The organism is Jannaschia donghaensis (assembly GCF_001403795.1).
Lineage (GTDB): Bacteria > Pseudomonadota > Alphaproteobacteria > Rhodobacterales > Rhodobacteraceae > Jannaschia > Jannaschia donghaensis.
Genome location: NZ_CXSU01000012.1, coordinates 1,118,471 through 1,173,143 on the forward strand (window position 1 = coordinate 1,118,471; position 54,673 = coordinate 1,173,143).

Below are 54,673 nucleotides of genomic sequence, written 5' to 3' on the forward strand. Positions count from 1 at the left end.
GTCGATCAGCGTCGTATCGGTTTCATGGCCCACGGCGGAGATCAGGGGAATTTCGCTGTCGGCGGCGGCCCGTACGACGATTTCTTCGTTGAAGCCCCACAGATCCTCGATCGACCCGCCACCGCGCGCGACGATCAGAAGATCGGGGCGGGGTATGGCCCCGCCGACATCCAGTGCGTTGAAGCCGCGGATCGCATTGGCCACCTCGGGCGCGCAGGCCTTGCCCTGCACCGCGACGGGCCAGATCAGGACCTTGCTGGGGAACCGGTCGCGCAAGCGGTGCAGGATGTCGCGGATCACCGCGCCCTGCGGCGACGTGATCACGCCGATCACCTGCGGCAGGAACGGCAGGGGCTTCTTGCGACCCGGCTCGAACAGGCCCTCGGCCGCCAGGGCTGTGCGGCGCTTTTCCAGCATCGCCATCAGCGCGCCCGCCCCCGCAACCTCCATCGCATCGACGTTCAGGTTGTATTTCGACTGCGCCCCGAAACCGGACAGTTTGCCGGTGACGATGACCTCCATCCCCTCCTCGGGCGCGACGGAAAGCTGCGCGATCTGACCCTTCCAGGTGGTGCAGGCCAGAACGTTCCGGTCGTCCTTGATATCATAGTAGAGATGCCCGGACCGCGCGCGGAAGATGCGCCCGATCTCTCCCTTCACGCGAATTCGCCCGAAACTGTCTTCCAGCGTGCGTTTCACCGCGCCCGAAATCTCGGACACGGTGTATTCCGCCTCGTTGCGGCGGGGGGCGGCGGGTTCGTCGATCAGGTCATCCATGCGCCCGGTCTAGCGCGGGCGCGATGGTGCCGCCAGTCAGTTGCCGCTGCAGTCCGAACAACAGGTGCCGCAGCCGTCGACGTTCGAGTATTCGTCGCGCGCGCGGTCCAGCGCGGTCTCGCATTTGGCGGCGTCGCCCAATGCCTTGCGCTTGTCCTCGCCCGGCAGGAACTGACAGGATTCGGCGTGGACGACATGCGTCCCGCTCTCTTTGGCTTCGGTATTCACGTAGTATTTCATCACGTCCTCGTCTGCAGGTGATGCGGACAAACGGGGTGGCGGCCGTGGCGGTTCCGTCAGTCGCCGCCACCAGCGTCGCAGTCGAAGGAGCCGCCCTGATATCCGCTCTCCCCCATCCCACCGTGACCGCCGCCGTAGAGGCGGCTCGGCGGGCGGTAGCCCCGATGCTGGGTCCGGCTGTCTTCGGGGGCGACAAGGGACGGACGTCGAAACCGGCGACACAAGGTCAGGACTCATTTCAGAAGCAACACCGATCCAAGCCCTGCCATGACAAGCGGTTCGATCGAAATACCAGCCGCCAGAAACCACGCGCCCGCCAATCCGAAACCCGCCACGCCAAGGATCAGAGGCAGTACCCCAAGGCCAGTCTCCGGCCAGAGCCGATGCGGCGGCGCAAATCCGAATTCCGCGCGGTACAGCATCTTCGTCTCATCGAAGGCCGTCCGATCCCGGCGGCGTCCGGCGTCCTGCGCCGTGGAAGGTCGGGGCAGCAATGACAGCAGATCGGCATGATCCCGAGGGCCTTCCTCGGCATGGATGCGTTGAACGGCCCGAACACTGCGTGGTGCAACCACGCCAATGTCCGCCACCTGCCCGAGATAGAGAAAGCGACGATATTCGACGATCGCATCTTCCGCCGTTCGCGCGCGCACGTCAAAGGCCCGGCACAGCGCCTGTCCAAGCGTTCGGTCGCGCGTGACCGGCTGATGCGCCTGAATGGCAGCCCATAATCCGGGATTGGAGAGTGGCATCGGTGCGTCCCGCTTGTCCTTGTATCGCTCCGACCCTAAACCGCCCCTGCGGCAGAAATGGGGACGCGATATGAACATCCTGATCCTGGGCGGCGGCGGACGGGAACATGCGCTGGCCTGGGCCGTGTTGCAGAACCCCAAATGCGACCGCCTGATCGTGGCACCGGGCAACGCAGGCATCGCCGATATCGCGGAATGTGCGGACCTCGACATCCTGGACGGGGCCGCCGTGACATCCTTCGCGGACGAGGAAAGCATCGACTTCGTCATCGTCGGGCCCGAGGCCCCGCTGGCCGCGGGCGTGTCCGACGCATTGGCCGCCGCAGGCATCGCCGTCTTCGGGCCATCGGCGCAGGCGGCGCTGCTGGAGGCATCCAAGGCATTTACCAAGGAGATCTGCGATGCCGTTGGCGCGCCGACGGCAGCCTATGGCCGGTTCGACGATCTGGACGCCGCGCGCGCCTATCTGGCCGACCGTCCCCTGCCCATCGTCATCAAGGCCGACGGTCTGGCCGCTGGAAAGGGCGTCACCGTGGCCGCCACGGTGCAGGAGGCCGAGGGCGCGCTGGCCGACATCTTCACCGGCGTCCACGGCAAGGCGGAGGTCGTCATCGAAGATTTCCTGCGCGGAGAGGAGGCGTCGTTCTTCTGTCTGGTGGACGGCGACACCGTGCTGCCCATCGGCACCGCGCAGGACCACAAACGCGTGGGCGACGGCGACACCGGCCCCAACACCGGCGGCATGGGGGCCTATTCCCCCGCCCCGGTGATGACGGCGGCGGTGGAGGCGCGCGCGCTGGACGAAATCGTCCGCCCGACCATGGCCGAAATGACCCGGCGCGGCACGCCGATGCGCGGCGTTCTGTTCGTCGGGCTGATGATCGACGACGGCGCGCCGTCGCTGGTGGAATACAACGTCCGCTTCGGCGATCCAGAATGCCAGTGCCTGATGATGCGGCTGGGCGGTCAGATCCTGGATCTGATGCTGGCTTGTGCGCAAGGACGGCTGGCGAACGCCAAGGTGCACTGGGCCGACGATCACGCGCTGTGCGTCGTGATGGCCGCACAGGGCTATCCCGGGGCCTATGCCAAAGGCACGGCGATCACCGGTCTGGACGCCCTGCCCCGCGACAGTCGCAACATGGTGTTTCACGCGGGGACCGCCGTGCGGGATGGCAAAACCGTCGCCAGCGGCGGGCGCGTTCTGGGCGTCACGACGCGGGGCGAAGGGTTGGGCGAAGCGCGCGACCGGGCCTATGCGATGGTCGATGCGGTCGGCTGGGACGACGGCTTTTGTCGTCGCGACATCGGATGGCGCGCCCTGCCGTGACCTGGGACCGAGCGGCCCTGATCGCGGCGCGCGTCCTGATCGGGATGTTGTTCCTGAGCGGTGCGATACAGAAGACCGTAGACCCTGAACCGGCAGTCGACCTGCTGCGCGGGGTCGGTTTGCCCGGCGCATTGGTCTGGCCAGCATTGCTCTATGACGCCGCCGCGGCGCTGGCCTTGTTCGCGGGGTGGCGGGTGACGCCGGTCGCGCTCAGCCTTGCGGCCTATTGTGCGGCCACGTCGGTCTTCCACCTGATCCCCGACGACCCGTGGCAAATGACGATCTTCGTCAAGAACTGGGCGATTGCCGGCGGATGCTTGGCCCTCGCCGTTGCCGCCAAGCGATCCTAACCCGCGATCCGGCCAAGGATGCGCGCCCAGGACCGCACGCCTTTGTGGAAGCTTTCCACGTCGTATTTCTCATTCGGGGAATGGATGGCGTCGTCATCCTTGGCGAAGCCGGTCAAAAGTGCCTCCATACCCAGGATGGTCTGAAAGTATCCGGCGATCGGGATCGACCCGCCCGCCCCGACATAGGCCGCCTCGGCCCCCCATTCTTCGGTCAGGGCCAGCTGGGTGGCCGCGAAGATCGGGCTGTCCGTCGCCATTGCCGACGCCGGTGCCGCGCCATGTTCGCGGAACGACACATGGCAGTCGGGCGGCAACTGCGCGATGACCCAGTCGCGAAACGCTTCGCGCAGGCGGTCGGGGTCTTGCCCGCCGACCAGACGGAAACTGATCTTGGCCGATGCTTCGGACGGCAGGACGGTCTTGAACCCGTCGCCGGTGTAGCCCGACGTGATGCCGTTGATTTCGGCAGTGGGGCGCGACCACAGCATCTCCAGCCCCGTGCGTCCCGTTTCGCCGGCGGGATGGGACAGACCCACTTCGCCCAGAAACGCCTCGGTCGAAAAATCCAGGTTCTTCCAACTGGCCTTCACTTGGCTCGGCGGCTCCCCGACGCCGTGATAGAACCCGGGGATCGTGATCCGGCCCTGATCGTTGTGCATATTACCCAGGATGCGCGTCAGCACGCGCGCCGGGTTGATCGCGGGTCCGCCATAGATGCCCGAATGCAGGTCGCGGTCGGGGCCCTTGATCGTAAGCTCCTCCCCCAACAGACCGCGCAGGGTGGTGATGATGGCCGGAACCCGGTCGTCGAACAGCCCGGAATCGCAGATCAACGCAATTTCCGCCGTCAATTCCTCCCGGTTGGCCGTAAGGAACGGGACGAGCGACGGCGAGCCCGATTCTTCCTCTCCTTCGAACAGGATGGTGACGCGGCAGGGCAGATCGCCCGTTTCGTCCTTCCAGTGGCGGCAGGCCTCCAGGAAGGTCATCAGCTGCCCCTTGTCGTCGGACGCCCCGCGCCCCCGGATCACCGGCCCGCGCGGTGTCTGTTCGATTGCCGGATCGAATGGATCGCGGTTCCACAACGCGACGGGATCGACGGGCTGCACGTCGTAGTGGCCGTAGAACAGCACGTGCCGCGACCCCGTTCCGCCGTGTGCGACGACCATCGGATGGCCCGGCGTCTCGCGCTTGCTGGCGTCGAACCCCAGATGCGTCAGCTCCGCCACCAGCCAGTCGGCGGCCGTGTCGCAATCGTCGGCATGGGCCGGATCGGTCGATACCGAAGGGATGCGCAAAAGCTCCATCAGACGCTCCAGCGCGCGGGGCTGGTCGGCGTCGATACGGGTCAGGATGGCGGGAATCGGGTCGGTCATCTGGGCCTCCGGCGGTTTTGGAGCACGGTGCGCCGACCGTCCGGGGGTGTCCAGAGGCGGCCCGCCGGGCTAGACATTGCGCACCGCGACACAACTTTCGAGAGACGATATGATCCGCACCGCCCTTCTCGCCCTGACGACGCTGACCCTGCCCGCCGCCGCACAGACCGTCCCCGATCAGGACGCGGCCAAGCGCCTGCTCTTCGATACCCGTGGCGCGCAGGTCGCGGTATTGCGCCATGGCTTCATGTCCGACGCCGACGTCACCACCTTGCAGGCCCTGCCCGAAGTGGCGCAGCTCAAGTACTACGGCGCGATGGCTGCGCATCCCGACGAAGGCATTCAGGCCGAGCGGACGCGCGGGGCCTTCAACTTCCATTCCATCGACCAGGCGCGGGCCGCCGCGTTGTCTGGGTGTGGATCGGGCTGCGTCGTGATCGCCGAAATCCTGCCCCGCCGATACGAAGCCGGGCGTGCGCTGACGCTGAACCAGGACGCATCGAAGGTCGTGACGGGCCGCGATTTCACGCGTGCCGGCACCGACGCGGCCCTGGCCATCAGCCCGTCGACCGGCGGCTGGGGAATCGGCAACGGCGAACAGGCCGCGGTGGCGACCTGCGCGGCCGCGGGCGCGCGCGACTGTGCGGTCGCCGTCGGCAGGTGAGCTTTGCGACAATCTGTATTCTGGATTTATTCCAGATCGGGCACTAAGTCCTCGGCAACGCCAAGGATCCGAGCCCTTGCAAACGTCAGATGGCCCGAAGGAACAAGAGACGATGATGCAAGACGCGACCGGGCTGAACTATGACCTGAAACTGGATTCGGCACTGGCCGCGCTTCACGATGAAGGTCGTTACCGCACGTTCATCGATATCGAGCGTCGGCGCGGGCAGTTCCCCCATGCGGTCTGGACCCGCGAAGACGGGATCGAGCAGGACATCACCGTCTGGTGCGGCAACGACTATCTGGGGATGGGGCAGCATTCATCCGTCCTGACCGCGATGCACGAGGCTCTGGACGCGACCGGGGCCGGATCGGGCGGGACGCGCAACATTTCCGGCACGACGGTCTATCACAAGGCATTGGAAGCGGAGTTGGCGGATCTGCACGGCAAGCAGGCCGCGCTGGTCTTCACCTCCGCCTATATCGCCAACGACGCCACGCTGAGCACTCTGCCCAAGCTGTTTCCCGGCCTGATCATCTATTCAGACGCGCTCAACCACGCGTCCATGATCGAAGGTGTACGCCGCAACGGCGGGGCCAAACGGGTGTTTCGCCACAACGATGTAGCCCACCTGCGCGAATTGCTGGCCGCCGATGACCCCGCGACGCCCAAGCTGATCGCCTTCGAATCGATCTATTCGATGGACGGCGATTTTGGCCCCATCGCCGAAATCTGCGACCTGGCCGAAGAGTTCAACGCGCTGACCTACATCGACGAGGTTCATGCCGTCGGCATGTATGGGCCGCGCGGTGCCGGCGTGGCAGAACGCGACGGCCTGATGCACCGCATCGACATCATCAACGGGACGTTGGCCAAGGCATACGGCGTGATGGGTGGCTACATTGCTGCCTCCGCGCGGATGTGCGACGCCGTCCGGTCCTATGCGCCCGGTTTTATCTTCACGACCTCTCTGCCCCCATCGATCGCCGCCGGTGCCGCCGCATCGGTTCGGCACCTGAAAACGGATCAGGGCCTGCGCGATCTGCATCAGGAGCGTGCGGCGGTCCTGAAACTGCGCCTGCGCGGCCTGGGCTTGCCGATCATCGACCACGGCAGCCATATCGTGCCCGTTCACGTCGGCGACCCGGTAAAATGCAAGATGATTTCGGACCGGCTGCTGTCGGACCACGGCGTTTATGTGCAGCCCATCAATTTTCCAACGGTGCCGCGCGGGACCGAACGGCTGCGGTTTACGCCGTCGCCGGTTCACACACCGCCCATGATCGATGCATTGGTGCACGCGATGGACGACCTCTGGTCCCACTGTGCGCTGAATCGTGCCCAGGCGGCCGGGTGAACCTTCTCTCGCATTGTGAGCGAAATCCTGCTAGGTTATGCCAAGCAGTATGAAAGCGATGGGGAGTCGCCTTCTAAAATCATAGGCGGAAACGCGCACATTAAAGAGGCGCGTCCACAATTACGGGGCAGGCCCATCATGTTCGGCCGGAAGTCTAAATTCCTATCGAAAGTCGAGAACCCGACGCGAGGTTACGACTCCTACGAAATGCGTCTGGGCGACGAAATGCGGGGCGAACGCGCCACGCAGGGCAAATCGCTCATGGATGTGCAGCGCGAATTGCGCATCAAGGCCAGTTATATTGCAGCGATCGAAAATGCAGACCTGTCGGCATTCGATTCTCTGTCGTTCGTGGCCGGATACGTGCGCAGTTACGCCCGCTATCTCGGCATGGATCCCGAAATCGTCTTCGCTCGCTTTTGCGAAGAATCGGGCTTCGGCGGCTTTCAGGCCCTCAAGCCGATGGAATCGGAAGTGTCGCGCCGGCGGGCCATTTTCGACAAACCACTGCCCAAGGCTCGCGCCTTCGGGGCGGGTGCCAAATCCGCTCAACCGAATTTCGCCGTCGATCCGATCCTGGGTGCGGGTAATCCTTTCGCCAATAAGGCGACGCCAGTCTTCGCCGGGTTCGAGCCGGGGGCCCTGGGCTCCCTCGCCGTGCTGGCCGCGTTGATTGCAGGTCTGGGATACGGCGGTTGGACCGTCGTGCAGGAAATTCAGCGCGTGCAGGTGGCCCCGGTCGAACAGGCCCCCGAACTGGTTGCGGAGCTTGACCCGCTGGCCCCGAACGCGCCGCAGCTGTCGGCCCCGGATTCCACCGGCGTGTCTGCCCCGTCGCCTGACGCGCTGGCCCGCTTGTACCGCCCTCAGGCCCTGGACGCGCCGATCCTGACCGCGCGCGATGCACCGATTTCCACCATCACGCCCGGCCGCTTTGGCGCGCTGGCGTCGGCAGAACCGTCGGGCCTGTCCGGGCCGGACGCCAATCCCGATGCGATCAACGCTTCGGTCAACACCGCGCTGGCCGAAGCGCTGGGCGGCGACGCCCCGGCGTCCGATCCCGCCATCGCGCCGGCGACGCCCCGCGTTCTGGCCGAAGCGCCCGATGCGGTGGTTCTGGTGGCCGTACGATCCGCCTGGGTCCGCGTTCGCAGTGCCGACGGCGATACCCTGTTCGAAAAAGTGCTGGAACCGGGCGAGACTTACGAAGTGCCCGTGGCCGAAGCGCCTGCAACGCTGCGCACGGGCAATTCCGGCGCGATCTACATGTCGGTCGCCGGCCAGACCTATGGCCCCGTCGCCCCCGGCCCGCAGGTTGCGAACGCGACGATCACCGCCGCTGACGTGACTGAAAATTTCGCCGTCGCCGACCTGACCGAAGACACCGATCTGGCCCGGGTCGTGGCGGAACTGGCCGTGCCCGCCGCCGACGGTCCGCTGGACGACGCACCGGCCGAATGACGCATTCCGCAGGGTGCGCGGTTGCGCGCCCTGCCCGCCCACCTTAGCTGTAAACCATATCGGTCACCCCGAGGTTCAGGCGATGCACGACACCCTCCACTCCATCCGTCCGTGGCGTCAGATCGACCGCCGCACATCGCGTCAGATCATGGTCGGCAATGTGCCGGTGGGCGGCGACGCCCCGATCACCGTCCAGACGATGACGAATACGCTGACCACCGATGTCGCCGGCACGATCGCGCAGGTGCAGGCCGCCGCCGACGCGGGCGCGGACATCGTGCGCATATCGGTGCCCGACGAAGCCAGTTCCAAGGCGTTGAAGGACATCGTGCGCGAAAGCCCGGTGCCCATCGTCGCCGACATCCATTTCCACTACAAACGCGGGATCGAAGCGGCCGAAGCGGGGGCCGCCTGTCTGCGCATCAACCCCGGCAACATCGGGTCGGCTGACCGCGTGCGCGATGTCATTCAGGCGGCGCGCGACCATAATTGCTCCATCCGGATCGGCGTGAACGCGGGCAGCCTCGAAAAACACCTGCTCGACAAATACGGCGAACCTTGCCCCGACGCGATGATAGAAAGTGGGATGGACCACATCCGCATCCTGCAGGACAACGACTTCCACGAGTTCAAGATTTCGTGCAAGGCGTCCGACGTCTTCATGGCCGCCGCCGCCTATCAGGGGCTTGCCGAACAGACGGATGCACCAATCCATCTGGGAATCACCGAAGCCGGGGGGCTGACATCAGGCACCATCAAATCTGCCATCGGCCTTGGTAATCTGCTCTGGGCCGGTATCGGCGACACCATCCGCGTGTCGCTGTCTGCCGATCCGGTCGAAGAGGTGAAGGTCGGATACGAGATCCTTAAATCGCTGGGCCTGCGGCACCGGGGCGTCAACATCATCTCCTGCCCGTCGTGCGCGCGACAGGGGTTCGACGTGATCAAGACGGTCGAGAAGCTGGAACGCCGCCTGGAACACATCAAGACCCCGATGTCGCTGTCCATCATCGGCTGCGTCGTCAACGGACCGGGCGAGGCGTTGATGACCGACGTGGGCTTCACCGGCGGCGGCAACGGGTCGGGCATGGTCTATCTGGCCGGCAAGCAGAGCCACAAGCTGTCGAACGATCAGATGGTCGATCACATCGTCGAACAGGTCGAGGCGCGTGCCGCGGTGATCGACGCCGAAGCGGCGACCGCGGCGGAATAGCCGTCTCGACAGGCGCGGCCCCCCGCCCTATCCAGACCCATGCCCCGCGACACCGATCACCCGCCCCGATACGCCGAGTTCTTCGCCGGCGGCGGTATGGTGCGCGCCGCCCTTTCGGGACGCTGGGACTGTGCCCTGGCCAACGACATCGACCCGATGAAATGCGCCGTCTACGCCGACAATTGGGGCGACGACCACCTGATCCAGGGCGATATCGCCGATCTGGACGAGATGCGCCTGCGTCAGCCGATCGACCTCTACTGGGCGTCCTCCCCCTGTCAGGATTTCTCGCTTGCGGGGAACGGCAGCGGCCTTGGCGGTCAACGCAGTGGCGTGTTCCTGACCTGGATCGCCAAGATCCGCGCCACGCTTGCCGATGGGCACGCGCCCGCGATCATCGCGTTCGAAAACGTCATGGGGCTGGTCACGCGCAACGGAGGTCGCGATTTCGCCGCCGTCGTTACCGCGCTGTCCGATCTGGGCTACCGCGTTGGCGGGCTGGAGATCGACGCCCGCGATTTCGTGCCGCAAAGCCGCCCGCGCCTTTTTGTGATCGCGGTGCGCGCCGATCTGGACATGGCCGACCTGACCGCCGCCGGCCCCGACGGCCCGTACCACACCCGCCGCCTGACAGACTTCGTCGCCCGCGCGCCCGCGCGCATCCGCAAGACCTGGCATTGGTGGCGGCACGCCGCACCAACGAACCTTGGCCCGACGCTGGCACAGATGATCGACGCCGCGCCCGATACACCGTGGTTCGATGCGCAGACCCGGCGCAACCTGACGGCAATGATGTCGCCGCCCAGCCTGTCGCGCCTGCAAACGGCCCGGGCGGCGGGAGGCGTACAGGTCGGCACCTTGTACCGACGTGGACGGCCCGGCCCAAGCGGCGTGGTGCGCCAACGGGCGGAGGTGCGGTTCGACGGCATCGCGGGGTGCCTGCGCACGCCCGCCGGGGGGTCGTCGCGCCAGACGCTTCTGCTGATCGAAGGGGGCAAGCTGCGCGCGCGCCTTTTGTCGACGAGGGAGGCGGCGCGCCTGATGGGCCTGCCCGACAGCTACCGTATGCCGCGCAATTACAATGCCGCTTACAAGGTGGCGGGCGACGGCGTGGTGGTTCCGGTCGTGCAATACCTGGACGAGACGTTGTTCCAACCCGTCATGGCCCGCGCACAGGTCCGCGCATGAGCGGCGATCAGGCGTTTCGCAAAACCGCCGTGGCCGGGCTGACCGATGCCACGGGCGTCTATGCGCTTTGCGATCTGGACGGGCAGCCGATCTATGTCGGCCAGTCGACCGACGGCATCCGCAGCCGTGTCCGGCGCCATCTGACGTCGGCCCGGTCGGACGTGATCGCGAACCGGCAAATCGACGTCTGGGAGGTTGCTTTCGTGCGCGCGTGGAAGGTAACCGGCACGGATGCGATCACGGCGATGGAACGCCGGGTCTTTGCCCATTTCGACGCGATCCTGCCGTTGATGAATGGGGCGGGACTGTCGGATATGTTCGACCCGCCCGCCCCGCCCGACCCCGATCAGACAGTGCAGGTCATCCCCGAAGCCGAGCGTTTGCTGCGCCTTGCGCCAGACCGGCGATTGACCCGTCAGATCGCGCAATACGACCGGTTGGTGGACTATATCCTGACGGTGAAGAACGCGCCGCATCTGCGAAAATCGCTCGACGCGCATTTTTCACGGCTGGTCCGCTATCATCAGATGTTCCTAACCTGAGGCCGGGCGCAGCACCGCGACGGCAAAACGGGCATCCGCGTCCATCAAAGTCTCCGCCAGGGTCCAGCCCGATTTCAGGGCCAGGTCCGCCAAGGTATCGGCCGTGTATTTCCGACAGCTTTCGGTATGGATACTCTCGCCCTTGGCGAATGTGATCACGTGATCGCCAAGCGTCACGGTCTGGGCCTTGGACGACACGAGGTGCATTTCGATCCGGGCCGGGTCATCGTGCCATCGGACGTCGTGCCGGAAGGCGTCGACATCGAAATCTGCATGAACTTCGTTGTTCAACCGACTGAGAATATTGAGATTGAACTCCGACGTCACGCCCGCCGAATCATCGTAGGCGGCGATCAACTGCCCCACCGGCTTCACCAGATCGACGCCGAGGATGAAGCCCTCGACTCCGGGCCAGTTCCGCACACGCGACAGCAGGGCAACGGCTTCCGCCGGGTCCAGGTTGCCAATGGTGGATCCGGGGAAGAACGCGACTTTCGCAGTTGTGATCACATCTAGCGGCAAGTCCACCGGGCCGGTGAAATCTGCCACGACGGGTCGGATGGACAGCCGGGGATAGCGTAGGCACAGGTCGGCGGCGGTCGCCATCAGGAATTCTTCCGAAATGTCGATCGGCACGTAGGCCCCGAAATGCCCCCCGGCAGTCAGCAAGCGGCGTGTCTTGACGCTGGCCCCCGACCCCAGCTCGACCAGTGCGCCGCCCGGCGGCACGACGCCCGCCAGGTGATCGGCGTGATCGCGCAGGATCGCGGCTTCGGTCCGGGTGGGATAGTATTCGGGCAGGCCGGTAATCTGCTCGAACAGGTCGGATCCGCGCCGGTCGTAGAACCATTTCGGCGGCAGCGACTTTTGCGGCGCGGTCAGGCCTGCGATGGCATCGGCCAGAAGATCCGCGTTCGCGGCAAGGTCCTTCACGTTGCGTCCCGGGCCAAGCGAAGCCCCATCATTTGCCAGCGTTGATGGGGATAGAAGAAGGTCCGATAGGTGGGCCGCATCTGGTCGCGGGCGGTGGCGCAGGACCCGCCGCGCAGGACCATCTGGTTGACCATGAACTTGCCGTTGTATTCGCCCAAAGGTCCCTCGGGCGGGCGAAAGCCGGGATAGGGAACGAAGGGCGACGATGTCCATTCCCAGACATCGCCCCAGACCGCCGACCCCGGCATCGGGCGCAATTTTCCGTCGTCCAGGAAATTGCCGTCGATGGCGTGGTCGCGAAACGCGATTTCATGCTCGGCCTCGGTCGGCAGGCGCGCGCCGGCCCACCGGGCATAGGCATCGGCTTCGTAATAGCTGACGTGAACGACCGGCGCATCCAGCGCGACGGGCTGCGCCCCGCGCAGGGTGAACGTCCACCATTCGCCATCCTGCGCCCACCAGTAGAGCGGATGCTGCCACCCGTCCCGGCTGGCGACGGCATGGCCTTCCATGAACCAATGGCGGGCGCCGGTGTACCCGCCATCCTCCATGAACGCGATCCAATCGCGGTTGGTCACGGGACGGTTTGCCATTTCGAAGGGGGCGACGAAAACCTTGTGGCGCGGCTGTTCGCAATCGTAGGCGAACCCCTTCCCGTCGTGGCCGATCCGCTTCGTTCCGCCCTCGTGACGGGCAAAGCTGACCGGCACCTCGGTCGTGACCGGCAGGGGTTCGGGGTCGCGGTATGCAGGCAGAAGCGGGTTGAACGAAAGCCCATGCAACAGGTCGGTCACCAGCAGTTCCTGATGCTGCATTTCATGGTGACAGCCCAGTTCGACCAGACCGGCGATATCGTCGGCATCATCGCGGCCCGACGACAGCAGCGCATCCATCGCGTCATCCACATGGGCGCGGTAATCGGCCACTTCGGTGCAATCGGGGCGACTGACCAGGCCGCGGCGGTCGCGCGCGTGACGCGGCCCGGCCTGGGTATAGTAGCTGTTGAACAGAAACGCGAAACGGTCATCGGGGCTGACGTAGCCGGGCATCCGGGGCTTCAGGATGAACTCCTCATAGAACCAGGTCGTATGGGCAAGATGCCATTTCACCGGAGAGGCATCCTCCATCGACTGAAGCATCTGATCTTCGGGGCGCAGCGGTGCGGCCAGCGCGTCGGTCCGTGCGCGCGTGCGCGCGAAAAGACCAAGGGCGGCGTTCGGAGCAAGGGATCGTGGAACGGATCGGATCATGGGCTGGCCTTCGCGGAATCGACGTGACCCCCAGCCTAGCCGATTTTTGCCCCCCGTCCCGTCAATGATCCGTGACAGAGGGCAAAGTTCCGCTCACCGTTCTGGCAGGAGACCGCGCGGCGAGAAGCGCAGGACCAGCAGAAGGATGATCCCCATCGTCAGCAGCCGCATATGCGCCACCGAATCCAGAAGGTGCCCCTTGAGCCAACTGCCGTCCGCCATGCCGGCGGTGATGCCGTTCATCAGCAGGGCGCCCAACGGCTCCACCTGAACCCAAAGCCACCAGATCAGGAACCCGCCCAGGACGCTGCCCCAGTTGTTGCCCGACCCGCCCACGATCACCATCACCCAGATCAGGAAGGTATAGCGCAGGGGTTGATAGGTTCCGGGCGTCAGCTGCCCATCGAGCGTGGTCATCATCGCACCCGCCAGCCCCACGACCGCCGACCCCAGGACGAAGATCTGAAGGTGGCGCGCGGTGACGTCCTTGCCCATCGCCTCGGCCGCGACTTCGTTGTCGCGGATCGCGCGCATCATCCGGCCCCAGGGCGAGGCCAGCGCCGCCTGCGTCAGCCAGATCAGCAGCAGCAGAACGACGGCGAACAGACCGGCATAGGCCAGCTTGACGAAGATGGTGGAGGCGGTGACGGGATCGGCCCCGAACTCCGTCGCCAGTTCGACGAACCAGGGCGCAACCTGAAGGTCGATCTCATAGGGGACGGGGCGCGGCAGGCCGATGACGTTCTTGACGCCGCGGGCCATCCAATCTTCGTTCTTCATGACCGCGATCACGATCTCGGCAATGCCGAGCGTGGCGATGGCCAGATAGTCCGACCGCAGGCCCAAGGCCGTCTTGCCCACGATCCAGGCAACACCCGCCGCCAGCAGACCGCCGATCGGCCAGGCGACAAGAACCGGCAGGCCAAGGCCGCCAATGTTGCCCGCGCTGGCGGGGTCCACCGCCTCCACCGCTTCGACGCCGGGGTCCAGAACCGAACGGAAGACGATAAATCCGACCAGCAGGATCGCCAGCACGATCCAGCCGCCGAACCGGGGCACCCGAGTATAGGCCAGGATGGCCGCGACCACCGTCGCGGCCCCCAGCACCAGACCGATGGCGATGCGCAGGCCGCCCGCCGACGCGGCCTCGGCGTTGGGTGGCATCGACACCAGGACCGCGCCCAGGCCGCCCAAGGCGACGAACCCCATGACGCCGACGTTGAACAGACCGGCGTAGCCCCATTGCATATTCACCCCAAGCGCCATGATCGCGGAGATGAGGCCCATGTTGAAGATCGTCAGCGCCACGTTCCACGACTGGAAGAACCCGGTCCCGAGGAACAGGAGCGCGACGAGACCGAACAGCGCGATGGCGCGCGGTGTCTGGGAGGTCATACCGATTTCCCCTTGAAAAGACCCGTGGGCCGGAACAGCAGCACGATGATCAAGATTACGAAGCTGACCGCGAATTTGTAGTCGGTGGACAAAAGCTGCACCAAGCCATCGGGCTCAAGGCTTTCGGGCAGGGCATAGCCCAGCACCTTCTTGAGCGGATAGGTGATCGTCACTTCGGCAAACGCGATGACGAAGCCACCCGCGATGGCCCCCACCGGACTGCCCAGGCCGCCCACGATGGCGGCCGCGAAGATCGGCAGCAGAAGCTGGAAATAGGTGAAAGGCTTGAACGATTTGTCGAGACCGTAGAGCGTGCCGGCAATGGTCGCCAGCGCGGCCACCATCAGCCAAGTGTACATCACCACCCGTTCGGGGTTGATGCCCGACAGCAGCGCCAGATCTTCGTTGTCGGAATAGGCGCGCATCGACTTGCCCGTCCGCGTCTTGTTGAGAAACCAGAACAGGATCGCAACGACGATGATTGCCACGACGACCGTGATCGCCTGCGTCGTCTTGATCGCCAGACCTTCGTCCAGACCGCTCAACGTCTTGAAATCGCGCGCGGTGATGATGAACCGCTCTCCGTCCGAGAACAGTTGATCGTCGGGCCCGATGATGAAGCGAACCAGACCGTTCATCACGAACATCACGCCCAGCGACGCGATCACGAAGGTGACGGGCACGGCCTTTTTCGTGCGGTAGAACTTATAGACGAGCTTGTCTGTCCCCAGCACCAGCAGCGCGCAGGCCACAATACCGACCGGCAGCGCCAGAAGCGCGGTCGGCAACGGCCCGAAGCTGATCCCGAGGGCCTGGAACCCCCAGGTCGTCATGATGACGGCCATGGTCCCGAAGGCCATCGTGTCGCCATGGGCGAAGTTGGAAAAGCGCAGGATGCCGTAGATCAGCGTCACGCCAAGCGCGCCGAGCGCCAGCTGCGCGCCGTATGCGGTGGCGGGGACGAGGACGAAATTGGCGAAGGCCACGAGGGCGTTTAGGGGTTCCATCAGCTTGTCATCTCCTGGCACGTCCCGCGAATGACGATGCCATGTGCGAGGTCATTTCCGGCACCGTCGTCGATGATGACCGGGATCATCCGAAGGTATTGAAGGTTTTGAAAGATCGTGAACGTGGCAGGTCCGGCGAGCGATACACTCTCCTTTACGCCTACAGCGAGAATTGGATCCGACGGCATCTGCAATCGATACAGATGAGACTCGTCGTAGTGTTCGGGATCGATCGGGCTCACCACCGGTGTCTTTCGGTCTTTGTCTATCACGACGCCTTCTTCGACATGGGGAGTCTCTTCGCACCCAATTCCCGAATGGCACATGTCGCTGGCAACACAAATGTAGGTTCTATCCGCACCAAACGAGGGAAGACTCGACGCCAAGACGAACGAAACCAGGAGAATAGACCAAATGCCGCGCATCCTCAGCCCCCCAAGAAACTGCGTCGGACGTCGTCGTCCGCCAGCAGTTCCTTGCCCGTGCCGGTGTGCGCGTTGCGGCCCTGTACCAGCACATATCCCCTGTCCGCGATCTCCAGCGCCTGACGGGCGTTCTGTTCCACCATCAGGATGGGGATGCCCGTGCGCGACACTTCGATGATCCGGTCGAACAGCTCATCCATCACGATGGGCGAGACCCCGGCGGTCGGCTCGTCCAGCATCAGGACCTTGGGTTTCGTCATCAACGCGCGCCCCACGGCCACCTGCTGACGCTGCCCACCAGAAAGCTCTCCGGCGGCCTGCCGACGCTTGTCGCCCAAGATGGGAAACAGCTCGAAAATCTGCTCCATCGTCTCGACGATCTTGTCGTCGGTACGGATGAACGCGCCCATTTCCAGGTTTTCCTGCACCGTCATCGACCCGAAGATGTTCGACGTCTGCGGCACGAAGCCCATGCCCTTGACCACCCGGTCCTGTGGGGACAGCGCGGTGATGTCCTCCCCATCCAGCCGCACCGCGCCCTTGCGCAGGTTCAGCATGCCGAACACGGCCTTCATGCCCGTCGACTTGCCCGCGCCGTTCGGCCCGACGATCACGGCAATCTCGCCCGGATTCACGGCGATGGTACAATCGTGCAGGATATCCGGGCCCTGCCCGTAACCGCCGGTCATGCTGTCCCCGATTAGGAAGGCGTCCTGCGTGTGGCTACGCTCCCCGGTGGCGGTGCCGGGCGACATCGTCGACGGTGTGCCGCGTTTGGTGATCGACGCGTCCTTGTTGCCGCGGTCGTCCTGATACGCGTTCGTCATGCCCCGGTCTCCGCCAGCTGATCCTTGTTCTTCAGCCCGGTGCCCAGATAGGCCTCGATCACCTGTTCGTTGGCCTTGATCTGGGCCAGCGATCCTTCGGCCAGGACCTTGCCCTCGGCCATGCAGATGACGTGGTCGCTGATCTTGCCGATGAAATCCATGTCGTGCTCGATCACGACGAACGTGTAGTCGCGTTCCTTGTTGAGCCGGATGATCGCGTCGCCGATCGTATTCAGAAGCGTCCGGTTCACGCCAGCGCCCACCTCGTCCAGAAAGACGATCTTGGCGTCGACCATCATCGTGCGCCCCAGTTCCAGCAACTTCTTCTGCCCGCCGGAAATCTGACCCGCGCGTTGATCGCGCAGGTGGCTAACCGTGAGAAACTCCAACACCTCGTCGGCCTTGGCCCGCAGGGCGCGTTCCTCGTCGGCAATGCGCTTGCGGCCGAACCATGTGTTCCACAGCGTCTCGCCCGATTGCGCGCCGGGCACCATCATCAGGTTTTCCTGACAGGTCATCGAATGAAATTCATGGGCGATCTGAAAGGTCCGCAGCAGCCCGCGGTGGAACAATTCATGCGGCGGCAGGCCCGTGATATCATCGCTGGCCCCGCCATCGCCCAGCATCGTCACCCGCCCAGATGTGGGCGGCAGGACACCGGCGATCACGTTGAACAGGGTCGTCTTGCCGGCCCCGTTCGGGCCGATCAATCCGGTGATCGATTTCGGTTCGATCTTCATGGATGCGCCGTCTACGGCGCGAAAGCCGCCGAAATGGCGATGAAGGTCATGGACCTCGATCATGCGTTTTCCCCTGTCGTCGGTCCCGAATTTGTCCGGTGTCCCGTTTGCGAAAACGGCCCCGGAAAACCGGGGCCGTCTTTGTCCGTCTGGCCGCGCCTTAGCGGTAGCCTTCGACCACCAGCTCGCCCTCGGCAAAGCTGACTTCACGGTAGTTGCCGGCGCTTTCGCCCGGTCCGATCAATTCGACAGCCGATGCGCCGACGTAATCGATCTCGCCACCGTCGGCGAGGATCTGAAGCGCCTTGCCCAGCTCACCCGGCAGGATTTCCTCGCCCGGTGCGTTGGCGACGTCCATAACGGCGTCCTTGTACTCGGCAGGGTCGGACGAGCCGGCCTTGGCCATCGCAAGCATGATCAGGGCCGCGGCGTCATAGGCCTCGGCCGAGAAGGGCGAGGTGCCGTCATAGTCGGCGGCCGATGCCATTTCCTGATAGAGTTGCGCGCCGGGGCTGTCGGTGCCGGGGTTCTGACCCGTCGATCCGTCGATTCCGGAGCCGAAGTTATCGGTCAGGGCCGCGCTGATCATGCCGTCGGGGAAGTGGAACGTATCGAACGCGCCCGAGTCGATGGCGGAGCGCACGATGCCCGATCCACCCTGGTCGACATAACCCGCAACGACCAGGCGGTCACCACCGGCGGCGGCCAGCGCACCGACTTCGGCCGAATAGTCGGCCTTGCCGTCTTCGTGGGCGGCCGAAATGGTGACTTCGCCACCGGCTTCCTCGAAGGCGGTCTGGAACGCGTCGGCCAGACCCTTGCCATAGTCGTTGTTGGTGTAGGTCAGCGCGACGCTCTCGATGCCCTTGTCCATCAGGATTTCGGTCATGATGACGCCCTGGCGCGCATCCGACGGGGCGGTGCGGAAGAACAGGCCGTTGTCTTCGGCGGTCGACAGACCGGGCGACGTAGCCGAGGGCGAGATCATCACAACGCCGTTGGGCACCGCGACGTTCGACAGCATGGCCCCCGTCACGCCGGAGCAGTCGGCCCCGACGATGCCGGCAACGCCGTCACCGGTGATCAGGCGTTCGGTCGCCGACGTGGCCGCGGCCGCATCGATACAGGTGGAGTCGGCGCGCACGGGCTCGACGGTGACGCCGTCCAACAGCAGACCGCTCTCGGTCACTTCGGCCATCGCCATCTCGGCACCCGCGGCCATGGCCGGGGCAAGGCTTTCCAGCGGGCCGGTGAAGCCCAACACGACGCCCAGCTTGACGGGCGAGTGCGCGTCGGCGAACGCACCGGTGGCGGCAAGCGTTGCGGCAGACGCCAGCAGAAACTTTTTCATAATAATCTCCCATGTATCCGACTCTTTATGAGCCTTGATGCGGGAGATTATGCAACGTGCCGCCGGGATGAAAGCGTCCAATTCGGCAGGTGTTAAAATTTAAACGCGGCCAATCGGTGCCTTTACAGAGAAATACCCTGTCGCCCGGCCAGATCGGTAAAGAATTGCCATGCGACACGGCCCGACCGCGACCCGCGCGTGGCCTGCCATTCGATCGCCTGGGCGCGCAGGTCGTCGTCGGAAATGCTGACCCCGAAGGCATCGCAATATCCCCGGATGATCGCCAGATAGGCATCCTGATCCTGCGGATGAAAGCCCAGCCACAGGCCAAAGCGATCCGACAGGCTGACCTTTTCCTCCACCGCCTCGGCGGGGTTGATCGCATTGCCGCGTTCATTCTCGATCATGTCGCGCGGCATCAGGTGGCGCCGGTTCGACGTGGCATAGAAAAGGACGTTGTCGGGCCGCCCCTCGATCCCGCCGTCAAGAACGGCCTTGAGCGATTTATAGGCGGCGTCGTCATGCCCGAAGCTCAGGTCGTCACAATACAGGATAAACCGATGTGGCGCATCGCGCAGCACGGCCAACAATGTGCCGACGGTCTGAATATCCTCGCGCTGAAGTTCGACCAGCTTGAGGCCAGTCGCTTCAAGTTCGCCGTGCACGGCCTTGACCAAGCTCGATTTTCCCGTTCCGCGCGCACCCCAAAGCAGGGCATTGTTCGCCGAAAATCCATCGGCGAAACGCTGCGTGTTTTCCAGCAGCGTGTCGCGCGCGCGATCAATGCCCAGCAACAGGTTCAAGGGGATGCGGTTGGGGTGCGGGACGGGCACCAGCCGGTCAGGCGACGTGTCCCAGACATAGGCGCTCGCCGTCCAGTCGGGCGCGGCCAGCGGCGCGGGGGCCAGCCGCTCCAGCGCCTGCGCGATGCGCTCGGCCACCTGCAGCAGGGGCGCGTCGCTCAAGGCTTGTCCTCGTCCGTGGCCCTTGCCCCGTGGATTTCCTCGTCCCAAAGACCGTCGGCCTTCAACTGCTTTTCGCGGGCGCGTTCGACCCAGCGAACCAGCCAGATCGAAATTTCGTAAAGTCCGAACACGACCACGAAGAGGATGACCTGCGTGATCACGTCCGGCGGCGTCACCAGCGCGGCCAGAAGCAGGATGCCCACGACCGCGTATTTTCGCACGCCCGCCAGACCCGCCGCCGAGACCAGACCCGCCTTGCCCATCAGCGTCAGCAAAACCGGCAGCTGGAAGCAAAGGCCGAACGCCACGATCATCTTGAGCGTGATGTCGAGGGATTCGTTGACCTTGCCGGCGAATGTGATGCTGATCCCGCCGTCCACGGGGGCGACCGGTATCGTCGGCTCCACGATGACGACGCCGTCGGGCACCGTGTCGGGAATGGCACCGACGATGACCTGCTGCACGTCCGCAAAACCCAGGAAGAACTGCATCGCCAGCGGCACGACGACGAAATGTGCAAACGCCGCGCCCAATGTGAACAAAACCGGCGACGCGACAAGGAATGGCAGAAACGCGTTCTTCTCGTTCTTGTAGAGCCCCGGCGCGACGAAGCGCCAAAGCTGATGCGCGATGACCGGGAAAGAGATGATAAGCCCGCCCACGACCGACACACGGATCAGGGTAAAGAAATATTCCTGCGGCGCAGTATAGATCATCTGCGGATCAGGATCGCCGAGCGCGCGCATCGTCGCTTCGATCGGACGCAGCAGGAATTCCAGGATCTGCTCGCCGACGGTAAAACACAGGACCATGCCGATCAGGAACCCGGCCACGGCCCGGATCAGGCGTGTCCGCAATTCGGCCAGATGCTCGATCAGGGGGGCGCTGCTGTCGTCGACGTCGCTCATGCGCTCTCGTCCGTCTTGGCGGGCTTCGGGTCCGGTTCGGGCGCGCCGGGGTCGGGCAGAAGCTCCGGCTCTCCGGACAATTCCGCCGCTTCGGCGGCGCGGGCCGCATCTCCGGTCTTGGGCGCGGGCTTCGCGTCCGGCCCGTCGGGCGACCAGGCCGACAACTCCGACGTGGCTTCCTTGATCTTGTCCATGCCGTACTGCTTGGGGTCGGCCATCTTGCGCAGGTCGCCCGCGATGTCGTTCACGCCGCTGTCGTTGGCGGCATCGTTCATCGCGGTCTGGAACTCGCGCGCCATCTTGCGCGCCTTGCCGGTGAATTCACCCAGCGTGCGGAACATGCGCGGCAGGTCCTTGGGCCCCACCACGATCAGCGCGACGACGCCGACGACGAGCATTTCGCTCATTCCGATATCGAACATGGGCTACGCCCCCGATCGTGCGTTCAGACCTTGTCCTTCTTCGCTTCGGGGGACACGTCGCGCGCGGATGTGCCATCGGCCATGATTGGCTTGGGCTGCGCCTCGGCGGCGTCCTCGTCGTCCTTGGACCCGTCGGCGACGCCCTTTTTGAACGACGTGATGCCCTTGCCGACTTCGCCCATCAGGCTGGAAATCTTGCCGCGTCCGAACAGCACCAGAACGACGACGGCGATAAGCAGAAGGCCCGGAAGGCCGATGTTGTTGAGCATGAGTTCTCTCCCTCGGGGGGCCGGAGCCCGATATCCGTGTTGCGCATGTTATCTACGCATTGCGCCGCCCACATGAAAGCGGTGGCACATAAATTTGCGCTACCTGATCCGATCCGTCGCGCTCTAACGCAACAATGGGGCCGGATCGACGGCGTCGAAGCCGCGCCGCACTTCGAAATGCAGGAACGCAGGGTCCCCACCGCCGACGCTGGCCACACGCTGACCGGCGGTGATGGAATCACCCTTCTGGACGCGAATGTCCTTGATGTTCGCATAGACCGTCAACAATCCACCCTCGTGACGCAGCACCAGAATCGGCACCTGATCGGTGTCGCGGGTGATCGCGGCGACCGTTCCCGCAGCCGCGGCCTGCACGGCGGTACCCTCGGCGGCGCGGAAATCGATTCCCTCGTTGCGCCCCGAGAACGGGCGCAGCACCTCGCCCGACACGGGACGACGCAAGGCGGAGGTGGTTGCCGCAGGTTCGGGCGTGGCAGTCACGGGTTCGGCCGTAGGCGCGGGTGCACTGGCGTCGGTGCGGAACTGGTCAAGCTGCGGGCTTTGCGGCAAAGGCTCCGCTTCGATCGTTTCGGGCAACGCGGAACTGGCCGACGGCGGCACAGGTGTGACCGTTCCGCCCCCCGGAACCGGTGTGGCGACTTCCTGCGCGCCGTCTTCGCCGATCACCAGCGGGATCAGCAGATACTGACCTTCGCGGACCGCCAGATCGGTGCCAAGGCCGTTCCACTCGGCCAGCGACGACGGGCTGACGCCGTACAGGCGCGCAATGGAGAACGCCGTCTCGCCGCGCGCGACGCGGTGGCGCACAGGCTCCTGCCCGCCCTGGACAGTCACCTGCGGCGCGGTTCCGCCGGACGCGCGGTCGATCGCCGCCCCCGCGATGGAGGAGATGTCGGGCCGACCGTTTGTTCCTGTGGCCCCCGGCACCACCCGACTGGGCAGGGCCAGCACCGCATCGGCGTTCAGCCGCGTGTCGGGCGAGATGCCGTTGAACCGGGCCAGCTCGGCCGAGGAATAGCCGATGCGGTCGGCGACCGTCTGCACGGTATCGCCGCGCCGGGCGACGGCGACCTGATAGTTCGGATAGGTGATCAACCCGTTGCCGTCGGGCCGCGGACGATCCGCGGGGGCCAGACGCACGCCGTCGGACGTGTCGACGGTGCCCGCCTCGCCCCTAAGGTCGAAATCGAAATTTCCACTTTGAAATTCGGAACATCCCGCAAGGATGCCCATGCTCGTCATCAGACCGGCCCATGCGGTCTTGCCTGCTACGGACATCACTGTCCCCCTATCTGCCCCGCCTGCACCTTCGGCACAGGGTCCCGTGTTGCCGGATGGCACGCGCTTCAGTCGTGTTCCACCCCTTCCACCAGCGGTACGAAACGCACCGGCGAAAGTTCTTCGTAATCGTATCCGCCCGCGGTCCGCGTCACCTTGATCAAGGTCTGAACGTGATCCGACACGCCCACCGGCACAACCATACTACCCCCGATGCGCAATTGTGCCAACAGGGGACCGGGCGGGTCCTCGGCCGCGGCGGTGACCAGGATCCGGTCGAACGGGGCCTGTTCGGGCAAGCCATAGCTGCCGTCGCCGGTGATCTGCGTAATGTTGGTCAGGTTCAGCGTGACGTGATTGGCCTGCGCGACCCGTGTCAGGGCCCGGTGACGCTCCACCGTATAGACCCGGCGGGCCAGGTGCGACAGGATCGCGGCCTGGTATCCGGTGCCCGTCCCCACCTCCAACACCTTGTCGCGCGGCTGCACGTCCAGCGCCTGGGTCATCTGCCCCACCACGCTGGGCTGGCTGATCGTCTGGCCGACCGCGATGGGCAGAGGCACGTCGTCATAGGCGCGTGCGGCGAATGTCTCGCCCACGAAGATCGCGCGGTCCACCCGCTCCATCGCCGTCAACACGCGCAGATCTTTCACGCCCTTCGACCGAAGGGACAGCTGCAACCGCATCGTGTCTTCGGGCGTCGCCATCACTCAGCCATCGTAGGCATCAAGAACGTCGCGCAACCCCTTGATCGCGCTATGATCGGTCAAGTCACAACGCATGGGCGTCACCGACACCCAGCCTTCGACATTCGCCTTCACATCCGTGCCCGGTGCCGTCGGTTCCCCTTGGGCCGATCCCTGGATCCACAGGTATTTGCGCCCCGATGGCGCGGTCTGCGGATGCACGCCCATGCGACCGTCGCCGCGGTACCCCTGCGCCACGGCGGCCAGTCCCTTGACCTTGTCGGCCGGGCACGGCGGGAAGTTCACGTTATAAAACATCTTATAGGTGTCGCCGCCCCATTCTGCCCCCGCCAGAAGGCGACGCACGCAATCGGCCCCGGTGGCGGACGCCGCCTCGAACGGATTGTCCAGATTGACGTTTTGGGGGCCATAGAACTGCGACATGGCGATGCCGCGCACGCCCTGCAGCGCCGCTTCGATCGCGGCGCCGATGGTGCCGGAATACATCGTATTTTCGGCGGCGTTGTTGCCCCGGTTCACGCCCGACAGCACTAGATCCACGTCGCCCGGAACGATATCGCCCAGACCGGCCAGCACGCAATCGGCGGGCGACCCCTCGATCGCGAAGCGACGCTCTCCCATCTGGCTGATCATCGACGGCTTGACGTAGTTGATGCAGTGACCGACGCCCGACTGCTCGAACGCGGGGGCCACGATCCAGACTTCGCCGTCCGGCCCCGCCACGTCGCGCGCGATTTCTTCTAGCACGGCAAGTCCGGGGGCGGAGATGCCGTCGTCGTTGGTGATCAGAATTCGCATGCAGGGGCTCCTTTCGCCCCTGTTAAGTCGCGGGGGTCAGGGCGTCCAGCGCGGCGCGCGTTTTTCAAGAAAGGCCTGTATCCCCTCTGCCGTATCCGGATCGCCCAGATTTGCGACCATCGCGTCACGCGCCAGGGCATAGGCGTCGTCGATCGGCAACTCGGCCTGCGCGTGAAAGATGTCCTTGCCGACCCGCACCGCGCCCGGCAGCTTCCGGGCCAGGTGGCCGGCGTAATACGCAACGCAATCGTCCAACGCATCCGCTGGCACCGCGCGGTTGACCAGACCGGCGGTGACGGCCTCCTCCGCACTCATCATTAGGCCCATGGACAGCAGCTCGAACGCGCGCTTGCGGCCCACATTGCGGGTCAGCGCGACCATCGGCGTCGAACAGAACAATCCGATGTCCACGCCGTTGACACCGAATTTGGCATCCTCCGCCGCGATGGCCAGATCGCAGGTCGCGACCAGCTGGCACCCGGCGGCCGTGGCCAGCCCGTGGACGCGTGCGATGACCGGCTGCGGAAGGTTGCGGATATGCGCCATCACGGCGGCGCAGCGGTCGAACAGATCGGCGAAGGCCGCGGCCCCGCCATCGTCTGCCTGCCGCATCGCCTGCATCTGACGCAGGTGGTGGCCCGCGCAGAACGCCCGGCCCGCCGTGCGCAGGATGACGACACGTAAATCCGACGCGGCGATGTCGGACAGTTGACGGGCGAGCGCGGCAAGCATCTCATCCGACAACGCATTGAGCGTGCCGGGGTCGTTGAGCGTCAGCGTCGCGATCCCGTCGCGATCGTCGCGCAAAAGGATATCGGTCATGGGCATCTCCTCCGACGATGAGCCTGCGAAGACGGAAGGAAGATTGCAATGATCAAGATGGACGCCCCTGCGCTGGAGAAATTCCTCTCTGCGGAATTCCTGCAAGTGGCCGAGGATTTCACGCTGGAGCGTGTGGACGACGACGGGCTGACCGTTCGCCTGAACGTGGCCGACCGTCATCTGCGCCCGGGGGGCACCGTATCGGGACCGTCGATGTTCGCGCTGGCCGATGTCGCGGTCTATCTGGCCATCCTGTCGCGGATCGGGCCGGTCGCGCTGGCGGTGACGACGAATTGCTCCATCGATTTCATGCGCAAACCCGTCGCGAACGCCGACCTGATCTGCGATGTGCGCCTGCTGAAGCTTGGGCGGGTCCTGGCCGTGGGCGATTGCCTGCTGCGATCCGACGGTGATGACCGACCCGTGGCGCGCGCATCCCTGACCTATTCCATCCCCAAGGCCTGACAAAAAAGGAGCCGGGTGTGCGCTGCACGACCCGGCCCAGGGGGGAAGACGAATTCGGGGGGGATCAGGCCTGCCAGAAGGGCTTGGCCGTCTCGATCAGCACCTCGGCCGTGGTCAGGCCAATGTCTTGGTACAATTCAGGCTCCAACCGGCGCAGTGCGGCGCGGGTCCGGGCCCGGGTTTCCCAGTTGGCCAGCGTCGATCCGGCCGAGATCAGCGCCATGGCGACCGGCGAAGCGGCGGGAACAGCGTGGCTGTTCAGGGCGGGATGATCGAATGCGAGGGCGGTCATGGGATGTCCTTTCGGGGCGTCTTTCGGTTTTACTTGTGTCGATACAATTTCGCCGCTAGGGCGTATTCAGTAGATACAATTCCCCAGCCATCGAATCCAGCGATACATTGTTATGAGTACAATAACGGATCGGAATGTCATCGAGGTCGACTTCACGACCGACGATCGACCCAAGTACGTCGTCCTCGAAGGGGCGATCCGCGATGCGATTCGGCGCGGCGTCCTGCCCGCCGGGACCCGCCTGCCCGCGACGCGTGACCTGGCCTGGCGCGTGGGCGTCACGCCCGGCACTGTCGCGCGCGCCTATTCGCGACTGACCGACGACGGCACGCTGGACGCGGCGGTCGGGCGCGGAACCTTCGTGTCCGAAGTCCACGCGCCCGAGTCGATGTTCCGGGACCCGCCCCCGGTGATGGTCGATTCGACGCCGCATCTGACGGGTGGCGAAACCGACGTCGTGAACCTGATGTCCCCGCACCTGCCGTCGGTCGGTCAGGCCGCGTTGATCCGCAAACTGCTGGCCGACGTGGCCGAGGATCCACCGTCGGGCGTGATGCATTACCCCGTATCGGGCACCGAGCGACCGGTCCGCGTCGCGGCGGCACACTGGCTGGCGGACCCGATGCTGGGCCCGGTCGACGAAGCGGAGATCGTGGTGACGAACGGCGGGCAGAACGCCATCGCCCTGTCGCTTCAGACGATCCTGCGGGGCCGACGTCCGGTCGTCGCCTTGGAGGAATTGTCGTATCCCGGCTTCCGCCGCGCCGCCGAAATGTTGCGCGCCGATGTTGTCACAGTAGAAATGGACGCCCACGGAATAATCCCCGCATCGCTGGCTGCCATGGCGCAGCGGCACGACGTTCAGGTCCTGTGCACCTCGCCGGAGGTTCACAACCCGACATTGATCTTCACGCCCGAAGCCCGCCGCAGGGAAATCGTGGAAGTGGCGCGCACCCACGACATTCAGATCATCGACGACGACTGCTATCTCATGGGACGCGCCGCGGCCCCCGGATATCGCCGCTTGGCACCCGAACGGACGTGGACGGTGTCGTCCATCGCCAAGACGATCACCCCTGCCCTGCGGCTGGGGTTCGTCGTGCCACCACCGGCGCAGCACCTCGCCCTGCAACGCGCCGTGGAATACAATCAGTTCGGCATGGCCACCCCCATGAGCGATCTGGCCGCCAAGCTGCTGATCCATCCCGACCTGGCCGCGCTTCAGGCCGAAACCTCCGCCCTTGTGGCGCGCTATGTCTCGCGGGCGGTGGATATCCTGGCGGGGCACGATCTGGTGTGGCGCACGGACGTACCGTTCCTGTGGCTGACGCTGCCGGTGGGCTGGCGGGCCAGTGCGTTCTGTCGCAGTGCCGAAGCCGAGGGCGTCACACTGCGCACGGCCGATGAATACGCCGGCCGCGACGCCAACAGCCCCCATGCCGTGCGGCTGGCGATCAACGCCGGCGTGTCGCTGCGCAGCTTCGAGGCGGCGCTCGTCCGCCTGCGCGCCCTTCTGGACCGTCCGAACGAAGGCCTGGGGGTCTGATCGAGTGGGGTAAAATAAAACCCCAATATCAACCTACTGTTTTTGCTTTCTTTTGCCCGATCGGCCGACGTTGACGCGACGCAAGACGTCTATATAACCGCGCTATCCGGGGCATCCGCTCCGACCGTATTCACCGATCGAAACAAGGAGTGGGCCCCGTGAAGACTTTCACCATGACCCCCGACCAGATCGAGAAGAAGTGGATCCTGATCGATGCCGAAGGTATCGTTCTGGGCCGCCTCGCCTCGATCATCGCGATGCGCCTGCGCGGCAAGCACAAGCCGACCTTCACGCCGTCCATGGACATGGGCGACAATGTCATCGTGATCAACGCCGACAAGGTGCAGATCACGGGCAACAAGCGCGAGAAGCCGAACTACTGGCACACCGGCACCGTGGGCGGCATCAAGTCGCGCACCACCGGCGAGATCCTCGAGGGTAAGTTCCCCGAACGTGTGATGATCCAGGCGGTCAAGCGCATGCTGCCGGGCAACAGGTTGTCGCGTCAGTTGATGACCAACCTGCGCGTCTATGCGTCGGCCGAGCATCCGCACGAAGCACAGTCGCCCGAAGTCCTCGACGTCAAGTCGATGAACCCCAAGAACACCCGGAGCGCTTCCTGATGGCTGAGCAACTGAACTCCCTCGAAGATCTCAAGGGCGCCGTCGAAGGCACCCCCGCCGAGGTCACCAATGAGGCCGGCGAGACGGTCCTGCTGGACACCTCCGAGCCGCGCGAACCCGTTCGCGACGAGCTGGGCCGCTCCTATGCCACCGGCAAGCGCAAGGATGCGGTCGCCCGCGTCTGGATCCGCCCCGGCTCCGGCAAGGTCACGGTCAACGGCAAGGACATCAACACGTACTTCGCCCGTCCCGTGCTCCAGATGATCCTCAAGCAGCCGTTCGAGATCACCGACCGCGAAGGCCAGTTCGACGTCATGGCCACCGTCAAGGGCGGCGGCCTGTCGGGTCAGGCCGGTGCGGTCAAGCACGGCGTGTCCAAGGCCCTGCAGCTTTATGAGCCGGGCCTGCGCGGCGCGCTCAAGGCCGCCGGGTTCCTGACCCGCGACAGCCGCGTGGTGGAGCGCAAGAAGTACGGCAAGGCCAAGGCCCGCAAGAGCTTCCAGTTCTCCAAGCGCTGATTTCAGACGCTTTCGTCGAATTTTCAAAGGCCCGCCATGTGCGGGCCTTTTTCTTATGGTGATCCGGCGGCGTATTTCAAAACTCCGGAACTCTCATGGAAACCTATCGCACCGCCCGTATCGTCCACTCCGTCCTGATCTTCGTGGGATGGCTGACCACAGGCGTCAGCCTGCTGACCATGGCCATCATCTTTGCGAAATTCGGTGCCCTGGGATGGATTTCCGCTGGGATCCTTCTGGCGATCGCCATGTCAGGCGTGCTGACGGTCGTCGTCAGCCAGATGGGGGTCGCGCAGATCGCCACGGCGGAAAACACCGACCGCATGGTCCATCTGCTTCGCGCCGCGCTGGAGGCCCCTCGCCCGGACCGGCGCATCGTGGCGCCGCCGCTGACCCGGACCGACGATGAAACGATATCGCAGCTTCGTGCGCCGCGCCGGCACTGACCGGCGAACCGGGCGACGCCACGTCCCGCAGCCCTCCGCCCATCGCGCGCAGCCCGTCCGAACGATGCGGGACAAGCGTGGCGCATCGCTCTAGGTTGAGGGCGAGCTACTGCCGGGAGTCCCCATGTTCCGTTTCTTCTTCACCCGCATCCTGCTGTTCGTCATCGCGGTCTGCGGTTGGGGCCTTGTGGGGTTCGGTGGCTGGATCGCATGGCGCGGCATATATCTCTATGCTGGCGATCCGGTGTTGATGGGCACGGGGGGCGGGCTGGCGATCGGTGGCCTGCTGGTCGTGGCGCTGACATTGGCCGCGCGCATTCAGGTGGTCACCGCCGAAACGGCCCGTGCGATCCTCGCCCGATTGGAGGCGACGTCGCCCGCGAAACCCGCACCCCCCGCCGGACGGTCCGACCCGGCCCTGACACGCCGCTGAAACCCTTGCCAAGGTTCGGACCCTGCCGCAGTGTCGACCGCGGGACAGGCAGGGGGTTTCGGTGCAGCAGGAGACGAAACGCGGGCTGGGCCTGATCGCACCGCCGTTCTTCTATGCGGTGCTTTTGATGGCGGGGCCGCTGCTGGCGATCGTGGTGTTCAGTTTCTGGACGCAGGATTACCTGACCGTCGACCGCACCCCGACCATCGCCAACTATGTCGAGGCCTTTGGCGATCCGATCTATCGTGCGATCATGGGTCGGACGCTGTGGATATCGGGTCTGGTGACGCTTATCACCGTGCTGTTGGCCTTCCCGGTCGCCTATTTCGTCAGTTTCCACGTCGACCCCAGCCGCAAATCGCTGTGGCTGTTCCTCATCACCATCCCATTTTGGACCAGCTACCTGCTGCGCATCTTCTTGTGGAAGGTCATCCTGGGGTACAACGGCGTGCTGAATTCCATCCTGTCCTACATCAACGTCCCCCTGGAAGCCGTTGGAAACGCGACCGGAATACTCTGGATGCAGGAGGGATTGTCGGCACCGCTTTATTCCGCGTCCGCCGTGGTCCTAACCCTGTCCCACGCCTTCGCGCCCTTTGCGATCCTGCCGATCTTCGTGGCGTTGGAAAAGATCGACCGCAGCCTTCTGGAAGCCGCGCGGGACCTGGGCGAGACCGCCGTGACGGCTTTCATTCGCGTCACCCTGCCCTTGGCCGCGCCCGGCATCGTCGCTGCGCTGCTGATCGTATTCATTCCCACGGTCGGCGATTATGTCACCCCGGCGCAGGTCGGCGGCCCGGGCGGGCTGATGATCGCCAACATGATCCAGACGCAGTTCCTGGGCCTCAACAATGCGCCGATGGGGGCCACGCTGGCCGTGATCGCCATGCTGATCGTGACGGTCATCGCCTTGGCGACCGTCTGGCTGGCGCGACGGCTGAGCGGGGTGCGATAGATGCTGCGCGCCTATGTCGTCGCTTTCCTGATCTTCCTTTATGCGCCCATCGCGTTGTTACCGGTGTTCGCGTTCAATTCGGGCACGGTCATCGCGTTTCCGCTGGACGGTTTCACGCTTGACTGGTTCGCAGCCCTGCGCACAAATTCGGAGCTTCATTCCGCGCTCCTCAACTCCCTGACCGTGGCGGGCACGACGTCCGTCCTGTCGGTCCTTCTGGGTCTGATGGCCGCACGCGCCAACATCCGGTACACTTTTCCGGGCAAGGCGGCGGCCATGGGTTTGGTCATGATCCCGCTGGTCCTGCCCGAGATCATCGTGGCCACGTCGTTGCTGGTGGTGGTGGTACAGTTCTTCGGCTGGTCGCTGTCGCTGGTCACGGTCGTCGCGGCCCACGTCCTGATCTGCACGCCATTCGCCATCGCCATCCTGAACGCCAGCTTTCAGTCGCTGGATCCGGCGTTGGAGGAGGCGGCGATCGACCTGGGCGAGACCCGCTCCTCGACCTTCCGCCTCGTGACGCTGCCGCTCATCATGCCGGGCATCATCGCGGCGCTGCTGATCTGCTTCACGATCTCGCTGGACGAATTCATCATCGCCTTCTTCCTGACCGGCAGCGATACCACCCTGCCCGTCTACATCTGGTCGCTGCTCCGCTTCCCCAATCAATTGCCGGTTATCATGGCGCTGGGCACGATCCTGGTGATCGTCTCGATCCTGATCCTGACGCTGGCCGAATGGAACCGCCGCCGCGGCATCGCGCGGATGGGCGGCAAAGACAGCGGAGGGTTCCTGTGAACCTCATCGAATTGCGTGGCATCCAAAAGTACTACGGTGATTATCACGCGCTGCGCGGCATCGACCTCGACATCGCCGAGGGCGAATTCTTCTCGCTTCTGGGGCCGTCGGGCTGTGGCAAGACCACCCTTCTGCGCGTGGTCGCAGGGTTCGAAGATGTCTCGTCGGGCAGCGTCATGATCTCCAACAAGGACATGACAGGCGTTTCGCCCAACAAGCGGCCAACGAACATGGTGTTCCAGTCCTACGCCATCTTTCCGCACCTGAGCGTGGCGCAAAACGTGGCCTTCGGCCTGCGCAAGCGGTCGGACCTGAACGCGCAAGCCCGCATGACACTGGTCGAAGACGCCCTCGATATGGTCGGGCTCGATGGTTACGGCGCGCGCGCGGCCAATGCGCTGTCGGGTGGCCAGCGGCAGCGCGTGGCCCTGGCCCGCGCGCTGGTCCTGCGCCCCAAGGTCCTGCTGCTGGACGAGCCGCTGAGCGCGCTCGACAAGAAGATGCGCGAACAGATGCAGGTGGAGCTGATCCGCCTGCAACGGCAGGTCGGCATCACCTTCATCCTGGTGACACATGACCAGGAAGAGGCGCTGGTCATGTCCGACCGCATCGCCGTCATGTTCGACGGCGAAGTCGCACAAATCGCGGAGGCCGAGGATCTGTATCGCAAGCCGGTATCGCGCCGTGTGGCCGAATTCATCGGCACGATGAACTTCCTGCCCGCGACGGTCGCGGGTGAGAAGGTAGAGGTGGCGGGCCTGGGCCATATGGAATTGTCGGATACGCAGTCGATGGCGACCACCGACGGCGACACCATGGCGGGCTTTCGCCCCGAGACGGCGACGCTGCTGTTTCCCGGTCAGAAAACCGAAGGCCGTATCGCGTCCGGGACCGTGTCGGAGGTCGTGTATTACGGCGACATGACCTATTACGACGTAACGTTGGACGGGTGCGAACGCCCTGTCCGCATTTCCATGCGCAACGTTTTCGGTCGCCCCGTGCTCGACATCGGCGCGCCCGCGCGGCTGGCCTGGTCGCCGGGGGCGGTGACGCTGTTCGCCAGGGCTTGATCCGCGCCGCCGCGCCCGACACGATGACGCCCTACCAACCGGAGACCCCGATGCGCCTGATCCTTGCCCTTATCCTGCTTCTGTCGCCGCTGACCGCGGCGGCGCAGACCCTGTACGTCACCCGCACGGACGACGGATTCCTCAACATGCGGACCGGGCCGGGCACGCGGTTCGATGTAACGCAGCGGCTGTCGCCGGGTGACCGGGTCGACGTGCAGCAGACGGAAGGGGCTTGGTACTACGTCCGCCTGCCGTCGGGCGAGCGGGGCTGGGTTTCGGGCAATTTCCTGGAACGTGGAGAGCCTGCCGACGGCCTGCGCTATGTCGCGCGCAGCGACGATGGCTATCTGAACCTGCGCGCGGGTCCGGGGACAGATCACGCGATCCTGCGCCGCATGTATCCCGGCGACCGGCTTGACACGCTGGAACGTCGCGGCCGCTGGCTGCGGGTGCGGCATGTGTCGGGCGCGGAGGGTTGGGCCTATGACGCCTATGTCACGCGCTAGGACGTCACGCGCTAGAGGTCGATGATCTTGACCGTGTGTCCCTTGCAGGCCAGCGCGATCTGACCTTCGCACAGGCGAAGGGCGTCGGCGCCGAATACCTCCCGCCGCCAGCCCTTGGCCCAGCTGCCGTCCCGTTCCCCCGACGCAATGTCGTCGAGGTCGGAGGCCGTCGCGATCAGCTTGGAGGCCACGCCCGCATCCTCCGCCTTGGCCTTGAGCAGCACGCGCAACAGATCGGCCAGGGCCGCGTTGATCTGATCGCGGCTTTTCTGATTGGGCACCTTCGGCAGGTCATCGCGGTCGACGGCCTGACCGGCGCCCACGGCAGCGATGATCCCGTCGGCGATCGGACCCTTGCGCGCCTCGCGCAGCAGCAAGCGGGCCTTGTTCAGCTCCCCCAGGTCCTTCGGCTTCAGCGACGTCATCTCCAACAGCGCGTCGTCCTTGAAGACGCGCGTGCGCGGGATGTTCGCGGTTTGAGCGTAATCTTCGCGAAAGGCAGCCAGCTCGCGCGCGATGGCGACATAGCGCGGCGACGGGTTGCGCATCTTAAGACGTTTCCACGCATTTCGCGGCTGCACGCGGTAGGTGCCGAAGTCGCGCAGGACGTCCATCTCCTCCTCCACCCAAGGGGTGCGGTCGGTCTTTTCCAATTCGGCGGCCAGATATTCATAGATCACCCGCAGATGCGTCACATCGGCCAGCGCATAGGATTTCTGCGCGTCCGACAGGGGACGCCGCGACCAGTCGGTGAAGCGCGACGACTTGTCGATCTGCGCCTTGGCCACCTTGCGGGCCAATGTCTCGTATCCGACCTGTTCGCCAAAGCCGCAGACCATCGCCGCGACCTGCGTGTCGAAGAGCGGTGCGGGAATGACCTCCCCCTCGATGGCGAAGATCTCCAGATCCTGGCGCGCGGCGTGGAACACCTTCACGCAATCCGGCGCGCGGAACAGATCGTAAAGCGGCGCAAGGTCCAGGCCGTCGGCCAACGGATCGACGAGAACGGCATCCGTTTCACCGTCGCCGGGATACGCCAGCTGGATCAGGCAGAGTTTGGAATAATACGTCCGTTCGCGCAGGAACTCGGTATCGACGGTGACATAGGGGGCCTTGGCCGCGCGGATGCAGAAGGTCGCAAGGTCGTCCGTGGTGGTCAGCGTCGTAATTGTCGCGGCAGAGATAGCGGTCACCTGAGTAAGTTGTCGCGCGACGCTAGTCGATTCCCACAACGGGGGGAAGGTCCAGCCGCGTCCGATCCCCGGCGGCGAAGCGGCGCAGCACGGCAGGGTACAAACGATGCTCCTGCACCAGAACCCGCGCCGCCAGATCGTCGGCGGTATCGCCGGGCAGAACGGGCACGCGCGCCTGCCCCAGGATCGGCCCATCGTCCAATTCCGCCGTCACCTCATGCACCGAACATCCCGCCTGGGCGTCGCCGGCGTCGATCGCACGGGCATGGGTATGCAACCCGCGATATTTCGGCAGCAGTGAGGGATGGATGTTGATCATCCGCCCCGCCCAGGCCCCGGTGAACCCGGCCGTCAAGATGCGCATGAAACCGGCCAGCGCGATGATATCGGGGCTGGAGTGTTGCAGTCGGGCCTGGACCGCCGCCTCGAACGCGGGACGGTCGGGATAGGCGCGGTGGTCGATGGCGGCCGTTTCGATGCCAAGCGCGCGCGCCCGCACCAGCCCGCCCGCTTTGGGATCATTGGACAACACCAGACACGGCCGCGCGGGATGATCGCCGGTCATGCTTTGCGCCAGCGCCATCATGTTGGACCCGCCGCCCGAAAGCAGGATCGCGACGCGTTTCACCAGTTGGGCGCGCCGGAATACCGCACGCCGTCGCCAGGCGTCACCGTGCCCAAACGACGGACCGTCTCGCCCTCCGCCTCCAGCAGATCGGCCAGTTCCCCGGCGCGATCCGGCGCGCAGACCAGCACCATGCCGATACCGCAGTTGAATGTCTTGAGCATTTCGGCCTGCGCCACGCCGCCCGCGGCCGCCAGCCAGCCGAAGACGGGCGCCGGCGTCCAGGCCGACAGATCGATGTCGCAACCCAGCCCCCGGGGCAGGATGCGCGGCAGATTTTCGGTCAATCCGCCCCCAGTGATATGGGCCAGCGCATGAACACCGCCGGCGCGCACAGCGGCCAAGGTCGGCAGCACGTAAAGGCGCGTCGGCGTCAGAAGGGCGTCGCCAAGCGTGCCGTCTTCGAAAGGGGCGGGATCGGCCCACGTCAGGCCCGCGCGGTCCGCAACGCGGCGCACCAGCGAAAAGCCGTTGGAATGCACCCCATCAGACGCCAGTCCCAGCAGCACGTCGCCCTCGGCCACGTCGGCGGGCAGGTCGGCCCCCCGCTCCATCGCGCCGACGGCAAAGCCCGCCAGATCGAAATCACCGTCGTGGTACATGCCCGGCATCTCGGCGGTTTCCCCGCCGATCAGCGCGCACCCGGACGCGGCGCAGCCTGCGGCGATCCCCTCGATCACCTGCGCGGCCTCGGGCACGGCAAGCTTGCCAGTGGCGAAATAGTCGAGAAAGAACAGCGGCTCCGCCCCCTGGCACACCAGATCGTTGACGCACATCGCCACCAGGTCGATGCCCACGGTGTCCAGTTTACCGGTATCGATGGCGAGGCGCAGCTTGGTGCCCACCCCGTCCGTCGCGGCCACAAGGATCGGGTCGGAATACCCGGCGGCCTTCAGATCGAACAGCGCGCCGAACCCGCCCAGACCGGCCATCGTTCCGGGCCGCTGCGTCGCCTTGGCGGCGGGCTTGATCCGGTCTACCAGCGCGTTGCCCGCGTCGATGTCGACGCCCGCGCCGGAGTAGGTGAGACCCTGGTTTGCGTCTGCCATGCGATTCCCCGTCTGCTGTCCGGTGGTGTCCGTCGCGCGCGGCCTAGCAGGCCCCCCGCCCCGCTTCAACGCTGCTTGATGGCCCCTTTGGCCCCGACGCTGACGAACCAGCGGTTGGCCAGCAGCACGATCGCGGTCGTGACCAGCAACAGGATGGCCGCAAACGTGAATACGCCCTGCCCCGCCGGTCCAACGGCCGACAGGCCGAACAGCGTCAGGGGAAGTTGCACCGCCAGAAAGACGCCTGCCGCCATCGCGGCAAAGCGCCAGGCCGCACGGCTGTCGGGTAGCGCCCCGGCATCCTTGCCCCATGTCTGACCCACGACAAGTGCGGCGATCATGGGCGGAATGATCGTCGCGGCCCCCGAAGGCACCGGCACGCCGATCGTCCCCAACATGACCGCGTTGGCCACCATCAGCGCGGCGATGCCACCGACGAGGATCAGGGCATATTTCCCCAAGTAGGCGAAGGGCGTCGGACTTTCAGTCATGTCAGATCCTCTGATGGGGTGCGGTCTTGACGGCTGCGCCGCTTCTGATACGCCCTAGCCCACGGGGGCCTGTAGCTCAATTGGTTAGAGCAGAGCGCTCATAACGCTTTGGTTGCGGGTTCAAGTCCTGCCGGGCCTACCAGTCGCCTTCCGCCCCGGACGGCGAACTTCGACGCCGCCGGATGTGCGGCGACACCCCCTCCCACCTTCATCTCTCGATCCGGCGTTGCGGGACCACGATTTCCGCCTTCAGGCCCCCCATGTCCGACTGACCCAGGCGCAGCGCGCCGCCGTGGGCGCGCGCGACGTCGCGCACGATGCTCAGGCCCAGACCGACGTTTCCAGCCGTATTGGTGCGCGCGCTGTCCAGCCGCGCGAAGGGGCGCATCGCCTCCTCCCGGTCGTCAAGGGGGATGCCGGGGCCATTATCCTCCACCGCGATCACCAGCGTTGCCGCCCCCGCCTGCACCGAAACCCGAATCTGCGATCCATAGCGTTCGGCATTCTTGACCAGATTTGCGACCGCGCGTTTCAGGCCGTCGGGATGCACATCGGCCTGCATGGCCGGACCTTCGACCAGAAGGTCCCGATCGGGCGCGGCCATGTCGACCGCATCCTGCAGCAACGGGATCAGATCGGTGCGCCGCAATTCGTCGGTGGCGCTTTCGCGGGCGAAGTCGAGGAACGTGCCGATGATCCGCTCCATGGCCGACACGTCTTCGGCCAGCAGCGCGGCTTCGTCGGTGTCCATCATCGACAGTTCCAGCTTCATGCGCGTCAACGGCGTGCGCAGGTCGTGGCTGACACCCGACAGGATCAGGGTCCGCTGCTCGATATGCCGCTCGATCCGGGCGCGCATCTCAAGGAAGGCCGTGCCCGCCGCCCGAACCTCCGTCGCGCCCGAGGGGTGATACTCCGCAAGCTCCCCGCGGCCGAACGCCTGCGCGGCGCGCGCCAGTCGCCGGATCGGGCGGATCTGGCCGCGCATGAAAAGCGTGGACACCGCCGTCATGATCAGCGCGGTCACCACCATCAGGACCAAAAGCTGATGCGGGTTGGCCGCCGACACATCGGTCCGCGCGAATCGCAAACCCGTCCCGTCCTCGAACGCAAGTGACACCGCCTTGCGGTCGGCGACCGTGTCGACGGCGACCAGGCCGGGGAAACGCGACATGAGTTCCTCGCGCATGGCGCGGCCCGACAGGTCCCAGAACCGCATCCGCATCCGCGTGGGCGGCGGGATCGGGTCGATCTGCAACTCGGGGGCCAGTTCGGGGCGCGCGCGGACCAGCGCGATCTCCCGGCTCATGTTGGTCGTCATCTGGACCGTGACATCTTCGTAATGGCGTTGCAGGAACATGACGGCGACCGCCAATTGCAGCGTGACGATCGGCAAGATCAGGATCAGCGCCGCGCGGGCGTAGAAGCTGCGCGGCAGCCAGCGGCGGGACAGGGCGCGCCGGGTCAGATCATGGGAGACGGACATGCACCAAGGCTATCCCCCGAAGGGGGGCAAGGAAAGCGGGCTGATCCGGGTGCTGGCACCCAACCCGTCGCCGATGACGCATACGGGGACCAACGCCTTCGTCCTGGGCCATGACGACGTCGCCGTGATCGACCCCGGTCCGGCCCTTCCGGGTCACGTCGATGCCCTGCTGGACGCCATCGCGGGCCGGCCTGTCCGCGCGATCCTGATCACCCATTCCCACGTCGACCACTCGCCCGCCGCCCGGCCCCTGCAGGCCCGTCTGGGCGGTGTGCCGGTCCTGGCCTTCGGGCCGTCGGATGCGGGCCGGTCGGACACGATGACGCGTCTGACGCATCTGGGCGGCGGCGAGGGCGTGGACACGTCCTTTGCCCCCGATGCCACGCTGGGTCAGGGCGATACCGTAACGGGCGACGGCTGGACGCTGCAGGCCCACCATACCCCCGGCCATATGGCCAACCATCTGAGCTTCGAATGGCCGGAGGCGCGCGCCGTATTCACCGGCGACACGGTCATGGGCTGGGCCAGCACGATGATTTCGCCGCCCGACGGCGATCTGGGGCAATTCATGGCATCGCTGACGCGGCTGGCGGCGCTGAAGGCACGGGTGTTCCATTGCGGGCACGGCGATCCGATCACCGACCCCGCCGGTCGCTGCACGGATCTGGTGAACCATCGCCGGGGCCGGGGCGATGCGATCTTCGGTGCCTTGCCCACGGCCCCCACGATCCCGGATCTGGTGGCGCGGATCTATGCCGATGTGCCTGTGGCCCTGCACGGAGCGGCCGCGCGCAACGTGCTGGCGCATCTGATCCACCTGTCGGAACAGGGCCGCGTGCGGGCCCATCCCGACATCGGTCCGGACGCCCGCTGGGAACAATCGTGAAAAAAGCACCGCGCCCCCTTGCGCGCTGCGCGCCCCTTGGCTAATCCCGCCCTCGGTATTCCGGCGTAGCTCAGCGGTAGAGCAGTTGACTGTTAATCAATTGGTCGTAGGTTCGATCCCTACCGCCGGAGCCAATTTCCCCAAGCGGCCGATTTATGGTAGAGCATGGGGCACCCTGAGCGGGTATGGTGAAAAGGTATCACGGCAGCTTCCCAAGCTTTAGTTACGAGTTCGATTCTCGTTACCCGCTCCAACAATTTCAAATCTTTACAGCACGATGTTCACGTGGTTGCGCCCGCCGGTGGCTGCGCTACACCTGACGAATGTCGTTCCCCCTTCTGACCCCGCTGTCGACCGACCAGTTGCGCGCGCAAAATATCCCCGCACCTTTTGCCTTCGGGCAGGCAGACCGGGTGAGGTTCCACGAGCTTGACGTGCTCGACCACGTCAACAACGCCCGTTACCTCAGCTGGTTCGAGACATTCCGCATCGCCTATCTGCGCGACTACGGCATCAGCCGGTACGCGGACGCCGAAAATCGCCCCGTTCTGGTGCTGAAATCCGTCGCCATCGACTACAAGGCCCCCCTTCATCTGGAGGATACCTATATCGTGGCCGGACGCACGCGGGCCTATCGCAATACATCCTGGTCGATGGAATACGGCGTCTGGCGCGATGGGCAGCTGTGCGCGACGAGCGAGGCGGTCATTGTGCTGATGCAGAACGATTTCGTCACGCGTCGCAAACTGCCGGAAAGCTATATCCAGGCCTTCCGCGACCGCGACGAGGCGACCTTCGAAGGCTGATCTAGCCGCGCCATTCCAGAAGTTGTTCCAACAGGGCCCGCGTCGACGCGTCCTTGTCCGACGCATCCGCCCCATCGACCAGCGGGCCCAGCGACGTCGCCAACTCCTTGCCCAACTCCACCCCCCATTGGTCGAAGCTGTTGATATCCAGCATCACGCCTTCGACGAACACGCGGTGTTCATACAGCGCGATGATCCCGCCCAACACCTCGGGCGTCAGGCGAGGATAGATCAACGTGGTGGAGGGGCGATTGCCCTCGAACACGCGGTGCGCGGCTTGCCGTTCCAGCTCTTCCCCCTCGAACCGGTTGGCGATTGTGGCGCGGGCTTCGGCGTGGGACCGCCCCTTCAGCAACGCCTCTGACTGCGCCAGGCAATTGGCGATGAGAAGTTTGTGATGGTGATCCAGAAGCGGCTCCGACCCTTCGGCGGCGACCATGAATTCGCACGGCACCGGCGTCTTGCCCTGATGGATCAATTGGTAGAACGCGTGTTGCCCGTTCGTCCCAGGCTCCCCCCAGACGACGGGGCCGGCGGGGCCTTGCAACGGGTCGCCCGCCATCGTCACGCCCTTGCCGTTCGACTCCATCTCTAACTGTTGAAGATAGGCGGGCAACCGGGACAGGCGGTTGTCATAGGGCAGGACCGCGCGGGTCGGATAGCCACACACCTGATGGTGCCAAATGCCCGCCAGGGCCAGAAGCACCGGCAGGTTTTCGGCCAGGGGCGCGGTGCGGAAATGGTCGTCTATCTGCCGCGCGCCGGTCAGGAAGGCATCGAAATTGCGCGGCCCGATGGCCAGCATCAGCGACAGGCCGATCGGCCCCCAGACGGAGTAGCGTCCGCCGACCCAATCCTCGAACCCGAACACGCGGGACGGGTCGATGCCGAAATCGCTCGTCTTGTCCTGCGCGGTGGACAGGGCGGCAAATTGCGCCGTCGGGTCGGTCACGCTCTCGGCCATCCAATCGCGGGCGGTGCGCGCGTTGGTCAGCGTCTCGATCGTGGTGAAGGTCTTGGAGGCCACGATCACCAGCGTCGTGGCCGGGTCCAGCGTCTTGGCCGTATCGGCCCAGTCCGCCCCGTCGACGTTCGACACGAAATGGCAGCGCGGTCCGTCGTGGAACGGTGCCAGCGCCAGAACGGCCATCGCGGGCCCAAGGTCGGATCCGCCGATGCCGATGTTGACGACGTCGGTGATACGCCCACCCTGCCCCTGGAACGTGCCATCGCGCACGTCCGAGGCGAAGGCGCGCATCGCATCCAGCGTATCGCGCACGCCCGGCATCACGTCCGCGCCGTCGACGATTACGGGCTCGGTGCCCCGCAAAGCGGTGTGCAGAACGGCGCGGCCTTCGGTGGCGTTGATCTTCTCGCCCGCGAACATGGCATCGCGGCGGTCGGGCACATCGACAGCCAGCGCCAGCAGATCATTCAGCGCGTCGCCGGTGATCGACGTCTTGGACAGATCGAAGACGAAGGGCCCGGCGGCCGCCCGCAGCCGGGCCGTCCGGGTGTCGTCGGTCAGCAGATCGGCGATTCTGGCACCCTGTTTCGCGCGCAGCGCTTCGATTCCCGTCCAGAAGTCCATGATCTCTCTCCTCAGGGGGCCCAATGTACGGTGGCGTCCTTCAGGAAGGCCGCGATCGGTGCTTCCATCGGGTCAAGCCTACGGGCCTTTTCCAGCACCGCGCGCTTTTCTTCGCCCATGATCAGTACATGCGTCTCCATCGCACCGGCCAGCACACGTCGCGACAGGGTCACGCGCGGCTCTCCGGCCCCGTCGGCGCGCATCGGGACAAGGACCGGCGCGTTACTCGACATCGCCTGTTCCAGCCTGTCGGCACCTGGAAACAGGCTGGCGGTATGCATGTCGCCGCCCATGCCCAGCAGAAGGACGGAAATCGGCAGTTCCGGCCCAAACCCCTGTTCCAGCGCGGGAATGCCGTCTTCGGGCGTGTCGGCGTCGTTGACCATGGGAACCAGCACGGCCCGCTCCGCCTTGTCGGTCAGCAAAGTGGTCTTGAGCAGCGTCGTGTTCGACCGCGCATGGCCTTCGGGCACCCAGCGTTCGTCGTTCAGGAAAACATGGACGCGCTTCCAGTCCAGATCGACGCCGGACAGGATCGAGAACGTGTCGCCTGGCGACGATCCACCCGGCACACAGAAACTGGCGTGGTCATGGACCAGCAGACAATTCTTGAGCGCGCCGGCCAACTCATCGGCCAGCCCCATCGCCAGGGCCTCGCGGTCGGGATAGCTGCGAAAGTCCATCGTCAGTCCTCCAGATCGCGCCAGCGGCGGCCGTCGCGCAGCAATAGCGCCAGTGCCTCTTCGGGGCCGCTGGACCCTTGCGGATATTGCTTGGGCTTGTCGCCCTGCGCTTCCCAGGCATTGATGATCGGGTCGGTCCATGCCCAGGCCGCCTCCACCTCGTCTCCGCGCATGAACAGGGTCTGGTTGCCGCGAATCACGTCCATGATGAGGCGCTCATAGGCGTCGGGCATTTCCGCGTCGTCCGCGCCAAGGGCATCGGCGAAGGACATGTCGAGCGGCACATTCGTCAGGCGCATCCCGCCCGGCCCCGGTTCCTTGATGGTGACCGACAGGTCGATGCCTTCATCTGGCTGCAACCGGATGGTGAGGGCATTGGCGGTGCTGCCGTCATCGCGGTCGAAGATGGAATGCGGCGTTTCCTTGAACTGGACCACGATTTCCGACATCCGCTTGGTCAGCCGCTTGCCCGTGCGCAGATAGAAGGGCGTGTGCTTCCAGCGCCAGTTGGAAATCCCGATCTTCAGGGCGATGTAGGATTCGGTCTTGGAGTCGGCGTTCTCCGCATCCTCGATGTAGGACGGCTCCGGCCCGGATTTATACTGCCCCCGGACCACGTCCTTGAGCGGTACGGGGTCGAGCGCGCGGATCACCTTGAGCTTTTCGTCGCGCAAACGGTCGGGGTCGAAGGCGGCAGGCGGCTCCATCGCCGTCAGGCACAGCAATTGCATCAGGTGGTTCTGCACCATATCGCGCATCGCACCGGATTTGTCGTAGTAGCTTCCGCGTCCGCCGACGCCGACGGTCTCCGCCACGGTGATCTGCACGTGGTCGATGTAGCGTTCGTTCCACAGCGGCTCGAACAGGACGTTGGCGAAACGGACGGCCATCAGGTTCTGCACCGTTTCCTTGCCCAGGAAATGGTCGATGCGATAAATCTGATCCTCGCGGAAGCTGGCGGCCAGATCGGCGTTCAACTTCTTTGCGGTTTTCAGGTCGGTTCCGAACGGCTTTTCGACGACCAGACGGCTGTTGTCGCAGGCGATGCCGTGGCTGCGCAACTTGTCGGCCAGCGCGCCGAAGATCGACGGCGCGACCGAGAAATAGAACGCCTTGATGGCGTCCTCGCGGACCATCTGCTTGAGGTCCGACCAGCCGCCGTCGCCCTTGGCATCGATCGCGATGTAGGAGCATTGGGCCACGAAGGCGTCGATTGCCGCCTTGTCCGTCTTGGCCTTGGACACGAATTCGGCCAGCGCCTCGCGCACCAGGTCGCGAAATTCCTCGTTCGACAGCTCGGACCGGGCGGCGCCGATGACGCGCGCCGTGTCCGGCATCTGACCGGCCAGGAACCGGCGATAGAGCGAGGGGAGGATCTTGCGCCGGGCAAGGTCACCGGTGGCCCCGAACAGGACCAGGTCAAAGGGATCGACGGGTATCGTGCGGGAGACCATGTCTGCTGCTCCGGTTATCTGTGTTACCGCTAACGGGCTTTCGTTACCCGCCGGGTGTCCGTGTGTCTAGCGGTGTTGGGCAGGCTGTCCAAGCGGCCTTCCGGTCGGCTGACCTCTCCTCCGCCGACGCAGGCGGAAACGCCGGTTGTGCCGGGAAAACTGGTCGGCAATCCGCGCAGGACGCGGACGGCCAGAAATGCGAAGGCCTGCGCCTCCAGCATGTCGCCGTCCAGGCCCGCGGCCTCCACCGGCTCCACGACGGTCGGCAGGACCGAAAGCGCGTCCATAATCGCCGGGTTCAACCGCCCGCCCCCCGTGACCAGCAAGCGCGTGGGCATGGTCGGGCAATGGTCCAACCCCTGCGCCACGCTGGCCGCGATCACCGCGACCCAGGTGGCGGCCGCATGGCTGGGCGGCAGGGCGTCGATCGCGGCACCCGCCCGGCGAAACGCATCCCGGTCGAGCGATTTGGGCGGCATTCGGTGGAAATAGGCATGGCGCATGAATTGCACGACCAAATCCCCGTCCGCCGTCCCCTCGCGCGCCAATGCGCCGTCCCGGTCAAAAGGCTGCCCCAGCCAGTCCACACACAGATCGTTGATCGGTGCGTTCGCCGGGCCGGTGTCGAAGGCCAGCAGAGCACCCGTTTCGTCCATTTCCTTACTCGGATCGACCCACGTCAGGTTGCCGACCCCGCCCAGGTTCAGGAACGCCACCGGACCGGTCGCACCGATGAACCGGGCGCAGGCGTGGTGATAGGCGGGGGCCAGCGGTGCCCCCTCCCCGCCCAAATGCACATCGGCGGTCCGGAAATCCCACACCACGGGCGTCTGCAGCACTTCGGCCAACAGCGCGCCGTCCCCCGCCTGATGGGTGCGGCGATTGTCGGGGTCGTGGGCCAGTGTCTGACCGTGGAAGCCGACGACGGCGGCGTCGAATTTCGACAGAAGTCTCGCGTGCGCCATCTCGACCACTTCGGCCGCCGCGGCGACGTCCGGGTCGCCTTGCCATTGTCCCATGGCGCGGGCGATGACGGCGCGGTCCGCGTCGGAATACGGGTGATACGCGCTTTGACCAAAGCGGTGGATCACCTGTCCGTCAGTCCAAAGCTCCGCCGCGTCCACCCCATCCATGGAGGTGCCTGACATCGCTCCGAGCGCGTGGATCGGCTCCATTCGGGTTCCCCTTGCCCTGCCCGCGCGCTAAGGCGGGTCACCACATAGAAATGGACCGAAAGACCCATGACCTACCACCCCAAATCAGACTTCATGCGCGTGATGATGGAGCGCGGCTTCCTGGCCGATTGCACCGATTATCAAGCACTCGACGAGGCTTTGGTCGCGGGCGTGGTGCCGGGATATATCGGGTTCGACGCGACGGCCACATCGCTGCACGTCGGATCGCTGATCCAGATCATGATGCTGCGCTGGCTGCAGAAATCGGGTCACAAGCCGATCGTCCTGATGGGTGGCGGCACGACCAAGGTGGGCGACCCCAGCTTTCGCGCCGACGAACGCCCGTTGCTGACGCCCGCGCAGATCGACGACAACATCGCGGGCATCAAGGCGGCCTTTTCGCCTTATGTGTCGTTTGGCGACGGGCCGACGGATGCGATCATGGCCAACAACGCGGATTGGCTGGACGGTCTGAATTACCTCGACTTCCTGCGCGACGTGGGGCGCCATTTCAGCGTCAATCGGATGCTATCGTTCGAAAGCGTGAAATCCCGGCTGGATCGCGAACAATCGCTGTCCTTCCTGGAATTCAACTACATGATCCTGCAAGCCTATGACTTCATGGAGCTGCATCGCCGCCACGGCTGCTTGTTGCAAATGGGGGGGTCGGACCAGTGGGGAAACATCGTCAACGGTATCGACCTGACGCGGCGTATTCTGGACGATCAGGTGTTCGGCCTGACGTCGCCCCTGCTGACGACCAGCGACGGCAAGAAGATGGGCAAGTCGCAGCAGGGCGCGATTTGGCTGAACGCCGATCTGCTGTCGCCCTATGAGTTCTGGCAGTTCTGGCGCAACACCACCGATGCGGACGTCGGGCGGTTTCTGAAGCTCTATACCGAATTGCCGGTGGACGAATGCGACCGCCTGGGCGCGTTGGAAGGGCAGCAGATCAACGACGCCAAGATCACCCTGGCCAACGAAGTCACGACGTTGCTGCACGGCGCGGACGCGGCGGCGGCGGCCGAGGCCACGGCCCGCGAGGTGTTCGAACGGGGCGGCGCGGGCGATGACCTGCCCACCGTTCTTCTGGACCCGGTCGAGGCCGCGCAGGGTATTTCCATCGTTCAGCTGTTCGTCCGCGCCGGCCTGTCCAAGTCAGGCAAGGACGCCAAGCGCCTGATCGCCGAGGGCGGGGCGCGAATGAATGACGACGCCGTGGCGGACGCAGGCCTGGTGGTCGATGCGGGAACGCTTGCGGTGCCGGTCAAGCTGTCGGCGGGGCGCAAGCGTCATGCGCTGATCAAGCTTCGCGATTGACGGAACAAAGGTGGTCGCAAGGGGTTGGCCTTTGCAACCACCGATCACAACCGCGAGGAGGACCGCCATGAGCGCCCCCGACACAGACGTCGAAAAACAAGCCAAGAACCATTTCGGACCGATCATCGGGATCGGAGCCGGCGTGGTGTTCGCCGTGATCATCCTGGTGGCCTATATCTTCTTCATCGCAACGCCCGAGGACGATACGCCGGACAATACGCCGACGGGCCAGGCCATGGAAACGGATGGCAATGCCACCATCGAACAGAATGACGCCGAGACGGATCAGAACCCCGACACGAACTGATCCACGCAAAAACACCGCAGGCGGCCGCCCCTTGGGGCGGTCGTTTGCGTTTGTGGGTCAGGCCAAGTCGTAGGGGCGGGTCAGGTCGAGCGTTTTGCCCAGTCGCGCCCATGTCACCGCCTCGAACCGGTCGGGCCAATCTGCGCCGATGGCCATCGCCCGCCGCCGTGCACGCGGCAGATAAGCGGCGGCATAGGCCAGATGCGCGGCGATCATCGCCTCGTGATCGGCGATTGCGGGCGGCAGTCCGGTCAGTTCGGCCCGCTGCTCCGGTGTCAGCAGCCGGTTCAGCGACAGCACGCCACCCCGGTCGGGCACCCCCGTCTCCTCGATCATGAGATCGACAAGCAGGTTGCGCAGGTGGAAGACGCCCAGCACGCCGTTGATGTATTCCCCGCGCCCCGCTGCCAGCGGCAGAAGACCCAAGATGCGAATGAACTCCTCCACCTGACGGCGAAACCCCGTCGGGTTCGCGGCCGCCGGCGGAAGCCTCTCGGGCAATGTGTCGTAGAGCCCGTCATGGTCGAACAACGGTTTCAGCCGCGCGCGGGACTGGCCCCGCATTTGATCGGGCTTCAGCATGACGACATCGGTCCGCGTCCAGTCGGCGGTGATCGCGTTGATCAGGACGGGCACGTTCGTGCGGTCCCACCACAGGACGATCTCTCCGGTCCGCGCGACCGCCTTGCGCCAAAGGTCGGCGGTTGCATCGCTCGCCCCCTCTTCCGCGACCAGCAGGAAGTCGATGTCGCTGAAGGCGTCCTGCGTGCCCATGCCGTAGCTGCCACTCAGGAACAGGGCGCGCAGGCCCAGCACGTCGCGGGTGGCAGCGACGATCGTGGCGATGGTCTTGTCATGGGTCATGGCGTCCACTCCGGTATCCGAAACCTATGCCGACATCCCGGAACGCGAAAGGGCCGCCCCCTAGGACGGCCCCATCTACCAAAACTATCGGTTCGATCAGTCGATGACGCGCACGTCCGACATCACGTCCGGGTCCCCGACAACGGCGCCGTTGCTTCCTGCGCCGCGCTTGATGGCGTCGACGACATCCTGTCCGCCGGTCACGCGTCCGACGACGGTGTATTGCCCGTCCAGATGCGGGGCCGGGGCGAACATGATGAAGAACTGGCTGTTGGCCGAATTCGGGTCGGACGACCGGGCCATGCCGACCACGCCTTCCTCGAACGACACGTCCGAGAATTCGGCCGGAAGGTCGGGCCGATCGCTGGACCCGGTGCCCGCCAGCGACATGTCCCCGCCGGGGCGTCCATGCTGCACGTCGCCGGTCTGCGCCATGAAGCCGTCGATGACGCGGTGGAACACCACGCCGTCGTAGGCCCCAGATTCGGCCAGCGCGGTGATCTGCGCGACATGCGCCGGGGCCACGTCTTCCAGAAGGTCGATCGTGATCGTGCCGTCAGCTTCGCCGGACACGTCGATTTCAAGACCCGTGGCACCGGCGGCGACGGTCGTCATCAAAAGGGCGGCAAGGGCATTACGCATCAGCGGCCACCTTGACGGAAATCATCTTGTCGGGGTTTGCGGGCGGCTCTCCTCGGGCGATCTTGTCGACGTGGTCCATACCCTCGATTACGCGGCCATAGACGGTGTATTGCCGGTTCAAAAAATGGTTGTCGCCGAAGTTGATGAAGAACTGGCTGTTGGCCGAATCCGGGTTGGCCGACCGGGCCGCGCCCAGCGTTCCGCGGTCGTGGGGCACGCCGGAAAACTCCGCCTTGAGGTCGGGCTTGTCGCTGCCGCCTGTGCCGGCGCGGGACGTGTTGCCACCCTCCTTGCCGTGCTCCACGTCGCCGGTCTGCGCCATGAAGCCGTCGATGACGCGGTGAAAGACCACGCCGTCATAGGCCCCTGCGCGGGCCAGTTCCTTCATCCGCTCGCAATGGCCGGGGGCCACGTCGGGCAGCAATTCGATGTGGACGGGGCCGTCCTTCAACTCGACGATGATGGTGTTCTCGGGGTCTTTGATATCGGCCATGGGGCGTCCTCGTGTTTCGTATCGGAGTCAGAGCTAGGGCATCGGGGGACGAAGGGAAACCGCAATGCGTCCCGTCGCGCCCGGTGGGCCTAGACCGGCTTGCCTGCGGTGTCGTGCAGTTGTTGGATCGTGCCGGCGTCAAGGCGCAGGGCACGGGCGAAATCGGACAGAAACTGTTTTTCCGCCGGATGATCGGGGTCGATTGCGGTCAGCGCGGCGGCATAGACCTGCGCCTCGGATCCGATGGGCACATCGCGGGCCAGACCGTTGGGATCCAGCGGCTCGTTCAGCGCGTCCTCGATGGCGCGCCGGTCCTGCGCGGATTCCGCGTCGCCCATGATGTCGTGCAGGGCGGCGCGCTCCTCGTCGTCGATTTCGCCGTCGGCGCGTACCGCCTGACCGATGGCGCGGATCATCGCGGCGGCCGTCGCCTCGTCCGCAGGGCCGGCTTCGGCCTGCGCCATCTGTTCGTGTTGATCACGGCCCGCCATCGCGGTGCCGCCGGCCATTGCCGCCAGCCCGCCCAGAAGGCCACCCATTCCACCCATGGACGAACTGCCCGAGGTGCCGGACCCCGACAGGCCGCCCAGCATCGAGCCCAGACCGCCAGAGCCGCCCTGCGCGGTGGAGCCGGACACCAACCCGCCGAGCATTCCGGCCAGGCCGCCGCCCTTCGCCGAAGTGCCGCCCGACGACATTTTCTGCTTGAGGCCGGCCATGCCGCCCTGCCCTTTGAAAGCCTGGTAGCCCTTGGCCGCCGCGAAGGCCAAAGCCATCTTCATCGCCATACGCTTGAGTGACATGGTCATCCTCCGGGTGTGTTCGGAAGACAAGATAGGGGCCGTGGCGCGGGTTCCAAGCATACACACCCTGCGGCCCGCGAAAGTTCGCCCGTGGGCTAGAGCGTCGCGGAACGATCGGTTCCATCGCGTCGGCCGTCCGTATCGGCAAGAACGCGGACGCCATCCTCGTTGATGCTGGTGTCGATCGGGTTCTCCAGATCGACGGTGATGAGCGTCCCGGCGTCGGTCGTCACGACGTTTAGGTCCGCACCGAGTTGCGCGACGAGGCCCTGGACGATCTGCGCGCCAAGGTTGCCCGACTTGGGCCAGTCGCTGTCGCCCATGCCCATGCCGTCGTCGGCAATGATAAGACGGACGCGGTCACCGCCATGTTGCTTGAGGCTGACGGTTACAAGGCCTTCGGCGCGGTTGCCGAACGCATGTTGAAAGGTGTTCGACAACACCTCGGAGATCAGCAGACCCATGCGTCCGGCCTGATCGGAGCGCATGTAGACTGGGTCGGTGTCGATGGTCATCCGCACATCGCTGCGCCCATCGAGTGCGCCGACGGTCGCGGCGACCCGGCTGGCATAGCTGCCGGCCGAGACGACGTCGTAGTCGCGGTCGAAGCCCCCGCGCGGCGCATGTGTGAACTCTTCGTACAGAAGCGCCAGCGCCTCGACCCGGCGGGCGAGCGTGGACTTCTCGGGAAGCTCTCCCTTGCCCCGCGCTTCCAGCCGGATAAGCGAGGAGATCATCTGAAGGTGGTTTTTGACGCGGTGCTGCATTTCGCTGAGCTGCGCGTCGAAGTCGCGGGCGACGGACAGAACTTCCGGTTTGGCATCCGTCAGCGCGCTCTGAATTCCGACGAAGGCATAGATTTCGCCGTTATCGTTGAAGACCGGCGAGATCATCAGCCGGTTGCGAAACTTCGTTCCGTCGGCATGAACATTTTCGAGCGTCACGGTCGTCGCTTCGCGTGCTTCGATGGCGCGGGACATCTGGGCGACAGCGGCCGGATCGGTTCCCTCGCCCTGCATGAACCGGCAGTTGCGACCAACCGCGAAGCTGCTGGAATACCCCGAAAGCTCCTCGAACGCGCGGTTGACGTAGACAATCGGATTGTCCGGTCGGGTTGGGTCAGTCAACACCATCGACAAAGGCAAGTCGGCCAAAATGTCTTGACCCGCGCGCAGATATACTCCGGCATCGTGCTTCTGAATGGTCATGTTCGGTCGTCCCCGCAAGTCGGGTGAAATGACCATATTTGGCGCACCCACGACAAGTGGGTGCGACATTACGTATCGGAAGCACCCTCAGCCCGACGGCAGAAGGTTGGGAACTATGGTGACGATGGACGGGAACATCCACAGGATGGCCAGACCGATCACCTGGATCAGCACAAAGGGGATCACGCCCCGGTAAATGTGTCCGGTCGTGACCTGCTTGGGCGCGACGCCGCGCAGATAGAATAGCGCAAATCCGAAGGGCGGCGTCAGGAACGACGTCTGCAGGTTCACTGCGATCATGATCGTCACCCACTTGGGATCGAAGGTACCGCCATAGATGACGGGGCCGACAATGGGGATGACGATGTAGATGATCTCCAGGAAATCCAGGACGAAGCCCAGGATGAATAGGACCAGCATCACGATCAGGAAGACCTTCAACTCGCTGTCGAAGCTTTGCAGGAACTGCTGGATGTAATGCTCCCCCCCGAAGGAGATGAGCACCAGGTTCAGCAGCTGCGACCCAATCAGAATGGTGAAGACCATGGACGTGACCTTGGCCGTTTCACGCACGACAGGGGCCAGAACACCCGCGCGCAGCAGAACCCAGGATGCGAACAACAGACCCAGAAACGCACCGTGAAACGCGGCCTGCGCGATAATCAGGGCGATCCAATCGGCGACGGTGGTCGTCGCCAGCCCCGTGCGCAGATCGAAGTTCACCCCGAAGAGGAGCATTACCACGATGGCGAGCGAGGCCAGCAGGATCGGCGCGCCCGAGCGTCCCTCCTCCTGCAGTTTGCGATAGGCGGCCAGCATGATCGCGCCACCAGCCCCCAGGGCCGCGGCAGGCGTCGGGTTGGTGATACCGCCCAGGATGGACCCCAGGACGGCAACGATCAGGACCAGCGGCGGAAACACCACGCGGATCAGGTCGTTCTGTGCCAGCCGCTTGAACGCGGGCCAGATGCCGACCAGCGTGATCGCCAGCGGCACGGCCATCAGCACGAAAGTCGTGCCCGACGACGTCGTGGGACCGATTAGCAGGATGTCGATGACGAAGGCCAATGCGACACCGGCCGCGCCGATCAGCAACGGGCGTTCGTCGGCCAGCGGGTTGATGCCGCGCGCCGCCGCCAGCACCATTCCCATACCGATGAACAGGACGCTGATGCCCGTGCCGATGGGGGCCGCTGTCGCGATCGCCAGGTTGCGCGACTCGATCAACTCCTCGGCCGTCAGTTCGCGGGCCAGAAGGTTGCCGCCCGAAGCGTCGATGGCCGCCTGCTGCGCGACGGCGATTTCCCACATATTCTGTCCGTGCAATTCGATCATCGCGGCCTGACAGGCCTCGGACACGTTGGTGCGCAGGATAGAGGTCTCGCCCGCCTCGGAATAGGCGCTGACCGCGACGCCCTGTCCGCCGATTACGCCGAACTGACCCAGAACGATGGCACCGACGATCAGGGCGACGGGCACGGCCAGAAACCAGATCAGCGCGTCGCGCTTGGTGGTGGTCGATACGGTGGCATCGTCGAATTGCACCGCCGGGGCCTTGGCCGGGTTCAGAAGGGCGAAGCCGAAGGCATAGGCACCATAAAGGAAAGCAAGGAAGATGCCCGGAAGAAGGGCCGCCTGGAACAATGTGCCGACCGACACGACGGCGGGCTGTCCCAGATACGTCAACGCGTCAGAACACCCGACGGCGGCGGCACGTTGTTCCTGCGCGGTCGAATAGATGTCGCCCGCCAGCGTGCCCAGAAGGACGATCACGATGGACGGCGGAATGATCTGCCCCAAGGTTCCGCTTGCGGCGATGACGCCGGTCGCCAGTTCGGGCGAATAGCCGTTGCGCAGCATCGTGGGCAGGGCCAGCAGGCCCATGGTCACCACAGTCGCCCCCACGATCCCCGTCGAGGCGGCAAGGAACGCGCCCACGATCACGATGCTGACGGCAAGACCGCCCGGCAGCGGGCCGAAGACCTTGGCCATCGTCGTCAACAGGTCGTTGGCGATCTTGGAGCGTTCCAGCGTAATGCCCATCATCACGAACATGAGGACGGCGAGCAGCGTCTCGATCGAGGCACCGGCGATCACCCGTTCGTTCATCCGGTTGACGATGAAGCCGATGTTGCGGTCCAGCGCGGTTTCCCAGCCTTGCGGGAACAGCGGCTCCTCGATCCGTGGAAGTTCGGGGAAGCGGAAGGTCGATATGCTTTCGCGCGCGATGCCTTCCGCAATCAGGGCCGCGTATTCCACCGATCCGGTGTCGATGGCCTGGTGGATCAGGATGCCCCCACTGTCGAGCGCGGCGATGATCGCAAAGCTGATCGTACCGGCCCCCGCGATGGCGAAGGCGACCGGGAAGCCGGACATGATCCCGCCGAAGAGGCAGAGGAAGACGATGATCAGGCCGATTTCGACCCCGTCCAATCCGAATAGCATTGCTTCGTCCCCCTGCGCCCTCGACGGGCCCTTGTGTTCGTTCAGCCCCGCCTCCTTGCGTGCGGTGCGGCTGTCATCTCGTCAGTCCGGGCAGACCCGGTGTTCCTGCATCGGCTCCGCCCCGGTGAAGACACGCACGACCTCCCGGCCGTCGGCATAGGTCCCGCAGTCGGACGGATCGGCCGCATAAAGGGCCAGGCCCTCCGCTCGGGCCAGTCCGGTCGTCAACAGTAGGCAGAGCAACGCGCGCATCAGTGGATCTCGGCCACGCGCTGCGCATCTTCGTCGCCCAGGATGTCGCGGTCGAGATAGCGGTTCGCGCTCAACTCCCCTTCCCGCGCTTCCAGCCAACTGCGCCAGAAGAACACGCAGGCCTGCGCGAAGGCCGTGGCCACGAACAGCAGGATCAGGATCTTGAACAGGAAATATGCGTCGAACCCATTGGGACTGAACCCGATGGTCTCCACGTTCCAGCGCATGGCGCGGGATTTCAGCAAAAGACGGTCCAGCGTGTCGGAGGCGGAGGTCGCAGGCGTGATCAGGCTGCGCCACAGGAAGAACCAGCTGTAGAGCCAGATCAGGATCAGCGCGGGCATCATGAAGATGATCGACCCGACCATATCGATGATCCGCTTGGTGCGGTGCCGGACGGCGGAATAGACCAGATCGACACGCACGTGCCCGCCCTGGATGAACGTCCACGCGACGCACAGACAGACGATGATCGCATTCCAGAGCTTCAGTTCTTCGGAATACCAGCTCAGATCGCGGGTGAAGACGCTGCCGAACGGTCCGACGCTGATTTCCGAGACCCGGAAGATGCGTTGCAGGAACACGATCAGGATCTGCTGCATCACCATGAAGAACCCGGCCCATGCCGCGATCCGGCCGGTCCAGTTCAGCACGAATTCCGATCCGCGCACGAGGCCCCAGCCGAACCGGTTCGACAGGCCAACGGCGACCGTCAGCCCCATGAGCACGGTGAAGATGACGAAGAACAACTCCTCGCTCGCCCCGTAATAGACGAAGCGCATGACCGCATCGGCGTTGGACCAATCGAGCCACATGCCGGGATGCGTGACAGCGTAGATGACGTTGTAGATCGCTTCGAGGACGTTGCCGATCAGATAACCGATCGCGCCCAGAATGGTGGACAAGACGCCTGCGGCTTCCGCCTCGGTGCCTTCGGGCACGGGCGCATTGCCTTGAAGCCGTTCCAGAAACGCCTGCAAACCGTTTTCATACGGCCAGAGCGGTGCGGTTTCGTCTTCCATGAAGTCCCCCCGGTGTCGCGGCCCGTCGCGGGGCTGCGGGGTGACCCGACCGGCGCCGTGCCGGTCGGATCGGGATCAAAGATATCGGAGGCGCGGCATCCCAAGCTGGAACCGCCGACCCTCCGTCGGGATCGTCGGCGGGCGGTCCAAGCCGGGACCGCCCGCCAGACGGATCACCCCATCACGCGGTCGCGCTGGGCGCGGTACGCCCCTTCGGAGCGGTTGATCCAGTTCGACGACGCACGCATGCTTTCCATGGCCGAGTTGTGGATCTTGGCAAACAGCTCGTCGCCCATATTCTCCTCTGTGACGGCCATGGAGGCCGTGCCCATCGCATCCCAGATGCCGTCGGAGAATTCGGCCAGCTGGACGCCGCCCGACTGCAGACGCTGCAGCGCGGAGCCGTTGTTGGCCATGAACTGCGCCAGGTTCCACTGGTGACACTCGGCCGAGGCGATCTCGATCATCTTCTGGTGGGCCGGCGAAAGCTCCTCGAAGACGTCGCGGTTGGTGGCGACCGACAGACCGGCACCCGGCTCGTGGAAACCGGCGGTGTAGTAGGTCTTGGTGATTTCCTGGAAACCGGCCTTTTCGTCGGCCCAGGGACCGATCCACTCGGTTCCGTCGATCGCACCGGACGCCAGCGCCTGGTACACTTCCGAGCCGGGCAGGTTCTGCACCGAGGCACCCATCTTGCCAAGCGCCTGACCGCCGAGGCCGGGCATACGGAACTTGAGGCCCTGGAAGTCTTCCGGGGTGTTCACGGCGTTGCGGAACCAGCCACCGGCCTGCGCGCCGGTGTTGCCGCCCAGGAAGGATTTCAGACCGAAGATCGAGCCCAACTCGTCGTGCAGCTCC

61 protein-coding genes and 3 tRNA genes (1 of these 64 only partly in view) are annotated in these 54,673 nt (G+C 65.0%); 25 read left to right on the forward strand and 39 right to left on the reverse strand.

Features of this window, described 5'->3' with window-relative positions; translation table 11 throughout:
* The 3 genes from xseA to JDO7802_RS14750 form a co-directional block, all read right to left on the reverse strand.
* Positions 1-777 (reverse strand): exodeoxyribonuclease VII large subunit (gene xseA, locus JDO7802_RS14740; protein WP_083481187.1); only part of this gene is annotated, 777 nt, incomplete at its 3' end.
* A gap of 36 nt (positions 778-813) precedes the next feature.
* Positions 814-1,017 carry a hypothetical protein gene (locus JDO7802_RS14745; protein WP_055086706.1) on the reverse strand — a complete coding sequence of 68 codons (204 nt, stop codon included), beginning with the start codon at positions 1,015-1,017 and terminating at the stop codon, positions 814-816.
* A gap of 233 nt (positions 1,018-1,250) precedes the next feature.
* Entirely contained in the window at positions 1,251-1,769 is a 519-nt protein-coding gene (locus JDO7802_RS14750) for a glycine-rich domain-containing protein (RefSeq protein WP_055086707.1), read from the reverse strand.
* A gap of 70 nt (positions 1,770-1,839) precedes the next feature.
* On the opposite strand from JDO7802_RS14750, the gene purD reads away from it, so the two are divergent.
* Positions 1,840-3,099, forward strand: a complete 1,260-nt coding sequence (gene purD, locus JDO7802_RS14755; protein ID WP_055086708.1) for a phosphoribosylamine--glycine ligase — start codon at positions 1,840-1,842, stop codon at positions 3,097-3,099.
* On the forward strand, positions 3,096-3,449 hold the full coding sequence (locus JDO7802_RS14760; RefSeq protein WP_438501644.1) for a DoxX family protein: 354 nt from the start codon (positions 3,096-3,098) through the stop codon (positions 3,447-3,449). Before purD ends, JDO7802_RS14760 begins: the two co-directional genes overlap by 4 nt.
* On the opposite strand, the gene JDO7802_RS14765 is transcribed toward JDO7802_RS14760, so the two are convergent.
* Complete coding sequence (locus JDO7802_RS14765; protein ID WP_055086710.1) at positions 3,446-4,825, reverse strand: M20/M25/M40 family metallo-hydrolase; 1,380 nt, start codon at positions 4,823-4,825, stop codon at positions 3,446-3,448. The genes JDO7802_RS14760 and JDO7802_RS14765 overlap by 4 nt on opposite strands.
* Positions 4,826-4,934: 109 nt before the next feature.
* Between JDO7802_RS14765 and JDO7802_RS14770 the strand changes: the two genes are divergently transcribed.
* From JDO7802_RS14770 to JDO7802_RS14795, 6 genes are all read left to right on the forward strand, one after another.
* Complete coding sequence (locus JDO7802_RS14770; RefSeq protein WP_055086711.1) at positions 4,935-5,489, forward strand: hypothetical protein; 555 nt, start codon at positions 4,935-4,937, stop codon at positions 5,487-5,489.
* A gap of 115 nt (positions 5,490-5,604) precedes the next feature.
* Positions 5,605-6,846, forward strand: a complete 1,242-nt coding sequence (gene hemA / locus JDO7802_RS14775) for a 5-aminolevulinate synthase (protein ID WP_222836409.1) — start codon at positions 5,605-5,607, stop codon at positions 6,844-6,846.
* 207 nt (positions 6,847-7,053) lie between these two features.
* The gene (locus JDO7802_RS14780) at positions 7,054-8,307 is read left to right on the forward strand and encodes a helix-turn-helix domain-containing protein (RefSeq protein ID WP_144430630.1); all 1,254 of its coding nucleotides are present in this window, start codon (positions 7,054-7,056) and stop codon (positions 8,305-8,307) included.
* Between the two features lie 82 nt (positions 8,308-8,389).
* Positions 8,390-9,520 (forward strand): flavodoxin-dependent (E)-4-hydroxy-3-methylbut-2-enyl-diphosphate synthase, encoded by a 1,131-nt coding sequence (ispG, locus tag JDO7802_RS14785; RefSeq protein ID WP_055086713.1) that lies wholly within the window; start codon positions 8,390-8,392, stop codon positions 9,518-9,520.
* Positions 9,521-9,559: 39 nt separating this feature from the next.
* Positions 9,560-10,708 (forward strand): DNA cytosine methyltransferase, encoded by a 1,149-nt coding sequence (locus JDO7802_RS14790; protein ID WP_055086714.1) that lies wholly within the window; start codon positions 9,560-9,562, stop codon positions 10,706-10,708.
* Positions 10,705-11,250 carry a GIY-YIG nuclease family protein gene (locus tag JDO7802_RS14795; protein ID WP_055086715.1) on the forward strand — a complete coding sequence of 182 codons (546 nt, stop codon included), beginning with the start codon at positions 10,705-10,707 and terminating at the stop codon, positions 11,248-11,250. The genes JDO7802_RS14790 and JDO7802_RS14795 overlap by 4 nt, the downstream gene beginning before the upstream one ends.
* Here the strand turns inward: JDO7802_RS14795 and egtD are convergent.
* The 16 genes from egtD to JDO7802_RS14875 form a co-directional block, all read right to left on the reverse strand.
* Positions 11,242-12,183 carry an L-histidine N(alpha)-methyltransferase gene (gene egtD / locus JDO7802_RS14800; protein WP_055086716.1) on the reverse strand — a complete coding sequence of 314 codons (942 nt, stop codon included), beginning with the start codon at positions 12,181-12,183 and terminating at the stop codon, positions 11,242-11,244. The genes JDO7802_RS14795 and egtD overlap by 9 nt on opposite strands.
* A complete protein-coding gene (gene egtB / locus JDO7802_RS14805; RefSeq protein WP_055086717.1) occupies positions 12,180-13,433 on the reverse strand; it encodes an ergothioneine biosynthesis protein EgtB in 1,254 nt (417 codons plus the stop codon). Before egtB ends, egtD begins: the two co-directional genes overlap by 4 nt.
* 93 nt (positions 13,434-13,526) lie before the next feature.
* Positions 13,527-14,828, reverse strand: a complete 1,302-nt coding sequence (locus JDO7802_RS14810; RefSeq protein WP_055086718.1) for a branched-chain amino acid ABC transporter permease — start codon at positions 14,826-14,828, stop codon at positions 13,527-13,529.
* Positions 14,825-15,835: a branched-chain amino acid ABC transporter permease gene (locus JDO7802_RS14815; RefSeq protein WP_055086719.1), complete on the reverse strand. Its 1,011-nt coding sequence runs from the start codon at positions 15,833-15,835 to the stop codon at positions 14,825-14,827. The genes JDO7802_RS14810 and JDO7802_RS14815 overlap by 4 nt, the downstream gene beginning before the upstream one ends.
* Positions 15,835-16,260, reverse strand: a complete 426-nt coding sequence (locus JDO7802_RS18430; RefSeq protein ID WP_055086720.1) for a hypothetical protein — start codon at positions 16,258-16,260, stop codon at positions 15,835-15,837. Before JDO7802_RS18430 ends, JDO7802_RS14815 begins: the two co-directional genes overlap by 1 nt.
* Before the next feature lie 2 nt (positions 16,261-16,262).
* Positions 16,263-17,087, reverse strand: a complete 825-nt coding sequence (locus JDO7802_RS14825) for an ABC transporter ATP-binding protein (protein ID WP_083481188.1) — start codon at positions 17,085-17,087, stop codon at positions 16,263-16,265.
* Positions 17,084-17,890, reverse strand: a complete 807-nt coding sequence (locus tag JDO7802_RS14830) for an ABC transporter ATP-binding protein (RefSeq protein ID WP_055086721.1) — start codon at positions 17,888-17,890, stop codon at positions 17,084-17,086. The genes JDO7802_RS14825 and JDO7802_RS14830 overlap by 4 nt, the downstream gene beginning before the upstream one ends.
* Positions 17,891-17,987: 97 nt before the next feature.
* On the reverse strand, positions 17,988-19,178 hold the full coding sequence (locus tag JDO7802_RS14835; RefSeq protein WP_055086722.1) for an ABC transporter substrate-binding protein: 1,191 nt from the start codon (positions 19,176-19,178) through the stop codon (positions 17,988-17,990).
* Between the two features lie 122 nt (positions 19,179-19,300).
* Positions 19,301-20,143 (reverse strand): ATP-binding protein, encoded by an 843-nt coding sequence (locus JDO7802_RS14840; RefSeq protein WP_083481189.1) that lies wholly within the window; start codon positions 20,141-20,143, stop codon positions 19,301-19,303.
* Entirely contained in the window at positions 20,140-21,051 is a 912-nt protein-coding gene (tatC, locus tag JDO7802_RS14845) for a twin-arginine translocase subunit TatC (RefSeq protein WP_055086723.1), read from the reverse strand. The genes JDO7802_RS14840 and tatC overlap by 4 nt, the downstream gene beginning before the upstream one ends.
* Positions 21,048-21,473 (reverse strand): Sec-independent protein translocase protein TatB, encoded by a 426-nt coding sequence (tatB, locus tag JDO7802_RS14850; protein ID WP_055086724.1) that lies wholly within the window; start codon positions 21,471-21,473, stop codon positions 21,048-21,050. Before tatB ends, tatC begins: the two co-directional genes overlap by 4 nt.
* Before the next feature lie 23 nt (positions 21,474-21,496).
* Positions 21,497-21,742 (reverse strand): twin-arginine translocase TatA/TatE family subunit, encoded by a 246-nt coding sequence (locus tag JDO7802_RS14855; protein WP_055086725.1) that lies wholly within the window; start codon positions 21,740-21,742, stop codon positions 21,497-21,499.
* Between the two features lie 123 nt (positions 21,743-21,865).
* Positions 21,866-23,041, reverse strand: a complete 1,176-nt coding sequence (locus JDO7802_RS14860; protein ID WP_055086726.1) for a peptidoglycan DD-metalloendopeptidase family protein — start codon at positions 23,039-23,041, stop codon at positions 21,866-21,868.
* Positions 23,042-23,109: 68 nt separating this feature from the next.
* Positions 23,110-23,748 (reverse strand): protein-L-isoaspartate(D-aspartate) O-methyltransferase, encoded by a 639-nt coding sequence (locus JDO7802_RS14865; protein WP_055086727.1) that lies wholly within the window; start codon positions 23,746-23,748, stop codon positions 23,110-23,112.
* Between the two features lie 3 nt (positions 23,749-23,751).
* On the reverse strand, positions 23,752-24,546 hold the full coding sequence (gene surE, locus JDO7802_RS14870) for a 5'/3'-nucleotidase SurE (RefSeq protein WP_055086728.1): 795 nt from the start codon (positions 24,544-24,546) through the stop codon (positions 23,752-23,754).
* Between the two features lie 36 nt (positions 24,547-24,582).
* On the reverse strand, positions 24,583-25,368 hold the full coding sequence (locus tag JDO7802_RS14875; protein ID WP_438501645.1) for an enoyl-CoA hydratase: 786 nt from the start codon (positions 25,366-25,368) through the stop codon (positions 24,583-24,585).
* 48 nt (positions 25,369-25,416) lie between these two features.
* Between JDO7802_RS14875 and JDO7802_RS14880 the strand changes: the two genes are divergently transcribed.
* Complete coding sequence (locus JDO7802_RS14880; protein WP_055086730.1) at positions 25,417-25,833, forward strand: PaaI family thioesterase; 417 nt, start codon at positions 25,417-25,419, stop codon at positions 25,831-25,833.
* A gap of 64 nt (positions 25,834-25,897) precedes the next feature.
* Here JDO7802_RS14880 and JDO7802_RS14885 read toward each other — a convergent pair whose 3' ends face one another.
* Positions 25,898-26,125 carry a YjiS-like domain-containing protein gene (locus JDO7802_RS14885; protein ID WP_055086731.1) on the reverse strand — a complete coding sequence of 76 codons (228 nt, stop codon included), beginning with the start codon at positions 26,123-26,125 and terminating at the stop codon, positions 25,898-25,900.
* A 112-nt stretch (positions 26,126-26,237) separates the two neighbouring features.
* Here JDO7802_RS14885 and JDO7802_RS14890 point away from each other — a divergent pair, with 112 nt between their 5' ends.
* From JDO7802_RS14890 to JDO7802_RS14930, 9 genes are all read left to right on the forward strand, one after another.
* The gene (locus JDO7802_RS14890) at positions 26,238-27,671 is read left to right on the forward strand and encodes an aminotransferase-like domain-containing protein (protein ID WP_055086732.1); all 1,434 of its coding nucleotides are present in this window, start codon (positions 26,238-26,240) and stop codon (positions 27,669-27,671) included.
* 158 nt (positions 27,672-27,829) lie between these two features.
* Entirely contained in the window at positions 27,830-28,294 is a 465-nt protein-coding gene (rplM, locus tag JDO7802_RS14895; protein ID WP_055086733.1) for a 50S ribosomal protein L13, read from the forward strand.
* Positions 28,294-28,812 carry a 30S ribosomal protein S9 gene (gene rpsI / locus JDO7802_RS14900; protein WP_055086734.1) on the forward strand — a complete coding sequence of 173 codons (519 nt, stop codon included), beginning with the start codon at positions 28,294-28,296 and terminating at the stop codon, positions 28,810-28,812. Before rplM ends, rpsI begins: the two co-directional genes overlap by 1 nt.
* Before the next feature lie 95 nt (positions 28,813-28,907).
* Entirely contained in the window at positions 28,908-29,258 is a 351-nt protein-coding gene (locus tag JDO7802_RS14905; protein WP_055086735.1) for a hypothetical protein, read from the forward strand.
* Between the two features lie 124 nt (positions 29,259-29,382).
* Entirely contained in the window at positions 29,383-29,691 is a 309-nt protein-coding gene (locus tag JDO7802_RS14910; RefSeq protein WP_055086736.1) for a hypothetical protein, read from the forward strand.
* Between the two features lie 127 nt (positions 29,692-29,818).
* Positions 29,819-30,646: an ABC transporter permease gene (locus JDO7802_RS14915; protein WP_083481259.1), complete on the forward strand. Its 828-nt coding sequence runs from the start codon at positions 29,819-29,821 to the stop codon at positions 30,644-30,646.
* Positions 30,647-31,444 carry an ABC transporter permease gene (locus JDO7802_RS14920; protein WP_055086738.1) on the forward strand — a complete coding sequence of 266 codons (798 nt, stop codon included), beginning with the start codon at positions 30,647-30,649 and terminating at the stop codon, positions 31,442-31,444.
* A complete protein-coding gene (locus JDO7802_RS14925; protein ID WP_055086739.1) occupies positions 31,441-32,514 on the forward strand; it encodes an ABC transporter ATP-binding protein in 1,074 nt (357 codons plus the stop codon). The genes JDO7802_RS14920 and JDO7802_RS14925 overlap by 4 nt, the downstream gene beginning before the upstream one ends.
* Positions 32,515-32,564: 50 nt before the next feature.
* On the forward strand, positions 32,565-33,020 hold the full coding sequence (locus JDO7802_RS14930) for an SH3 domain-containing protein (RefSeq protein WP_222836410.1): 456 nt from the start codon (positions 32,565-32,567) through the stop codon (positions 33,018-33,020).
* Positions 33,021-33,031: 11 nt separating this feature from the next.
* Here JDO7802_RS14930 and rnd read toward each other — a convergent pair whose 3' ends face one another.
* From rnd to JDO7802_RS14950, 4 genes are all read right to left on the reverse strand, one after another.
* On the reverse strand, positions 33,032-34,189 hold the full coding sequence (gene rnd / locus JDO7802_RS14935) for a ribonuclease D (RefSeq protein ID WP_055087277.1): 1,158 nt from the start codon (positions 34,187-34,189) through the stop codon (positions 33,032-33,034).
* Between the two features lie 46 nt (positions 34,190-34,235).
* The gene (gene purN, locus JDO7802_RS14940; protein WP_055087278.1) at positions 34,236-34,844 is read right to left on the reverse strand and encodes a phosphoribosylglycinamide formyltransferase; all 609 of its coding nucleotides are present in this window, start codon (positions 34,842-34,844) and stop codon (positions 34,236-34,238) included.
* The gene (purM, locus tag JDO7802_RS14945) at positions 34,838-35,887 is read right to left on the reverse strand and encodes a phosphoribosylformylglycinamidine cyclo-ligase (protein WP_055086741.1); all 1,050 of its coding nucleotides are present in this window, start codon (positions 35,885-35,887) and stop codon (positions 34,838-34,840) included. The genes purN and purM overlap by 7 nt, the downstream gene beginning before the upstream one ends.
* A gap of 65 nt (positions 35,888-35,952) precedes the next feature.
* On the reverse strand, positions 35,953-36,378 hold the full coding sequence (locus tag JDO7802_RS14950; protein WP_055086742.1) for an ABZJ_00895 family protein: 426 nt from the start codon (positions 36,376-36,378) through the stop codon (positions 35,953-35,955).
* Positions 36,379-36,443: 65 nt separating this feature from the next.
* On the opposite strand from JDO7802_RS14950, the gene JDO7802_RS14955 reads away from it, so the two are divergent.
* Positions 36,444-36,520: transfer RNA gene (locus JDO7802_RS14955), tRNA-Ile, on the forward strand.
* A gap of 66 nt (positions 36,521-36,586) precedes the next feature.
* Here JDO7802_RS14955 and JDO7802_RS14960 read toward each other — a convergent pair.
* Positions 36,587-37,864, reverse strand: coding sequence for an ATP-binding protein (locus tag JDO7802_RS14960; RefSeq protein ID WP_144430631.1), 1,278 nt, complete (start codon positions 37,862-37,864; stop codon positions 36,587-36,589).
* On the opposite strand from JDO7802_RS14960, the gene JDO7802_RS14965 reads away from it, so the two are divergent.
* The 4 genes from JDO7802_RS14965 (at position 37,863) to JDO7802_RS14980 (ending at position 39,556) form a co-directional block, all read left to right on the forward strand.
* The gene (locus JDO7802_RS14965; RefSeq protein ID WP_055086743.1) at positions 37,863-38,750 is read left to right on the forward strand and encodes an MBL fold metallo-hydrolase; all 888 of its coding nucleotides are present in this window, start codon (positions 37,863-37,865) and stop codon (positions 38,748-38,750) included. The genes JDO7802_RS14960 and JDO7802_RS14965 overlap by 2 nt on opposite strands.
* Before the next feature lie 59 nt (positions 38,751-38,809).
* Positions 38,810-38,884: transfer RNA gene (locus JDO7802_RS14970), tRNA-Asn, on the forward strand.
* 45 nt (positions 38,885-38,929) lie between these two features.
* Positions 38,930-39,003, forward strand: a tRNA-Gly gene (locus JDO7802_RS14975).
* Positions 39,004-39,073: 70 nt separating this feature from the next.
* Positions 39,074-39,556: an acyl-CoA thioesterase gene (locus JDO7802_RS14980; protein ID WP_055086744.1), complete on the forward strand. Its 483-nt coding sequence runs from the start codon at positions 39,074-39,076 to the stop codon at positions 39,554-39,556.
* A gap of 1 nt (position 39,557) precedes the next feature.
* Here the strand turns inward: JDO7802_RS14980 and pgi are convergent, their stop codons facing one another.
* From pgi to JDO7802_RS15000, 4 genes are read right to left on the reverse strand one after another with little or no spacing between them, the layout of a single operon-like run.
* Entirely contained in the window at positions 39,558-41,147 is a 1,590-nt protein-coding gene (gene pgi, locus JDO7802_RS14985) for a glucose-6-phosphate isomerase (protein ID WP_055086745.1), read from the reverse strand.
* 11 nt (positions 41,148-41,158) lie between these two features.
* Positions 41,159-41,830 carry a 6-phosphogluconolactonase gene (gene pgl, locus JDO7802_RS14990; protein ID WP_055086746.1) on the reverse strand — a complete coding sequence of 224 codons (672 nt, stop codon included), beginning with the start codon at positions 41,828-41,830 and terminating at the stop codon, positions 41,159-41,161.
* A 2-nt stretch (positions 41,831-41,832) separates the two neighbouring features.
* Positions 41,833-43,284 (reverse strand): glucose-6-phosphate dehydrogenase, encoded by a 1,452-nt coding sequence (gene zwf, locus JDO7802_RS14995; RefSeq protein ID WP_055086747.1) that lies wholly within the window; start codon positions 43,282-43,284, stop codon positions 41,833-41,835.
* A gap of 29 nt (positions 43,285-43,313) precedes the next feature.
* Positions 43,314-44,459 carry an anhydro-N-acetylmuramic acid kinase gene (locus JDO7802_RS15000; RefSeq protein WP_055086748.1) on the reverse strand — a complete coding sequence of 382 codons (1,146 nt, stop codon included), beginning with the start codon at positions 44,457-44,459 and terminating at the stop codon, positions 43,314-43,316.
* A gap of 66 nt (positions 44,460-44,525) precedes the next feature.
* On the opposite strand from JDO7802_RS15000, the gene tyrS reads away from it, so the two are divergent.
* Positions 44,526-45,779, forward strand: a complete 1,254-nt coding sequence (tyrS, locus tag JDO7802_RS15005; RefSeq protein WP_055086749.1) for a tyrosine--tRNA ligase — start codon at positions 44,526-44,528, stop codon at positions 45,777-45,779.
* A gap of 67 nt (positions 45,780-45,846) precedes the next feature.
* On the forward strand, positions 45,847-46,086 hold the full coding sequence (locus JDO7802_RS15010; RefSeq protein WP_055086750.1) for a DUF2273 domain-containing protein: 240 nt from the start codon (positions 45,847-45,849) through the stop codon (positions 46,084-46,086).
* Between the two features lie 57 nt (positions 46,087-46,143).
* Here the strand turns inward: JDO7802_RS15010 and JDO7802_RS15015 are convergent, their stop codons facing one another.
* The 9 genes from JDO7802_RS15015 to JDO7802_RS15050 form a co-directional block, all read right to left on the reverse strand.
* Entirely contained in the window at positions 46,144-46,950 is an 807-nt protein-coding gene (locus JDO7802_RS15015; protein ID WP_055086751.1) for a nucleotidyltransferase domain-containing protein, read from the reverse strand.
* Positions 46,951-47,046: 96 nt separating this feature from the next.
* Entirely contained in the window at positions 47,047-47,592 is a 546-nt protein-coding gene (locus JDO7802_RS15020) for a peptidylprolyl isomerase (protein WP_055086752.1), read from the reverse strand.
* Positions 47,585-48,085, reverse strand: a complete 501-nt coding sequence (locus JDO7802_RS15025) for a peptidylprolyl isomerase (RefSeq protein ID WP_055086753.1) — start codon at positions 48,083-48,085, stop codon at positions 47,585-47,587. The genes JDO7802_RS15020 and JDO7802_RS15025 overlap by 8 nt, the downstream gene beginning before the upstream one ends.
* Positions 48,086-48,174: 89 nt before the next feature.
* Positions 48,175-48,888: a DUF533 domain-containing protein gene (locus tag JDO7802_RS15030; RefSeq protein ID WP_187298156.1), complete on the reverse strand. Its 714-nt coding sequence runs from the start codon at positions 48,886-48,888 to the stop codon at positions 48,175-48,177.
* 95 nt (positions 48,889-48,983) lie between these two features.
* Entirely contained in the window at positions 48,984-50,096 is a 1,113-nt protein-coding gene (locus tag JDO7802_RS15035; protein WP_055086755.1) for a PAS domain-containing protein, read from the reverse strand.
* An 87-nt stretch (positions 50,097-50,183) separates the two neighbouring features.
* Entirely contained in the window at positions 50,184-52,541 is a 2,358-nt protein-coding gene (locus tag JDO7802_RS15040; protein ID WP_055086756.1) for a TRAP transporter large permease, read from the reverse strand.
* A gap of 81 nt (positions 52,542-52,622) precedes the next feature.
* The gene (locus JDO7802_RS18330; RefSeq protein WP_187298157.1) at positions 52,623-52,793 is read right to left on the reverse strand and encodes a hypothetical protein; all 171 of its coding nucleotides are present in this window, start codon (positions 52,791-52,793) and stop codon (positions 52,623-52,625) included.
* Positions 52,793-53,815 carry a TRAP transporter small permease subunit gene (locus JDO7802_RS15045; protein WP_055086757.1) on the reverse strand — a complete coding sequence of 341 codons (1,023 nt, stop codon included), beginning with the start codon at positions 53,813-53,815 and terminating at the stop codon, positions 52,793-52,795. Before JDO7802_RS15045 ends, JDO7802_RS18330 begins: the two co-directional genes overlap by 1 nt.
* Positions 53,816-53,988: 173 nt before the next feature.
* A protein-coding gene (locus JDO7802_RS15050; protein ID WP_055086758.1) for a TRAP transporter substrate-binding protein crosses the window boundary here: on the reverse strand, positions 53,989-54,673 show its 3' portion. The gene runs 401 nt beyond the window's last position; only the last 685 of its 1,086 coding nucleotides appear in the window; the start codon falls outside the window, past its right edge — the gene reads right to left on this strand; its stop codon occupies positions 53,989-53,991.

What these genes read in the sequence shown, in the direction of transcription:
- JDO7802_RS14745 (WP_055086706.1), bottom strand. Translation starts at nt 1,017, where the DNA reads ATGAAATACTACGTGAATACCGAAGCCAAAGAGAGCGGGACGCATGTC.
- JDO7802_RS14750 (WP_055086707.1), bottom strand. Translation starts at nt 1,769, where the DNA reads ATGCCACTCTCCAATCCCGGATTATGGGCTGCCATTCAGGCGCATCAG.
- purD (WP_055086708.1), top strand. Translation starts at nt 1,840, where the DNA reads ATGAACATCCTGATCCTGGGCGGCGGCGGACGGGAACATGCGCTGGCC.
- JDO7802_RS14765 (WP_055086710.1), bottom strand. Translation starts at nt 4,825, where the DNA reads ATGACCGACCCGATTCCCGCCATCCTGACCCGTATCGACGCCGACCAG.
- JDO7802_RS14770 (WP_055086711.1), top strand. Translation starts at nt 4,935, where the DNA reads ATGATCCGCACCGCCCTTCTCGCCCTGACGACGCTGACCCTGCCCGCC.
- hemA (WP_222836409.1), top strand. Translation starts at nt 5,605, where the DNA reads ATGCAAGACGCGACCGGGCTGAACTATGACCTGAAACTGGATTCGGCA.
- JDO7802_RS14780 (WP_144430630.1), top strand. Translation starts at nt 7,054, where the DNA reads ATGCGTCTGGGCGACGAAATGCGGGGCGAACGCGCCACGCAGGGCAAA.
- ispG (WP_055086713.1), top strand. Translation starts at nt 8,390, where the DNA reads ATGCACGACACCCTCCACTCCATCCGTCCGTGGCGTCAGATCGACCGC.
- JDO7802_RS14790 (WP_055086714.1), top strand. Translation starts at nt 9,560, where the DNA reads ATGCCCCGCGACACCGATCACCCGCCCCGATACGCCGAGTTCTTCGCC.
- JDO7802_RS14795 (WP_055086715.1), top strand. Translation starts at nt 10,705, where the DNA reads ATGAGCGGCGATCAGGCGTTTCGCAAAACCGCCGTGGCCGGGCTGACC.
- egtB (WP_055086717.1), bottom strand. Translation starts at nt 13,433, where the DNA reads ATGATCCGATCCGTTCCACGATCCCTTGCTCCGAACGCCGCCCTTGGT.
- JDO7802_RS14810 (WP_055086718.1), bottom strand. Translation starts at nt 14,828, where the DNA reads ATGACCTCCCAGACACCGCGCGCCATCGCGCTGTTCGGTCTCGTCGCG.
- JDO7802_RS14815 (WP_055086719.1), bottom strand. Translation starts at nt 15,835, where the DNA reads ATGGAACCCCTAAACGCCCTCGTGGCCTTCGCCAATTTCGTCCTCGTC.
- JDO7802_RS18430 (WP_055086720.1), bottom strand. Translation starts at nt 16,260, where the DNA reads ATGCGCGGCATTTGGTCTATTCTCCTGGTTTCGTTCGTCTTGGCGTCG.
- JDO7802_RS14825 (WP_083481188.1), bottom strand. Translation starts at nt 17,087, where the DNA reads ATGACGAACGCGTATCAGGACGACCGCGGCAACAAGGACGCGTCGATC.
- JDO7802_RS14830 (WP_055086721.1), bottom strand. Translation starts at nt 17,890, where the DNA reads ATGATCGAGGTCCATGACCTTCATCGCCATTTCGGCGGCTTTCGCGCC.
- JDO7802_RS14835 (WP_055086722.1), bottom strand. Translation starts at nt 19,178, where the DNA reads ATGAAAAAGTTTCTGCTGGCGTCTGCCGCAACGCTTGCCGCCACCGGT.
- tatC (WP_055086723.1), bottom strand. Translation starts at nt 21,051, where the DNA reads ATGAGCGACGTCGACGACAGCAGCGCCCCCCTGATCGAGCATCTGGCC.
- tatB (WP_055086724.1), bottom strand. Translation starts at nt 21,473, where the DNA reads ATGTTCGATATCGGAATGAGCGAAATGCTCGTCGTCGGCGTCGTCGCG.
- JDO7802_RS14855 (WP_055086725.1), bottom strand. Translation starts at nt 21,742, where the DNA reads ATGCTCAACAACATCGGCCTTCCGGGCCTTCTGCTTATCGCCGTCGTC.
- JDO7802_RS14860 (WP_055086726.1), bottom strand. Translation starts at nt 23,041, where the DNA reads ATGTCCGTAGCAGGCAAGACCGCATGGGCCGGTCTGATGACGAGCATG.
- JDO7802_RS14865 (WP_055086727.1), bottom strand. Translation starts at nt 23,748, where the DNA reads ATGGCGACGCCCGAAGACACGATGCGGTTGCAGCTGTCCCTTCGGTCG.
- surE (WP_055086728.1), bottom strand. Translation starts at nt 24,546, where the DNA reads ATGCGAATTCTGATCACCAACGACGACGGCATCTCCGCCCCCGGACTT.
- JDO7802_RS14875 (WP_438501645.1), bottom strand. Translation starts at nt 25,368, where the DNA reads ATGACCGATATCCTTTTGCGCGACGATCGCGACGGGATCGCGACGCTG.
- JDO7802_RS14880 (WP_055086730.1), top strand. Translation starts at nt 25,417, where the DNA reads ATGATCAAGATGGACGCCCCTGCGCTGGAGAAATTCCTCTCTGCGGAA.
- JDO7802_RS14885 (WP_055086731.1), bottom strand. Translation starts at nt 26,125, where the DNA reads ATGACCGCCCTCGCATTCGATCATCCCGCCCTGAACAGCCACGCTGTT.
- JDO7802_RS14890 (WP_055086732.1), top strand. Translation starts at nt 26,238, where the DNA reads ATGAGTACAATAACGGATCGGAATGTCATCGAGGTCGACTTCACGACC.
- rpsI (WP_055086734.1), top strand. Translation starts at nt 28,294, where the DNA reads ATGGCTGAGCAACTGAACTCCCTCGAAGATCTCAAGGGCGCCGTCGAA.
- JDO7802_RS14905 (WP_055086735.1), top strand. Translation starts at nt 28,908, where the DNA reads ATGGAAACCTATCGCACCGCCCGTATCGTCCACTCCGTCCTGATCTTC.
- JDO7802_RS14910 (WP_055086736.1), top strand. Translation starts at nt 29,383, where the DNA reads ATGTTCCGTTTCTTCTTCACCCGCATCCTGCTGTTCGTCATCGCGGTC.
- JDO7802_RS14915 (WP_083481259.1), top strand. Translation starts at nt 29,819, where the DNA reads ATGGCGGGGCCGCTGCTGGCGATCGTGGTGTTCAGTTTCTGGACGCAG.
- JDO7802_RS14920 (WP_055086738.1), top strand. Translation starts at nt 30,647, where the DNA reads ATGCTGCGCGCCTATGTCGTCGCTTTCCTGATCTTCCTTTATGCGCCC.
- JDO7802_RS14930 (WP_222836410.1), top strand. Translation starts at nt 32,565, where the DNA reads ATGCGCCTGATCCTTGCCCTTATCCTGCTTCTGTCGCCGCTGACCGCG.
- purM (WP_055086741.1), bottom strand. Translation starts at nt 35,887, where the DNA reads ATGGCAGACGCAAACCAGGGTCTCACCTACTCCGGCGCGGGCGTCGAC.
- JDO7802_RS14950 (WP_055086742.1), bottom strand. Translation starts at nt 36,378, where the DNA reads ATGACTGAAAGTCCGACGCCCTTCGCCTACTTGGGGAAATATGCCCTG.
- JDO7802_RS14965 (WP_055086743.1), top strand. Translation starts at nt 37,863, where the DNA reads ATGCACCAAGGCTATCCCCCGAAGGGGGGCAAGGAAAGCGGGCTGATC.
- JDO7802_RS14960 (WP_144430631.1), bottom strand. Translation starts at nt 37,864, where the DNA reads ATGTCCGTCTCCCATGATCTGACCCGGCGCGCCCTGTCCCGCCGCTGG.
- JDO7802_RS14980 (WP_055086744.1), top strand. Translation starts at nt 39,074, where the DNA reads ATGTCGTTCCCCCTTCTGACCCCGCTGTCGACCGACCAGTTGCGCGCG.
- pgi (WP_055086745.1), bottom strand. Translation starts at nt 41,147, where the DNA reads ATGGACTTCTGGACGGGAATCGAAGCGCTGCGCGCGAAACAGGGTGCC.
- pgl (WP_055086746.1), bottom strand. Translation starts at nt 41,830, where the DNA reads ATGGACTTTCGCAGCTATCCCGACCGCGAGGCCCTGGCGATGGGGCTG.
- zwf (WP_055086747.1), bottom strand. Translation starts at nt 43,284, where the DNA reads ATGGTCTCCCGCACGATACCCGTCGATCCCTTTGACCTGGTCCTGTTC.
- JDO7802_RS15000 (WP_055086748.1), bottom strand. Translation starts at nt 44,459, where the DNA reads ATGGAGCCGATCCACGCGCTCGGAGCGATGTCAGGCACCTCCATGGAT.
- tyrS (WP_055086749.1), top strand. Translation starts at nt 44,526, where the DNA reads ATGACCTACCACCCCAAATCAGACTTCATGCGCGTGATGATGGAGCGC.
- JDO7802_RS15010 (WP_055086750.1), top strand. Translation starts at nt 45,847, where the DNA reads ATGAGCGCCCCCGACACAGACGTCGAAAAACAAGCCAAGAACCATTTC.
- JDO7802_RS15015 (WP_055086751.1), bottom strand. Translation starts at nt 46,950, where the DNA reads ATGACCCATGACAAGACCATCGCCACGATCGTCGCTGCCACCCGCGAC.
- JDO7802_RS15020 (WP_055086752.1), bottom strand. Translation starts at nt 47,592, where the DNA reads ATGCGTAATGCCCTTGCCGCCCTTTTGATGACGACCGTCGCCGCCGGT.
- JDO7802_RS15025 (WP_055086753.1), bottom strand. Translation starts at nt 48,085, where the DNA reads ATGGCCGATATCAAAGACCCCGAGAACACCATCATCGTCGAGTTGAAG.
- JDO7802_RS15030 (WP_187298156.1), bottom strand. Translation starts at nt 48,888, where the DNA reads ATGTCACTCAAGCGTATGGCGATGAAGATGGCTTTGGCCTTCGCGGCG.
- JDO7802_RS15035 (WP_055086755.1), bottom strand. Translation starts at nt 50,096, where the DNA reads ATGACCATTCAGAAGCACGATGCCGGAGTATATCTGCGCGCGGGTCAA.
- JDO7802_RS15040 (WP_055086756.1), bottom strand. Translation starts at nt 52,541, where the DNA reads ATGCTATTCGGATTGGACGGGGTCGAAATCGGCCTGATCATCGTCTTC.
- JDO7802_RS18330 (WP_187298157.1), bottom strand. Translation starts at nt 52,793, where the DNA reads ATGCGCGCGTTGCTCTGCCTACTGTTGACGACCGGACTGGCCCGAGCG.
- JDO7802_RS15045 (WP_055086757.1), bottom strand. Translation starts at nt 53,815, where the DNA reads ATGGAAGACGAAACCGCACCGCTCTGGCCGTATGAAAACGGTTTGCAG.